Source organism: Pseudomonas alkylphenolica, assembly GCF_016009175.1.
Lineage (GTDB): Bacteria > Pseudomonadota > Gammaproteobacteria > Pseudomonadales > Pseudomonadaceae > Aquipseudomonas > Aquipseudomonas alkylphenolica_B.
Genome location: NZ_JADUCM010000039.1, coordinates 1 through 46,470, shown reverse-complemented (window position 1 = coordinate 46,470; position 46,470 = coordinate 1). Strand labels below are relative to the sequence as shown.

Annotated in this window: 44 protein-coding genes, 2 tRNA genes and 1 riboswitch; of the genes, 32 read left to right on the top strand and 14 right to left on the bottom strand. The window is 62.5% G+C overall.

Annotation, left to right across the window (positions count from 1 at the left end; genetic code table 11):
• The first annotated feature begins 142 nt into the window (after nucleotides 1-142).
• Together mazG and I5S59_RS23610 are read left to right on the top strand one after the other, a co-directional pair.
• Nucleotides 143-973 (top strand): nucleoside triphosphate pyrophosphohydrolase, encoded by an 831-nt coding sequence (mazG, locus tag I5S59_RS23615; RefSeq protein WP_197878715.1) that lies wholly within the window; start codon nucleotides 143-145, stop codon nucleotides 971-973.
• A 25-nt stretch (nucleotides 974-998) separates the two neighbouring features.
• Entirely contained in the window at nucleotides 999-1,538 is a 540-nt protein-coding gene (locus I5S59_RS23610) for a DUF2058 domain-containing protein (protein WP_128324208.1), read from the top strand.
• Nucleotides 1,539-1,584: 46 nt separating this feature from the next.
• On the opposite strand, the gene I5S59_RS23605 is transcribed toward I5S59_RS23610, so the two are convergent.
• The 4 genes from I5S59_RS23605 to purM all read right to left on the bottom strand — a co-directional run bounded on the left by I5S59_RS23605 (nucleotide 1,585) and on the right by purM (nucleotide 4,380).
• On the bottom strand, nucleotides 1,585-1,767 hold the full coding sequence (locus I5S59_RS23605) for a hypothetical protein (protein WP_128324209.1): 183 nt from the start codon (nucleotides 1,765-1,767) through the stop codon (nucleotides 1,585-1,587).
• A gap of 182 nt (nucleotides 1,768-1,949) precedes the next feature.
• A complete protein-coding gene (locus tag I5S59_RS23600; RefSeq protein WP_197878712.1) occupies nucleotides 1,950-2,660 on the bottom strand; it encodes a DUF3108 domain-containing protein in 711 nt (236 codons plus the stop codon).
• Nucleotides 2,661-2,668: 8 nt separating this feature from the next.
• A complete protein-coding gene (purN, locus tag I5S59_RS23595; protein WP_128324211.1) occupies nucleotides 2,669-3,322 on the bottom strand; it encodes a phosphoribosylglycinamide formyltransferase in 654 nt (217 codons plus the stop codon).
• Nucleotides 3,322-4,380 (bottom strand): phosphoribosylformylglycinamidine cyclo-ligase, encoded by a 1,059-nt coding sequence (purM, locus tag I5S59_RS23590; protein ID WP_128324212.1) that lies wholly within the window; start codon nucleotides 4,378-4,380, stop codon nucleotides 3,322-3,324. Before purM ends, purN begins: the two co-directional genes overlap by 1 nt.
• 343 nt (nucleotides 4,381-4,723) lie before the next feature.
• Between purM and I5S59_RS23585 the strand changes: the two genes are divergently transcribed.
• The 6 genes from I5S59_RS23585 (at nucleotide 4,724) to I5S59_RS23560 (ending at nucleotide 9,811) form a co-directional block, all read left to right on the top strand.
• Nucleotides 4,724-5,773 carry a DUF2066 domain-containing protein gene (locus tag I5S59_RS23585; RefSeq protein ID WP_197878711.1) on the top strand — a complete coding sequence of 350 codons (1,050 nt, stop codon included), beginning with the start codon at nucleotides 4,724-4,726 and terminating at the stop codon, nucleotides 5,771-5,773.
• Between the two features lie 25 nt (nucleotides 5,774-5,798).
• Nucleotides 5,799-6,872: an AI-2E family transporter gene (locus I5S59_RS23580; RefSeq protein WP_197878710.1), complete on the top strand. Its 1,074-nt coding sequence runs from the start codon at nucleotides 5,799-5,801 to the stop codon at nucleotides 6,870-6,872.
• A 157-nt stretch (nucleotides 6,873-7,029) separates the two neighbouring features.
• Nucleotides 7,030-7,734: a DnaA regulatory inactivator Hda gene (hda, locus tag I5S59_RS23575; RefSeq protein WP_010220358.1), complete on the top strand. Its 705-nt coding sequence runs from the start codon at nucleotides 7,030-7,032 to the stop codon at nucleotides 7,732-7,734.
• Nucleotides 7,735-7,849: 115 nt separating this feature from the next.
• A complete protein-coding gene (locus I5S59_RS23570) occupies nucleotides 7,850-8,479 on the top strand; it encodes a C40 family peptidase (RefSeq protein ID WP_197878709.1) in 630 nt (209 codons plus the stop codon).
• Nucleotides 8,480-8,613: 134 nt separating this feature from the next.
• Nucleotides 8,614-9,147 carry a C40 family peptidase gene (locus I5S59_RS23565; protein WP_197878708.1) on the top strand — a complete coding sequence of 178 codons (534 nt, stop codon included), beginning with the start codon at nucleotides 8,614-8,616 and terminating at the stop codon, nucleotides 9,145-9,147.
• A 16-nt stretch (nucleotides 9,148-9,163) separates the two neighbouring features.
• Nucleotides 9,164-9,811 (top strand): O-methyltransferase, encoded by a 648-nt coding sequence (locus tag I5S59_RS23560; RefSeq protein WP_197878707.1) that lies wholly within the window; start codon nucleotides 9,164-9,166, stop codon nucleotides 9,809-9,811.
• 2 nt (nucleotides 9,812-9,813) lie between these two features.
• Here the strand turns inward: I5S59_RS23560 and I5S59_RS23555 are convergent, their stop codons facing one another.
• Nucleotides 9,814-11,130 carry a PQQ-dependent sugar dehydrogenase gene (locus tag I5S59_RS23555; RefSeq protein ID WP_197878706.1) on the bottom strand — a complete coding sequence of 439 codons (1,317 nt, stop codon included), beginning with the start codon at nucleotides 11,128-11,130 and terminating at the stop codon, nucleotides 9,814-9,816.
• A 68-nt stretch (nucleotides 11,131-11,198) separates the two neighbouring features.
• A complete protein-coding gene (locus tag I5S59_RS23550; RefSeq protein ID WP_197878705.1) occupies nucleotides 11,199-11,777 on the bottom strand; it encodes a hypothetical protein in 579 nt (192 codons plus the stop codon).
• Between the two features lie 149 nt (nucleotides 11,778-11,926).
• Nucleotides 11,927-12,151, top strand: a riboswitch (cobalamin riboswitch).
• Nucleotides 12,152-12,315: 164 nt separating this feature from the next.
• Here I5S59_RS23550 and cobO point away from each other — a divergent pair.
• The 15 genes from cobO to I5S59_RS23480 all read left to right on the top strand — a co-directional run bounded on the left by cobO (nucleotide 12,316) and on the right by I5S59_RS23480 (nucleotide 24,780).
• Nucleotides 12,316-12,927 carry a cob(I)yrinic acid a,c-diamide adenosyltransferase gene (cobO, locus tag I5S59_RS23545; RefSeq protein ID WP_197878704.1) on the top strand — a complete coding sequence of 204 codons (612 nt, stop codon included), beginning with the start codon at nucleotides 12,316-12,318 and terminating at the stop codon, nucleotides 12,925-12,927.
• Entirely contained in the window at nucleotides 12,924-14,219 is a 1,296-nt protein-coding gene (locus tag I5S59_RS23540; protein WP_197878703.1) for a cobyrinate a,c-diamide synthase, read from the top strand. The genes cobO and I5S59_RS23540 overlap by 4 nt, the downstream gene beginning before the upstream one ends.
• The gene (bluB, locus tag I5S59_RS23535; RefSeq protein ID WP_197878702.1) at nucleotides 14,216-14,863 is read left to right on the top strand and encodes a 5,6-dimethylbenzimidazole synthase; all 648 of its coding nucleotides are present in this window, start codon (nucleotides 14,216-14,218) and stop codon (nucleotides 14,861-14,863) included. The genes I5S59_RS23540 and bluB overlap by 4 nt, the downstream gene beginning before the upstream one ends.
• On the top strand, nucleotides 14,863-15,771 hold the full coding sequence (gene cbiB, locus I5S59_RS23530; protein ID WP_197878701.1) for an adenosylcobinamide-phosphate synthase CbiB: 909 nt from the start codon (nucleotides 14,863-14,865) through the stop codon (nucleotides 15,769-15,771). The genes bluB and cbiB overlap by 1 nt, the downstream gene beginning before the upstream one ends.
• Entirely contained in the window at nucleotides 15,764-16,756 is a 993-nt protein-coding gene (gene cobD, locus I5S59_RS23525; RefSeq protein ID WP_197878700.1) for a threonine-phosphate decarboxylase CobD, read from the top strand. The genes cbiB and cobD overlap by 8 nt, the downstream gene beginning before the upstream one ends.
• Complete coding sequence (locus tag I5S59_RS23520; RefSeq protein WP_197878699.1) at nucleotides 16,753-18,207, top strand: cobyric acid synthase; 1,455 nt, start codon at nucleotides 16,753-16,755, stop codon at nucleotides 18,205-18,207. Before cobD ends, I5S59_RS23520 begins: the two co-directional genes overlap by 4 nt.
• Nucleotide 18,208: 1 nt before the next feature.
• The gene (gene cobU / locus I5S59_RS23515; RefSeq protein WP_197878698.1) at nucleotides 18,209-18,730 is read left to right on the top strand and encodes a bifunctional adenosylcobinamide kinase/adenosylcobinamide-phosphate guanylyltransferase; all 522 of its coding nucleotides are present in this window, start codon (nucleotides 18,209-18,211) and stop codon (nucleotides 18,728-18,730) included.
• A complete protein-coding gene (gene cobT / locus I5S59_RS23510; RefSeq protein ID WP_197878697.1) occupies nucleotides 18,727-19,782 on the top strand; it encodes a nicotinate-nucleotide--dimethylbenzimidazole phosphoribosyltransferase in 1,056 nt (351 codons plus the stop codon). Before cobU ends, cobT begins: the two co-directional genes overlap by 4 nt.
• Nucleotides 19,779-20,348 carry an alpha-ribazole phosphatase family protein gene (cobC, locus tag I5S59_RS23505; RefSeq protein ID WP_197878696.1) on the top strand — a complete coding sequence of 190 codons (570 nt, stop codon included), beginning with the start codon at nucleotides 19,779-19,781 and terminating at the stop codon, nucleotides 20,346-20,348. Before cobT ends, cobC begins: the two co-directional genes overlap by 4 nt.
• Before the next feature lies 1 nt (nucleotide 20,349).
• Nucleotides 20,350-21,078, top strand: a complete 729-nt coding sequence (locus I5S59_RS23500; protein ID WP_197878695.1) for an adenosylcobinamide-GDP ribazoletransferase — start codon at nucleotides 20,350-20,352, stop codon at nucleotides 21,076-21,078.
• Between the two features lie 147 nt (nucleotides 21,079-21,225).
• Entirely contained in the window at nucleotides 21,226-22,338 is a 1,113-nt protein-coding gene (locus tag I5S59_RS23495; protein WP_197878714.1) for a glycoside hydrolase family 5 protein, read from the top strand.
• Between the two features lie 52 nt (nucleotides 22,339-22,390).
• Nucleotides 22,391-22,795, top strand: coding sequence for a MarR family winged helix-turn-helix transcriptional regulator (locus tag I5S59_RS23490; RefSeq protein ID WP_197878694.1), 405 nt, complete (start codon nucleotides 22,391-22,393; stop codon nucleotides 22,793-22,795).
• 63 nt (nucleotides 22,796-22,858) lie between these two features.
• Nucleotides 22,859-24,061: an MFS transporter gene (locus tag I5S59_RS23485; protein WP_197878693.1), complete on the top strand. Its 1,203-nt coding sequence runs from the start codon at nucleotides 22,859-22,861 to the stop codon at nucleotides 24,059-24,061.
• On the top strand, nucleotides 24,058-24,180 hold the full coding sequence (locus I5S59_RS26545; protein WP_269670224.1) for a hypothetical protein: 123 nt from the start codon (nucleotides 24,058-24,060) through the stop codon (nucleotides 24,178-24,180). The genes I5S59_RS23485 and I5S59_RS26545 overlap by 4 nt, the downstream gene beginning before the upstream one ends.
• 42 nt (nucleotides 24,181-24,222) lie before the next feature.
• Nucleotides 24,223-24,780, top strand: a complete 558-nt coding sequence (locus I5S59_RS23480) for a glutathione peroxidase (protein WP_197878692.1) — start codon at nucleotides 24,223-24,225, stop codon at nucleotides 24,778-24,780.
• 9 nt (nucleotides 24,781-24,789) lie between these two features.
• On the opposite strand, the gene I5S59_RS23475 is transcribed toward I5S59_RS23480, so the two are convergent.
• Nucleotides 24,790-25,053, bottom strand: coding sequence for a DUF2798 domain-containing protein (locus I5S59_RS23475; RefSeq protein WP_197878691.1), 264 nt, complete (start codon nucleotides 25,051-25,053; stop codon nucleotides 24,790-24,792).
• 116 nt (nucleotides 25,054-25,169) lie between these two features.
• Here I5S59_RS23475 and I5S59_RS23470 point away from each other — a divergent pair, with 116 nt between their 5' ends.
• Complete coding sequence (locus tag I5S59_RS23470) at nucleotides 25,170-26,102, top strand: LysR family transcriptional regulator (RefSeq protein WP_197878690.1); 933 nt, start codon at nucleotides 25,170-25,172, stop codon at nucleotides 26,100-26,102.
• Nucleotides 26,103-26,146: 44 nt separating this feature from the next.
• Here I5S59_RS23470 and I5S59_RS23465 read toward each other — a convergent pair whose 3' ends face one another.
• Nucleotides 26,147-27,409: an OmpP1/FadL family transporter gene (locus I5S59_RS23465; RefSeq protein WP_197878689.1), complete on the bottom strand. Its 1,263-nt coding sequence runs from the start codon at nucleotides 27,407-27,409 to the stop codon at nucleotides 26,147-26,149.
• A gap of 146 nt (nucleotides 27,410-27,555) precedes the next feature.
• Entirely contained in the window at nucleotides 27,556-28,038 is a 483-nt protein-coding gene (locus I5S59_RS23460; protein ID WP_197878688.1) for a hypothetical protein, read from the bottom strand.
• Between the two features lie 325 nt (nucleotides 28,039-28,363).
• Here I5S59_RS23460 and I5S59_RS23455 point away from each other — a divergent pair, with 325 nt between their 5' ends.
• Nucleotides 28,364-28,699: a hypothetical protein gene (locus I5S59_RS23455; RefSeq protein WP_197878687.1), complete on the top strand. Its 336-nt coding sequence runs from the start codon at nucleotides 28,364-28,366 to the stop codon at nucleotides 28,697-28,699.
• Nucleotides 28,700-28,761: 62 nt separating this feature from the next.
• Here the strand turns inward: I5S59_RS23455 and I5S59_RS23450 are convergent, their stop codons facing one another.
• Nucleotides 28,762-28,986, bottom strand: a complete 225-nt coding sequence (locus I5S59_RS23450; protein WP_128324242.1) for a hypothetical protein — start codon at nucleotides 28,984-28,986, stop codon at nucleotides 28,762-28,764.
• Between the two features lie 954 nt (nucleotides 28,987-29,940).
• Here I5S59_RS23450 and I5S59_RS23445 point away from each other — a divergent pair.
• Nucleotides 29,941-30,369: a tetratricopeptide repeat protein gene (locus I5S59_RS23445; RefSeq protein WP_197878686.1), complete on the top strand. Its 429-nt coding sequence runs from the start codon at nucleotides 29,941-29,943 to the stop codon at nucleotides 30,367-30,369.
• A gap of 179 nt (nucleotides 30,370-30,548) precedes the next feature.
• Nucleotides 30,549-31,937: a DNA recombination protein RmuC gene (rmuC, locus tag I5S59_RS23440; protein ID WP_197878713.1), complete on the top strand. Its 1,389-nt coding sequence runs from the start codon at nucleotides 30,549-30,551 to the stop codon at nucleotides 31,935-31,937.
• Here the strand turns inward: rmuC and I5S59_RS23435 are convergent.
• The gene (locus I5S59_RS23435; RefSeq protein ID WP_197878685.1) at nucleotides 31,909-35,382 is read right to left on the bottom strand and encodes a PAS domain-containing hybrid sensor histidine kinase/response regulator; all 3,474 of its coding nucleotides are present in this window, start codon (nucleotides 35,380-35,382) and stop codon (nucleotides 31,909-31,911) included. The genes rmuC and I5S59_RS23435 overlap by 29 nt on opposite strands.
• A gap of 170 nt (nucleotides 35,383-35,552) precedes the next feature.
• Nucleotides 35,553-36,728, bottom strand: a complete 1,176-nt coding sequence (locus I5S59_RS23430; RefSeq protein ID WP_197878684.1) for an MFS transporter — start codon at nucleotides 36,726-36,728, stop codon at nucleotides 35,553-35,555.
• A gap of 183 nt (nucleotides 36,729-36,911) precedes the next feature.
• Here I5S59_RS23430 and I5S59_RS23425 point away from each other — a divergent pair, with 183 nt between their 5' ends.
• A complete protein-coding gene (locus I5S59_RS23425) occupies nucleotides 36,912-38,057 on the top strand; it encodes a TDT family transporter (protein WP_332262095.1) in 1,146 nt (381 codons plus the stop codon).
• Nucleotides 38,058-38,136: 79 nt separating this feature from the next.
• On the top strand, nucleotides 38,137-40,011 hold the full coding sequence (locus I5S59_RS23420; protein WP_197878682.1) for an MFS transporter: 1,875 nt from the start codon (nucleotides 38,137-38,139) through the stop codon (nucleotides 40,009-40,011).
• A 15-nt stretch (nucleotides 40,012-40,026) separates the two neighbouring features.
• Here I5S59_RS23420 and sugE read toward each other — a convergent pair whose 3' ends face one another.
• A complete protein-coding gene (gene sugE, locus I5S59_RS23415) occupies nucleotides 40,027-40,344 on the bottom strand; it encodes a quaternary ammonium compound efflux SMR transporter SugE (RefSeq protein ID WP_128325826.1) in 318 nt (105 codons plus the stop codon).
• Between the two features lie 159 nt (nucleotides 40,345-40,503).
• Entirely contained in the window at nucleotides 40,504-41,424 is a 921-nt protein-coding gene (gene rdgC, locus I5S59_RS23410; protein ID WP_128325827.1) for a recombination-associated protein RdgC, read from the bottom strand.
• A gap of 158 nt (nucleotides 41,425-41,582) precedes the next feature.
• Between rdgC and I5S59_RS23405 the strand changes: the two genes are divergently transcribed.
• The 3 genes from I5S59_RS23405 (at nucleotide 41,583) to I5S59_RS23395 (ending at nucleotide 46,128) form a co-directional block, all read left to right on the top strand.
• Nucleotides 41,583-41,658, top strand: a tRNA-Val gene (locus I5S59_RS23405).
• A 20-nt stretch (nucleotides 41,659-41,678) separates the two neighbouring features.
• Nucleotides 41,679-41,755: transfer RNA gene (locus I5S59_RS23400), tRNA-Asp, on the top strand.
• Nucleotides 41,756-42,078: 323 nt separating this feature from the next.
• Nucleotides 42,079-46,128, top strand: coding sequence for a bifunctional nitrate reductase/sulfite reductase flavoprotein subunit alpha (locus I5S59_RS23395; protein WP_197878681.1), 4,050 nt, complete (start codon nucleotides 42,079-42,081; stop codon nucleotides 46,126-46,128).
• Nucleotides 46,129-46,470: the final 342 nt, after the last annotated feature.

Below are 46,470 nucleotides of genomic sequence, written 5' to 3'. Positions count from 1 at the left end.
TGTCTCTCTTAGGTCGTTGCTCAACTATCTTCTGTTTGGGTAGTAGGGTCGTCTTTAATTGCAAACTACCGGCACACCCGGGCTCCGCAGGAGCGGGCGTTGCCGGTGACGAGGCCGGGCCTGCCTGAACAGAGATCACATGATGTATACCCTGGATGACCTGCTCCACCTCATGGCCCGCCTGCGCGACCCGCAGTACGGTTGTCCGTGGGACCTCAAGCAGACCTACGCGACGATCATTCCCTACACCCTTGAAGAAGCCTACGAAGTGGCCGACGCCATCGAGCGCAGCGACTTCGAGCACTTGCAGGGCGAGTTGGGCGACCTGCTGTTCCAGGTGGTCTATTACAGCCAGCTGGCCCGTGAAGAAGGGCGCTTCGAGTTTGCCGGGGTGATCGACAGCATTACCCGCAAGCTGATCCGTCGCCATCCGCATGTGTTCCCTACCGGTGAGCTGTATGCGCCGCTGGACACGCCCAAGCTCGACGAGGCCCAGGTCAAGCAGCGCTGGGAAGAAATCAAAGCCCAGGAGCGGGCCGAGAAGGGCGTTCCCGAACAGTTGTCGTTGCTCGATGACGTACCGGCCGCCTTGCCCGCGCTGTCCCGGGCCGCCAAACTGCAAAAGCGCACGGCCAAGGTCGGGTTCGACTGGCCGGATGCCTTGCCGGTACTCGACAAGGTGCGTGAAGAGCTCGACGAAGTGCTGCAGGCCATGGCCGATAATGACAATGCCGCGCTGGCTGAAGAGGTCGGCGACCTGCTGTTTGCCACGGTCAACCTGGCCCGCCATCTGAAAGTCGATCCGGAAAATGCGCTGCGCGGCGCCAACCAGAAATTTGAGCGACGTTTCCGTTTTATCGAGCAGGCATTGCGCGATATGGGGCGTCCGATTGAAGATTGCACCCTTGAAGACATGGACGCACTCTGGGGCGAAGCCAAACGTCAGGAAAAGAACCTGCCCAGCTGCGGCTGAGCAGAAGCACATAAGTGAGTGAACGATGAGCCTTTCCCTTCGCGACCAATTGCTCAAGGCCGGTCTGGTCAACCAGAAACAGGTCAAGCAGGTCAGTAAAGAACAGAAGAAGCAAAAGCGCCTGGAACACAAAGGTCAGGTGGAAGTTGACGATTCGCAGCAGCGCCTGGCGCGTGAAGCCATGGCCGAAAAGGCCAAGCGCGATCAGGAACTCAATCGTCAGCAGCAGGAGAAGGCCGAGCAAAAGGCCCGTGCCGCCCAGGTCAAGCAGTTGATCGAGGTGTCGCGCCTGCCCAAGCTGACCACCGAGGACTACTACAACTTCGTCGACGACAAGAAGGTCAAGCGCCTGTCGGTCAACGCCCTGATGCGCAGCAAGCTCAGCAGCGGCTCCCTGGCCATCGTCGCCCATGGCGGTGGATACGAAGTGATCCCGCGTGAAGCGGCGCTGAAGATCCAGGAGCGTGATCCCAAGCGTATCGTGCTGCTCAATACCCAAGTGGAAGAGCCGGATGCCGATGATCCGTACGCCGCGTATGTGATCCCTGACGATCTGATGTGGTAATCACGACAAACCCCGCCACGGCGGGGTTTGTTTTTTCTGCAGTGGGCTATTGCTGTTGCTGTCTGGTTTCGAGGAATTCCAGTTCGATACGGTAGCTGTGGGCTTCATGTTCGTTGTGGAACATGCCCACCAGTTCGTCCTGCTGGTGCACATCCCAGATGCGCAAACCAGCGGCAAGGCTTTCGTAAGACATTTTGTTTTCGTCGCGCTCAGTTACTTTGACAGTCATCTGCAAACTCCACTTTCAGTTAACTGCGGCACCGTGTCGCAGGTCTCTTTTATAGGGTTTGATAGCTGGCTAAGTAAATGTTCGGGCCATGAAACATCTTTCATGCTGGCTTGAAATCGGCGCCTGCAAAAAAAGAAACCCCGCACAGGGCGGGGTTTCGGGTGTAGCCAGCTGTCGGGCAATTACTTGCCGGACACTGCCTTGCCATCAACCGTACCGTCCTGGAGTACGATCACATACTCCTTGCCGTCGGTTTCGACCTGGCGCAGTTGCACCAGCAGGTAGTCCCAGTCTTTGGCGAACCACAGTTCGGTGATGCGCTTGCTCTGGCTCGGGTCGCGTACGCGCTCGACCTTGATGGCATCGACCTGGCCGGTCTTGGTGGTGACTTTTTCGGTACCCAGGACGCGGAAGTCATAGGTATCGATTTCGTCGCCATCGACCACCTGGTAGCTCACGCTCTTTTTACCGGCGGCGACATCGTGTTGCAGTGCCAGCTGGTAGGTGGACTTGTCCAGCACGCCACGGTTGAGCGGCAGCTTGATCGCGTCACCGCGGTCGGTGCCGGTGATCTGCTTGCTGCTCCAGTCGAAATCCAGGTCAACTTTCTTGGCCTTGCCCAGCCCGCCACGTTCGAAGTGGTAGGTTTGCGGCAGCAGCGTGTCCTTGTCCAGCTTCAGGGTGCTTTGCTCGGTCAGGCTGGCAATCATCATCGATGCCTTGAAGTTCAGGCTCCAGGTACCGTTGGCGTTCTTTTCCAGGCTGCGCTCGGCGGTGCCACTCATGGGCAGCTGCTTCCAGTCGGCGGTGTAGCTGGCCGAGAAAGGCTTGAGATCCGCTGCCTGTAGCGGCAGTGCGAGCACGGCAAGTGCAAAGAGCAGGGCGCGACGCATAATTTCTCCTAGGGTCGAATCAAGTGGCCGCTGGCCGCCAGAGGCTGGCCATCCAGTACAGCACCGTGCTCGCCAAGGCGCAAACGGCCTTCGGCGAACCAGCGCACCGCCAGCGGGTAGATCTGGTGTTCCTGGCTATGAACCCGTTGCGCCAGACGTTCTGGCGTGTCATCCAACTCTACCGGTATTACTGCCTGTACGACCAGCGGCCCGCCGTCGAGTTCCTCGGTGACGAAGTGCACGCTGCAACCGTGCTCGGTGTCACCTGCCTCGAGTGCGCGCTGATGAGTGTGCAGTCCCTTGTATTTGGGCAGCAGCGACGGATGGATGTTCAACAGGCGGCCTTGATAGTGACGCACGAACCCCGCGCTGAGGATGCGCATGAAACCGGCCAGCACCACCAGGTGCGGCTGGAAACCGTCGATCAGTTCGACCAGCGCGGCGTCGAAGGCCTCGCGGCCCTCGAAGGCTTTGTGGTCGAGTACCGCCGTGTCGATACCGGCATCGCGGGCGCGCTGCAGGCCATAGGCGTCGGCGCGGTTGGAGATGACCGCGCGGATCCGCACCGGGCTGTCGCCGGTGCGGAAACTGTCGATCAAGGCTTGCAGGTTGCTGCCGGTGCCAGACAGCAGCACCACGACATCACACGACGTACTCGGCATCAGTGCGCCTTGACGTTCTTCAGCTCGACCTGGGCAGCGCCTTCGGCGGCAACACCGATCTGGCCGATGACCCATGGCTGCTCGCCCGAAGCGCGCAGGTTGTTCAGGGCGGTTTCGACCTGGTCCTGGGCCACGCAGATGACCATGCCGACGCCGCAGTTCAGAACGCGGTGCATTTCATGCTCGTCGACATTGCCTTGCTGTTGCAGCCAGTCGAACACGGCAGGGCGGTTCCAGCTGGCGACGTCAACCACCGCCTGGGCGCCTTTTGGCAGGACGCGCGGGATGTTGTCGAGCAGGCCGCCACCGGTAATGTGGGCCATGGCCTTGACCGCGCCGGTGTCCTTGATCAGCTTGAGCAGCGGCTTGACGTAGATGCGGGTCGGGGCCATCAGCAGTTCGGTCAGCGGGGTGCCGTCGAGCTGGGTGTTTTCGATGTCGGCACCGGACACTTCGATGATTTTGCGGATCAGCGAGTAGCCGTTGGAGTGCGGGCCGGAAGACGGCAGGGCGATCAGCGCGTCGCCAGTGGCAACCTTGGAGCCGTCGATGATTTCGGCCTTTTCCACCACGCCAACGCAGAAGCCGGCCAGGTCGTAGTCTTCGCCTTCGTACATGCCAGGCATTTCAGCGGTTTCACCGCCGACCAGGGAGCAGCCGGCCAGTTCGCAGCCAGCGCCGATGCCGGTGACCACGGTAGCTGCGACGTCAACGTTGAGCTTGCCGGTGGCGTAGTAATCGAGGAAGAACAGCGGCTCGGCGCCACAGACCACCAGGTCATTGACGCACATGGCGACCAGGTCCTGGCCGATGCTGTCGTGCTTGTTCAGGTTCAGCGCCAGACGCAGCTTGGTGCCGACGCCGTCGGTACCGGAGACCAGAACCGGCTGTTTGTAGCCGGCCGGGATTTCGCAGAGGGCGCCAAAACCGCCCAGGCCGCCCATGACTTCCGGGCGCGCCGTGCGCTTGGCGACGCCTTTGATGCGTTCGACCAATGCTTCACCGGCGTCGATGTCTACACCGGCGTCCTTGTAGCTCAGGGAGGGTTGCTTGCTCATGATCCAGGCCTTTAGGGGGAGGGATTCGGGGGAATCGACCGTGACCTGCCAGGCAATGCGGGGGGAATTCCAGCTGCCTGACCGTCGCCGGTCTGCGAAGGCGCGCGATTTTATCAGGGTTGCCCCTAAGCGGCCATCCTCAGGCCGACGGGCAGGGCCCAGATCCGTTAAAAAATATGCTTTAACGGCGTCTTGCTGGTTGCCTGGGCGCAGGCTGTATAAGGTATAGCAAAGGCGATTGGACAAAATTGACGGTACCGACCGAATGTTTTGCAGGGTGCTGCGGTCTTACCGGCACCTGCTCATGAGCATCGCTTCTTTATTACCAGGACAGGAATCCTCCATGCGATTGCGTAAATACCTGGCCGCTGGCTGTCTTGCCATGCTGGCGCTGTCGGCACAGGCCGAAACCGTCTCGGGCCTCTATCAGGTGCGCGAAGCGGTCGACGGTCAAGGTGCCGAAGCCCGTGCCCAAGCCACCGGCAAAGCCCTTGATACCCTGGTGCTGCGCCTGACCGGCGACCCCAAGGCGGCGCAGAGCCCGGCCCTGGCGGCGCTGCGCAAAGACCCGCAACAGATCATCAGCCAGTTCGGTTTCGAGGCCGGCCCGCCAGAAACCGTGCTGGTGGACTTTGACCCTGGCAGCACCGAACGCACCTTGCGCCAGGCCGGTCTGGCGCTGTGGGGCAACAATCGCCCGTCGATCCTGGGGTGGTGGTTGAATGACAGCGCCGAAGGCTCAAACCTGGTGGGCGATGGCCAAAGCAGTGCCGAACCACTGCGCCGCGCCGCGCAACACCGCGGCTTGCCGCTGCGCTTGCCGCTTGCCGACCTGGATGAGCAACTGGTGGCCACCGCGAAAAACCTCGAAGGCACCGACCCGGCGCCGCTGCGTGGTGCTTCCGAACGCTATGGTGCCGATGCCTTGCTGGCGGTGCACGCCAGCGAAGCGGACGGCAAATGGCAGGGCACCTGGCATTTGTGGATGGGCGAGCTGCGCGAACAGGGCAAGGCCGAAGGTGCTGATCAGGCCGCATTGGCCGATGCGGTAATGCTCGCGGTCAGCAGTCGCCTGGCGCCCAGGTTTGTTGCACGTCCCGGCGCCAGCAGCGAGATGCAGTTACAGGTCCAGGGCATGAATCTGGCACGTTATGCTGAACTGGGCCGGGTGCTTGAACCTTATGGTGCACGCCTGAAACAGGCGGACGGCGCTACCCTGACTTATCAGGTGACCGGCAACAGCGATCAGCTGCGTGCCCAGCTGAGCCTGGCCAAACTGCAGGAGCTGCCTGCTGAGCCTGCAGCACCAGTGCCCGCCGTTGACCCCGCTGCGCCAGGCGCCACCCAGGCCGCTGCCCCGAAACCTTTCAACGGGCTGCGTTTTCGTTGGTAATCCCTGAGTTGGCCTGGAGTTGTTCATGACCGATATGCGTCGTTGGGTGTGGGGCGCGGTGGCACTGCTGTGTGCCGCGCTGTTGTACGCGCTGCACCCGATCCTTTCACCGTTTCTGGTGGGCATCCTGCTGGCTTATCTGGCTGACCCGCTGGTCGATCGGCTGGAGCGTGCCGGGTTGTCCCGCACCTGGGGAGTAGTGGTGGTGTTTGCCCTGTTTACCCTGGTGCTGACGCTGTTGCTGCTGGTGCTGGTGCCCATGCTTGCCAAGCAACTGATGCGCCTCTATGAGCTGGCGCCGCAGATGCTCGATTGGCTGCAGCACGATGCTTTGCCCTGGGTGCAGGCGCGCCTGGGCCTGGCCGAAGGCTTCTGGAAGTTCGACAAGATCAAGGCGGGCATCAGCGCCCACATGGGCCAGACCACCGACATCGTTGGTGTAATCCTGTCCCAGGCCACCGCGTCTGGCCTTGCCTTGCTCGGCTGGCTGGCCAACCTGGTGCTGATCCCGGTGGTGAGCTTTTATCTGCTGCGTGACTGGGACCTGATGATGGCCAAGATCCGTGGCCTGCTGCCGCGTCAGCGCGAGGAGCGGGTGGTGGCGCTGGCCGGCGAGTGTCATGAAGTGCTCGGTGCCTTTGTCCGCGGTCAGTTGCTGGTGATGCTGGCGCTGGGCGTGATCTATGCCTCGGGCCTGATGCTGGTGGGCCTTGAGCTTGGCTTGCTGATCGGCCTGTTGGCGGGGCTGGCGGCGATTGTGCCGTACATGGGGTTCATCATCGGTATTGGCGCGGCAATGATTGCCGGGCTGTTCCAGTTCGGCGGCGATCCGTATCCGCTGCTGGGGATCGCGGCGGTGTTCATGGTCGGCCAGGCCCTGGAGGGCATGGTGCTTACCCCGTTGCTGGTGGGTGATCGCATCGGCCTGCACCCGGTGGCGGTGATTTTCGCGATTCTTGCCGGTGGTGAGCTGTTCGGGTTTACCGGTGTGTTGCTGGCGTTGCCGGTGGCGGCAGTGATCATGGTGTTGCTGCGCCATGTCCACGATCTCTATAAAGAGTCGGACATGTATGCCGGGGAGATCGACCCCGATCTCTAGGTTAATGGCCAAAGGCTTGCATCGTTTCTGTTACCTCGATGCAAGCCTTTGATTTTACTTGTGGTCCGCGCCGATTGTGCGACCGGCGCCACGGGTATAAACTTTGCAGACTTTTCACTAAAGGCCCCTTGCGGTTCTTCGGAATTGCCCAGCCAGCATGAAACCGATCCAGTTGCCCTTGGGTGTGCGTCTGCGTGACGACGCCACCTTCATCAACTACTACCCGGGTGCCAACGCCGCCGCTTTGGGCTACGTCGAGCGACTCTGCGAAGCCGACGCCGGCTGGACCGAAAGCCTGATTTACCTGTGGGGCAAGCAGGGCGTCGGCCGTACGCACCTGCTGCAGGCCGCGTGCCTGCGCTTCGAGCAATTGGGCGAGCCCGCCGTCTACCTGCCGCTGGCACAGTTGCTCGATCGCGGCGTCGAGTTGCTGGACAACCTGGAACAATATGAGCTGGTCTGCCTGGATGACCTGCATGTGATTGCCGGCAAGCCCGAGTGGGAAGAGGCAATGTTCCACCTGTTCAACCGCCTGCGCGACAGCGGCCGTCGCTTGCTGCTGGCCGCCTCCAGTTCGCCCCGCGAGCTGCCGATCAAACTGGCCGACCTCAAGTCGCGCCTGACCCTGGCACTGATCTTCCAGATGCGCGCACTGTCCGACGAAGACAAACTGCGCGCCCTGCAATTGCGCGCCTCGCGCCGTGGACTGCACCTGACCGACGAGGTCGGGCACTTCATCCTCACCCGTGGCACGCGCAGCATGAGCGCGCTGTTCGATTTGCTCGAACGCCTCGATCAGGCGTCGTTGCAGGCTCAACGCAAGCTCACCATCCCGTTTTTGAAAGAAACTTTGGGCTGGTAACGCAGGCACTAGAGCCTCGGCACATAAAAGTCACATTTTTTTCGATTGAATTTGCAAATCGAATCGATAGAAGGCATAGTTTCCCACTCAATAAATTCCAGACACGGTCGTGCCCATGCTAAAGCGCTTCGCACCCCTCGTGCCCCTCGCACTGGTTACCCTGCTTTTTGGTTGCGCGGCTCATAGCCCTTCGCAGCAGCAGGACCCACATTCGGTTGCCTCCCAGGCATCGGCAACGTCCTCCACCCATCTGGTGTTTGAGGAAGAAATGGCCACCGAAGAAGAGCTGCAGGCTTTCGCCAGCAGCAAGCCTTACCAACTTCCAGCCCTGGCTGACAACATTCTCGAACGTGGCATGTCGCTGATCGGTACCCGTTACCGGTTTGGTGGTACCTCCGAGAAGTCCGGCTTTGACTGCAGCGGTTTCATCGGTTACCTGTTCCGCGAAGAGGCCGGCCTTAACCTGCCGCGCTCGACCCGCGAAATGATCAACGTGGATGCCCCGCTGGTTGCGCGAAACAACCTCAAGCCGGGTGACCTGCTGTTCTTCAGCACCAACGGTCGCGGTCGTGTCAGCCACGCCGGGATCTACCTGGGTGACGATCAGTTCATTCACTCCAGCAGCCGCCGCAGCGGTGGTGTGCGCATCGACAAGCTCGGTGATCGCTACTGGAGCAAGACTTTTATCGAAGCCAAACGCGCATTGGCCATGGCACCGACCGCGACGACCATCTCGCGTAACTGATCATGCCCGTTGCGATACCACGGCGACGTAGCTGAAAAGCTCGTCGCCGTGCGTGTTTACAGAAAGCGTCTAATCTAAATTCTCAACTATTTCCGGCCTCGGTGCCGGACGGCCTCAGACAGGATGTTCTGACCATGGCGATGAAGGCGCGCTTCGCTCTATTTTCCCTGCTGGCACTGCTCGGTGCCTGCTCAAGTCATGCCCCGACACCGCCCAAGGTGGTTGAACCGGTGGTCATGGCGCCCGAGGTGTATTTCAATCCCGTTGCTGAAGATGTGCTGTTCCGCGCCTTGGGCCTGGTGGGTACGCCTTATCGCTGGGGTGGCAACACACCGGACTCGGGTTTTGATTGCAGCGGCCTGATTGGCTATGTCTACCGCGACTCGGCGGGTATTTCGCTGCCGCGTACCACCCGTGAAATGATTACCCTGCGTACGCCGGACATCGACCGCAACGCCCTGCAATCGGGTGATCTGGTGTTCTTCGCGACCAATGGCGGTTCTCAGGTCAGCCATGCGGGCATCTACGTAGGCGAGGGTCGCTTCGTGCATGCCCCGTCCGCAGGCGGTACCGTGCGTCTGGACTACCTGTCCAACAGCTACTGGAACAAAACCTACCTGAACGCCAAGCGCGTGCTGGCGCCAACCCACCTGGCGCGCAACCCCTGACCTTGCGAGGTGGGCGATGACGGCAAAAACGCTCTACCTCGACGATGCGCTCTACCACTACCTGCAAACGGTTTCTCTTCGCGAGACACCGTTGCTGGCCCGTTTGCGCGCTGAAACCCAGGCGTTGCCCGAGGCGCGCTGGCAGGTGGCACCGGAGCAGGGGCAGTTACTGGCATTGCTGGTGCGCCTGACCGGTGCACACCGGGTCATCGAAGTCGGCACGTTCACCGGTTACAGCGCACTGTGCATGGCGCAAGCCATGGAGAGCGGGCAGTTGCTGTGTTGCGACCTGGAAGGCAGCTACAACGCCGTTGCCTGGCGTTACTGGCGAGAGGCCGGGGTGGCAGAGCGCATCGAGCTGCGCCTGGCGCCTGCCTTGCAGACCCTGGCGACGTTGCCGTCAGAGCGCTACGACCTGGTCTTCATTGATGCCGACAAGGCCAACTACCCGCAGTACCTGGAAGAATCACTGCGCTTGTTGCGCACGGGGGGGCTGCTGCTGTTCGACAACACCCTGTGGAGCGGGCGGGTGTTGCAGGCGCCGCCCGACAGTGACGACACGCGCGCGATCCAGGCGCTGAACCTTGGGCTCAAGGACGATCCGCGGGTGGACCTGTCGATGCTGCCCATAGGCGATGGCCTGACCCTTTGTCGCAAGCGGTAGGGCTATTTCAACTTGGTTACCCGCCAGATCGTGTTGCCGACATCATCAGCTACCAGCAATCCACCGCGCTGATCGTTGATCACGCCCACCGGCCGGCCCCTGGCTTTGCCCTCGTCATCAAGAAAGCCCGTCAGCAGGTCGATGGGTTTGCCAACCGGCTTGCCGGCCGTGCTGAACGGTACAAAGATCACCTTGTAGCCGCTGTGCGGTTTGCGGTTCCACGAGCCGTGCTGGCCAATGAATGCACCTTGTTCAAAGGGTGGCGGCAGCACGCCGGGCTCGGCGAAGGTCAGGCCCAGAGATGCGGTATGCGGCCCGACCGCGAAGTCGGGGGCAATCGCCTTGGCGACCAGCTGCGGGTCCTGCGGTTTGACGCGTTGGTCGACATGCTGGCCAAAGTAGCTATAGGGCCAGCCATAAAAGCCACCGTCCCTGACCGAGGTGATGTAGTCGGGCACCAGATCGCTACCGATCTCGTCACGTTCGTTCACTGCTGTCCACAGTTGCCCGGTGTGAGGTTCCCAGGCCATGCCGTTGGGGTTGCGCAGACCTGAAGCAAAGAGGCGCTGCTGGCCGCTGGCAGCATCAACTTCCCAGATCGCCGCGCGGCCTTTTTCCTGGTCCATGCCGTTTTCGCCAACGTTGCTGTTGGAGCCCACGGTGACGTAGAGCTTCTTGCCGTCACGGCTGGCAATCACGTTTTTGGTCCAGTGATGGTTCAGTGGGCCGCCGGGCAGTTCGGCTACCACGGTGCCGGGCCCCTGGATCGAGGTGGCACCGGGCTCGTAGCGAAAGCGCAGCAGGCGATCGGTGTCGGCAACATAGAAGTCGTTGCCGACCAAGGCCATGCCGAACGGCGAGTTCAGGTGTTCGATAAAGGTGGTGCGGGTTTCGGCCACGCCATCATGGTCGCTGTCGCGCAGCAAGCTGATGCGATTGGCGCTGGGCACAGCTGCTCCGGCGCGGCTCATGGCCTTGCCCATGACCCAGCCACGGATGCCTTTGCCGTCTTCCGGTTTTGGCGGTGCGTTGGTTTCAGCGACCAGTACATCGCCATTGGGCAGTACATAGAGCCAGCGCGGGTGATCCAGGCCTTGGGCAAACGCCGCTACCTGAGTGCCGGATGCGGCCACCGGCTTGGTGCCCTGCGGCCAGCCGATGGCCTGGGCGATATTGACGGTGGGAATCAGCGTCGGGTTGGGCTCGGGCAATCGCGGTGTGGGGCCATAGCCATCGCTGACCTCCAGCCGGGCATTCTCACCGCAACCGCTCAGTCCGGCGACGAGCACCATCAATAAGGCAAACCGGTTCCTGCCCATTTCATACCCCTTGCAACCCTGGCCTCTGTTTAGCGTAGAGCGGCACAGCGCGCGAGAGGTTCCATCGGTCAGGCCTGCTTGAGCAACAGGGCGACGCCGGGGTGGTATTGACCGGCTTCGTTGTGCAGCTTGCGGTAGGCATAGGGAAAGTACCAGGCAATGGCACAGGCGGTGTGCTTCTGCAGGTCGTCGACCAGGTCCTGGAGCTCTTCGGGGCTGGCGTGCTGGCCGGCTTTCCAGGGGCTGGCGAACAGCGCGGCGACCTTGAGCTGGCTGGCGGCAGCGACCTGACGGGCGGCGAGGGCGGTTTCCTGCAGGGCATTGCTCAGGTCCAGGCGGGCGATGCGTGGCCAACGCTGGCTGGCCTGCAGGTAAGCAGCCTCTTCACGGTTGGCGATGTACAGGTCGCAGCGGCCTTCGCGGTCGCCTTCCTCGCGTTGCTTGCTGCTCTGATGGTGTTGCAAGGTCACCAGTTCCGCTTGCCAGGCCGCGGCGGAAAACAGGCTCAGGTTGGCCTGGGCGCCGTGCCAGTAAGGCGCCTCGCCATCGCCCAGGGTCTGGTTGAAGCGGTCAATGCATTCGACCCAGCGTTCCAGGGCCGGGCGCAGAAACTCCAGGCGCGCGTTATTGATGATCAGACCTTGCATGCCGCTCTCTCCTTTATCGTTGTAATCGAGAATAGCCGGATTGTGGCTATTTGATATCACTGATACCAAGGTGGCACAAGATGACAAACACGCCATTGATCCAGGCCAGCACTGCGCCTTTCATTGACGCTCCGGGTGCAACCCTCTAACCTTCGCGACTTGTTTCAGGTGCTCTGTGGGCGATGGTCTGGCAGGGTGAAACAGGGAAGCCGGTAAACGTGCATTGGTGCGTAAATCCGGCGCTGCCCCCGCAACGGTAGGTGAGTCAAGGTCGCGCATGGCCACTGGGATACAACACCCGGGAAGGCGCGCGATCCGGGTGTTGATGGCCCCGCTCACAAGCCCGGAGACCGGCCTGATTCAGCCAACGGCATCACGGAGGGTGATGCGCGGTTACTTCGGCCTGTGCCGCAGCCCTGCGCGTTTCTCCGTCTGCCTTATCCATTTACCTGTTGCCCTCTCTTTGCCGCGAATCCTGTGCAGCCCGGCGCTGCTACGCTCGTTGCGGATTGGCCGACAGTGCTGTGCGGAGACTGCGATGACTGAATCCACCGAGCGTGACGAACGTCACCTGGCACGTATGCTGCGCAAAAAGGCAGTGATCGACGAACGTATTGCCAACGCGCCCAACGAGTGCGGCTTGCTGCTGGTGCTCAGCGGCAACGGCAAAGGCAAGAGCAGCTCGGCGTTCGGCATGCTCGCCCGGGCCATGGGCCACGGTATGCAGTGTGGCGTGGTGCAGTTCATCAAGGGGCGCAACAGCACCGGCGAAGAGCTGTTTTTCCGGCGCTTTCCCGAGCAGGTGCGCTATCACGTGATGGGCGAAGGCTTTACCTGGGAAACCCAGGACCGCCAACGCGATATCGCCGCGGCCGAGGCGGCCTGGGCCGTGTCCCGCGAGTTGCTGCAAGACCCGGCGATCACCTTCGTGGTGCTCGATGAACTGAACATTGCCCTCAAGCATGGTTACCTCGACCTTGAGCAGGTGCTCAGCGACCTGCAGGCTCGCCCGCCGATGCAGCACGTGATTGTCACCGGCCGTGGCGCCAAGGATGAAATGATCGAGCTGGCCGACACCGTCACGGAAATGGGCATGATCAAGCACGCCTTCCAGACCGGCATCCGTGCCCAGAAGGGCGTTGAACTATGACCGCTACGCGGCACTGCCCGGCAGTCCTGATTGCCGCTCCGGCCTCAGGGCAGGGCAAGACCACGGTAACGGCGGCGCTGGCGCGCTTGCACCGTAACCTCGGCCGCAAGGTCAGGGTGTTCAAGTGTGGCCCGGACTTTCTTGACCCGATGATCCTCGAGCGCGCCAGCGGTGCGCCGGTGTACCAGCTGGACTTGTGGATGGTCGGCGAACAGGAAAGCCGGAGACTGCTCTGGGAAGCGGCGGGAGATGCCGACCTGATCCTGATTGAAGGGGTGATGGGCCTGTTCGACGGTACGCCGTCGAGTGCCGATCTGGCCCGTCATTTCAATGTTCCGGTGCTGGCGGTGATCGACGGCACGGCCATGGCCCAGACCTTCGGTGCCCTGGCGCTGGGGCTGGCCCGTTATCAACCCGATTTGCCCTTTGCCGGAGTGCTGGCCAACCGCGTCGGGACTCTGCGTCACGCCCAACTGCTCGAAGGTAGCCTGACCGAAGGGCTGCGCTGGTATGGCGGCCTGTCGCGGGAAACCGGCATCGAATTGCCAAGCCGGCACCTGGGCCTGGTGCAGGCCAGCGAACTCAACGACCTGGATGTTCGCCTGGATGCGGCTGCCGCTGCGCTGGGCGCCAGTTGCGAGTCTTCCTTGCCACCGACGGTGGCCTTCGCGGCACCGACCGTGCAGGCGATCGAGCCAAGTCTCGACGGGGTGAAAATTGCCGTGGCCCGGGATGAGGCGTTCGCCTTCACCTATGGTGCCAACCTTGACCTGTTGCGCAGCATGGGCGCCGAGCTTGCGTTTTTTTCGCCGCTGCACGACCGCGAACTGCCGCAGGCCGACAGCCTGTATCTGCCCGGAGGTTATCCGGAGCTGCACCATCAGGCGCTGGCGGCCAATACGCCGATGCTCGGTGCGATCCGTGGCCATCACCAGGCCGGCAAACCGTTGCTCGCCGAGTGCGGCGGCATGCTCTACCTGCTTGATGCCCTGACCGATGTCGCGGGTGAGCGTGCCGAACTGTTGGGCCTGCTTGAAGGCGAGGCAGTGATGCAGAAGCGCCTGGCGGCGTTGGCCCTGCAAGCGGTGGAGCTGCCGGAAGGTACCTTGCGTGGGCACACCTACCATCACTCCCTGACCCAGACAAACCTGGAGCCGATTGCCCGGGGGCACAGCCCCAACGGCGGTCGGGGGGCCGAAGCGGTCTACCGCTGTGGCCGGTTGACGGCGTCTTACGTACATTTCTATTTTGCTTCCAACCCCCACGCGGCGGCGGCGCTGTTGGCACCATGAGCGAGCTGGCTTTCACTGACGCCGAGCGCGCGGCGGTTTACCGGGCGATTGGCGAGCGCCGTGACATGCGCCATTTCGTAAAGGGCGAGGTGGCGCCAGAACTGCTCGGGCGCCTGCTCGGTGCAGCACATCAGGCGCCGAGTGTCGGCCTGATGCAGCCCTGGCGCTTTATCCGCATTACCGACGTCAACCTGCGCGGCCGTATCCAGGCACTGGTGGAGGCCGAGCGGCTGCGTACTGCGCACGCCCTGGGCGAGCGTTCCGACGACTTCATGAAGCTCAAGGTCGAAGGCATCAACGACTGCGCCGAAGTGCTGGTGGCGGCCTTGATGGACGATCGCGAGAAGCACATTTTCGGGCGCCGCACCTTGCCGGAAATGGACCTGGCGTCGCTGTCCTGCGCCATTCAGAACCTCTGGCTCGCAGCCCGCGCCGAAGGCCTGGGCATGGGCTGGGTCTCGCTGTTCGAACCTCAGGCGCTGGCGGACCTTTTGGGCATGCCGGCCGGTGCCAAGCCGCTGGCGATCCTTTGCCTGGGCCCGGTCGAGGCGTTTTACCCGGCGCCGATGCTGGCCCTGGAAGGCTGGGCCAGCGAGCGTCCGTTGAGCGACATGCTGTTTGAAAACCAGTGGGGAGAATCCTGATGAGTGTGGCGTTGCTGACTGTGGCCGGCGTAGCGCTCGATGCGCTGTGGGGTGAGCCCCAGCGTCGGCATCCGCTGGTCGCTTTTGGCCGCCTGGCCGGGCGCCTGGAGCAGCGTTTCAATGCGGGTGGTCGCGGCTGGCGCAGCCACGGCGTGACCGCCTGGTTCCTCGCGGTGATCCCGCTGACCTTGCTGGCGACGTTGCTGTCGTGGCTGCCTTATATCGGTTGGTTGGTCGAGGTATTGGCCCTGTACTGTGCGTTGGGCCTGCGCAGCCTGGGTGAGCACGTGACGCCAGTGGCGGATGCGCTGCGCCAGGGCGATCTGGACGAAGCCCGTCGGCGTGTGGGTTTTCTGGTCAGCCGTGAAACACGCGAGCTGGACAAAACAGCCGTGGCCCGGGCAGCGACTGAATCGGTGCTGGAAAACGGCAGCGATGCGGTGTTTGCCGCGCTGTTCTGGTTTGTCGTGGCCGGGGCACCAGGAGTGGTGCTCTATCGACTGAGCAATACCCTGGATGCCATGTGGGGATACCGCAACGAGCGTTTCGAACGTTTCGGCTGGGCCGCCGCGCGGATCGACGACGTACTCAACTACCTGCCCGCGCGGCTGGTGGCGCTGACTTACGCACTGCTTGGCAAAACCCGTCTGGCGCTGACCTGCTGGCGTCGTCAGGCGCCGCTGTGGGACAGCCCCAATGCCGGTCCGGTCATGGCCGCCGGCGCTGGCGCTCTGGGTGTTGAGCTGGGCGGTGCAGCGGTCTATCACGGCGAGCTGCACGAGCGGTCGCAACTGGGTGAAGGCCCGGCAGCAGATGCCCAGTCCATCGAGCGCGGCTGGCGACTGGTCTGCCAAGGTGTGTGGCTATGGTTGCTGCTGTTGTGCCTGGGGGCTGAATTCTATGCTTGAGCACGGTGGACGGCTGCAGCGCGCGGTGCAGCAATACGCTATTCCCAGGGCGCAGTGGCTGGACCTGTCCAGCGGTATAGCGCCTTGGCCGTTTGCCATTCCGCCGATCCCGGAGCAGGCCTGGGCGCGCCTGCCCGAGACCGACGACGGTCTTGAACAGGCCGCCGTCCAGTACTACCAGGCTCGGCAGGTGCTGCCGGTGGCCGGTTCGCAGGCGGCGATCCAGGCTTTGCCGCAGTTGCGCGCGCGCGGCACGGTGGGGGTGCTTTCACCCTGTTATGCCGAACACGCCGAAGGCTGGCGCCGTGCCGGACACCAGGTGCTGGAACTGGACCTTGACCAGGTTGAAGGGCATCTCGACAGCCTTGATGCGCTGGTGGTGGTCAACCCCAACAACCCTACGGGCTGCCTGCTCAAGGCAGAGCAGTTGCTGGGCTGGCATGCCCGGTTGGCGCGGCGAGGTGCCTGGTTGCTGGTGGACGAAGCCTTCATGGACAACACCCCGCAATACAGCATTGGCGCCCAGGCAGGCCAGCCGGGGCTGATCGTACTGCGCTCGTTCGGCAAGTTCTTTGGACTGGCCGGTGTGCGTTTGGGGTTTGTCCTGGCCGAAGCTGATCTGTTGCAACGCCTCGCCGAGCTGCTGGGGCCCTGGACCGTCAGTGGGCCGACCCGCATCCTCGGCCAGAGCTGCCTGCTCGACCGCGCCGCGCAGCAGCTTCAGATCACACGTTGTGCCGAAGCCAGCCAACGCCTCGCCAGCCTCATGACCGACGCCGGCTTTACCCCGACAGGTAGCTGCGATCTGTTCCAGTACCTGGTGACGGATCAGGCCATGCGTCTGCATGAGTTCATGGCCCGGCGCGGCATTTTGCTGCGCCTGTTCAATCAGCCTGCCAGCCTGCGCTTTGGCTTGCCGGCCAGCGAGCAGGACTTTCAGCGCCTGGCCCAGGCCTTCATCGAATACCGCAAGGAACCCCTATGAGTACCCTGATGGTGCAGGGCACCACTTCCGATGCCGGCAAAAGCACTCTGGTGACTGCCCTGTGCCGCTGGCTGCTGCGTCAGGGCGTGGCCGTGGTGCCCTTCAAGCCGCAGAACATGGCACTCAACAGTGCAGTGACCGCCGATGGCGGCGAGATCGGCCGGGCCCAGGCCGTGCAGGCGCAGGCGGCGCGCCTGGCACCGCACACCGACATGAACCCGGTGCTGCTCAAACCCAACAGCGACACCGGTGCTCAGGTGATCGTCCACGGCCGTGCTGTGACCAGCATGAATGCGGTGGCGTACCACGATTACAAAGTCATCGCCATGCAGGCGGTACTCGACTCCCACCAGCGCCTGAGCGCGCAGTACCCGGTGGTGATGGTCGAAGGCGCAGGCTCGCCGGCCGAGATCAACCTGCGTGCCGGCGACATCGCCAACATGGGCTTTGCCGAGGCCGTGGACTGCCCGGTGATCCTGATTGCCGACATCAATCGCGGTGGCGTTTTCGCCCATCTGGTCGGGACTCTTGAACTGCTTTCAGCCAGTGAACAGGCGCGGGTCAAAGGCTTTGTCATCAACCGTTTCCGCGGCGATATTGCCTTGCTGCAGCCGGGTCTGGACTGGCTGGAAGCACGGACCGGCAAGCCGGTGCTGGGGGTGCTGCCGTACGTGATGGACCTGCACCTGGAAGCCGAGGACGGTATCGATCAGCGCCAGGGCGACAAGGCGGCGCGGGCACTCAAGGTGATCGTGCCGGTGTTGCCGCGCATCAGTAACCACACCGATTTCGACCCGCTGCGCCTGCATCCGCAGGTCGACCTGCAGTTCATCGGCCCGGGCGAAGCTATCCCGCCAGCGGACCTGATCATTCTGCCCGGCTCCAAGAGCGTGCGCGGCGATCTGGCGCAACTGCGCGCCCGTGGCTGGGACCAGGCCATCAGCCGCCACTTGCGCTACGGCGGCAAAGTGCTGGGCATTTGCGGCGGGCTGCAGATGCTCGGTCAGCGCGTGGACGATCCACTGGGGCTCGAAGGTGCGGCAGGCAGCAGCGAAGGGTTGGGCTTGCTCGAATTCACCACTGTACTGGAAGCCGACAAGCAGTTGCGCAATGTGGCCGGTACCCTGCAATTGGAGCAGGCGCCGATCAGTGGCTATGAAATTCATGCCGGGGTGACCGAGGGGCCGGCGCTGGCGCGTCCGGCAGTGCAGTTGGCAGACGGGCGTCTTGAGGGGGCGGTGAGCGCTGACGGCCAGATCCAGGCCACTTACCTGCATGGCCTGTTCGAATCACCGCAGGCATGTTCTGCATTGTTGCGCTGGGCCGGTTTGCACGAGGTCGAGCATGTCGATTACCACGCGCTGCGCGAACGCGACATCGAGCGTCTCGCCGACCTGGTCGAACAGCACCTGGACACTACGCGTTTGCGTCAACTGTGCGAGCTGAAATGAGATGATCAACCTGATACTCGGTGGTGCCCGCTCCGGCAAGAGCCGGTTGGCTGAACAGCTGGCCGAACGCAGCGGCCTGGCGGTCACCTACATCGCCACCAGCGAACCGCTGGATGGCGAGATGAATGCGCGGGTGCAATTGCACCGCGAGCGCCGCCCAGCTCAGTGGGGCTTGATAGAAGAACCGCTGGCGCTGGCCCAGACCCTGCGCGTCCATGCCAGCGCCGATCGCTGCCTGCTGGTCGACTGCCTGACCCTGTGGCTGACCAACCTGCTGATGCTCGATGACCCCGAACGGCTCAGCGCTGAACGTACGGCGCTGCTCGAGTGCCTGGCAGCGCTGCCAGGTGAAATCATTCTGGTCAGTAACGAGACCGGCCTGGGCGTGGTGCCCATGGGCGAACTGACCCGGCGCTATGTCGATGAAGCCGGCTGGCTGCACCAGGCCATCGCCGAACGTTGTCAGCGCGTGGTGCTCACCGTTGCCGGCTTGCCCCTAACCCTCAAAGGAAACGCACCATGAGTCAGACCTGGTGGCTAGAAGCCTGCCGTCCCGTTGATCAGGTCGCCTGTGACCAGGCCTTGGCGCGCCAGCAACAATTGACCAAACCGGCCGGTTCGCTGGGGCGCCTGGAGCAAATCGCGGTGCGGCTTGCCGGCCTGCAGGGGCAGCTCAAGCCGCGCCTGGACCAGGTGCACATTGCGATCTTCGCGGGCGATCATGGCGTGGTCGCCGAAGGTATTTCCGCCTACCCCCAAGCAGTGACCGGGCAGATGCTGCAGAACTTCGTCAACGGCGGGGCGGCGATCAGTGTGCTGGCGCGGCAGTTGAATGCGCAGCTTGAAGTGGTCGATCTGGGCACCATTGACCCGCACTTGGATCTGCCTGGGGTGCGTCACTTGCAGGTCGGGCCTGGCACGGCGAACTTTGCCCAGGCTCCGGCGATGACCTGGGAGCAAGGCCTGCAGGCGCTGCAGGGCGGTCGCGACAGCGCATTGCGCGCAGCGGCCAGCGGCGCCCAGCTGTTTATTGGCGGCGAGATGGGCATTGGCAACACCACGGCAGCCAGCGCCCTGGCTTGCGCCTTGCTCGGTTGCCCGGCATCCGAGCTCAGTGGGCCGGGAACAGGCCTGAATGCCGATGGCGTACGCCACAAGGCCGCCGTCATCGAGCGTGCCTTGACGTTGCACGCTGACCTGCCCGCCGACCCTGTGCAACGATTGTTCTGCTTTGGCGGTTTTGAAATGGCTGCCTTGGTGGGCGCCTACCTGGGCTGTGCCCAGGCGGGCATTACGGTGTTGGTTGATGGTTTTATCTGCACCGTCGCAGCGCTGGTGGCAGTACGCATCAATCCGGGCTGCCGTGACTGGCTGCTGTTCGGTCACTGCGGTGCCGAACCCGGGCACCGCAGATTACTGGCCGAGCTGGATGCGGAGCCGGTGCTGGCGCTCGGCTTGCGTCTGGGCGAGGGCAGTGGAGCAGCACTGGCGGTGCCGGTGTTGCGCCTGGCTTGCGACCTGCATGGGCAGATGGCGACCTTCGCCGAGGCCGCCGTAGCGGACCGCCCGGCATGATCATCGAGCTGCTGCGTCACGGTGAAACCGAACGGGGTGGTGGCCTGCGTGGCAGCCTGGACGATGCGCTGACGGCAACGGGCTGGGCGCAGATGCAGGCTGCAGTAGACACGGCTGGCCCCTGGGATGGGTTGGTCAGTTCACCCTTGCAGCGCTGCGCAGCCTTTGCCCGGCAGCTTGGCGAACAAACGGGCCAGGCGGTGCAGTTGGCCCCCGGCCTCAAAGAGCTGCATTTTGGCGAATGGGAAGGGCGCAGTGCCGCCGAGCTGATGCTCACCCACGAGCAGCAACTGGGACAGTTCTGGTCGGATCCCTATGCCTTCACCCCGCCGGGTGGCGAAGCCGTGATCGATTTCTCCAAGCGGGTGCTGCACGCCATTACCGACCTGCACCGGGAACACGCGGGCAAGCACCTGTTGGTGGTCACCCATGGCGGCGTGATGCGTTTGCTCTTGGCGCGTGCCAGGGGGTTGCCGCGTGAGCAGTTGCTGCAGGTCGAGGTAGGGCATGGCGCCTTGTGTCGGCTTGAGGTGCTGGCCGACGGCAGCCTGCGGGAAGTGTGCTGAGATGTTGCCGTTCTGGATTGCCTTGCAGTTTCTCAGCAGCTTGCCGGTGCGCTTGCCGGGGATGCCATCGCCTGAACAGTTGGGCCGCTCGTTGCTGTTCTATCCACTGGTTGGCGCGCTGTTCGGCGTGCTGCTGTGGGGACTGAATGCGCTGCTCAGCGGCAGCCCGCTGTTGTTGCATGCCGCGCTGCTGATCAGCGCCTGGGTGGTGCTCAGCGGTGGCCTGCACCTGGACGGCCTGGCCGACAGCGCCGATGCCTGGCTGGGCGGCTTCGGCGACCGCGAGCGCACCCTCGAAATCATGAAAGACCCGCGCAGCGGGCCGATTGCCGTGGTCACGCTGGTGCTGGTGTTGCTGCTCAAGTTCTGCGCCTTGCTGGTGCTGGTGGAGCGCGGGCAGGGGCTATTGCTGATTCTGGCACCGCTACTGGGCCGTGCGGCGCTGCTGGGGTTGTTCCTCTCTACCCCTTATGTGCGGGCAGGCGGGCTGGGCCAGGCCCTGGCCGACCATTTGCCGCGGCGCAGCGCCGGTTGGGTGCTGCTTGCCAGTTGCCTCCTGAGTGTGTGCCTGGCAGGTCTGCAAGGCGTGTATGTATTGATCGTCGCAGCCGTAGCCTTTTTCTGTTTACGTCGCGTGATGATTCGGCGCTTGGGCGGTACCACGGGTGACACGGCGGGCGCGCTCCTGGAACTGCTGGAACTGGCGGTTTTAATCAGCCTGGCGCTGTAATTCCCGGCAATCATCGGGCCCATTTCCCGGCCAAGGTGAGGCGTATGCTTCGCCTTCTTTGTCGGGGGATCTCATGTGAGGCGATTATTGCAAGCCGGGTTGCTGGCCCTGGTCTGTTTTCATGGTTGTGCCAAAGCCGCCGATCTGATCACATTCTGGGATGCGCCCCGTCACGGTGGCAACAGTTTCAACCGCCTGCCACCTGATCAGGCGTACTTCCAGGCGCTCAAAGACTACGGTGCTACCTGGGTGCGGCTGTCTTACGACAAGTGGCAGCCTGCCGGTCGCGATTTCCTCCTGGGCGATGCCGATGGCTACGCCGGGCTGGCTGTCGAAGACCTGACACAGTTACGCAGGGTGCTCGATGCTGCCCATGCCGCCGGGCTCAAGGTGGTCATAGCTTCGCTGTCGTTGCCGGGCATGCGCTGGGCACAGAACAATCACGATCGTTTTGACGACCGTCTCTGGCAGGACAAGGCCTGGTGGGCACAGTCGGCGGCGTTCTGGCGCGATCTGGCCCGCGCGCTCAAGGATCACCCGGCCATCGCCGCCTACAACCTGATCAACGAGCCGGCCCCAGAGAAGATGGCCGGGCTTGCCGAGCATGCGCCAGCCGCCGACATGCGTGCCTGGTACAAACAGCAGCAGGGTGGCCCGCGTGACCTGCCGGCGTTTTACACCGAGGTCATCGCGGCCATCCGCGAAGTGGACCCGTTGACGCCGGTGATGGTCGATGCCGGCTGGTATGCCGCCGCCGACGCGTTTGCCTACTGGCCGGCCGCGCTGGTGGATGAGCGTGTGCTGTACAGCTTTCACATGTACGAGCCCTACGAGGTGATCAGCGCCCCTAACATGAGCCGCGCGCAACCCTATGCCTATCCCGGCCCGGTGAAATTTGCCGGGCAGCAGCAAGCGTGGGACAGCGACAGGGTAGAGGCGTATCTGCACAGCCCGTTGCAGTGGGCCCGCGCTCAGCAGGTGCCGGCCAGCCGGCTGGTGGCCGGCGAGTTTGGCTGCATGCGTCGCCTGCCAGGGTGTCGGCAGTACCTTGAAGACGTATTGACCACGCTTGAGCGGGAAAATCTGCACTGGGCCTTCTACAGCTTTCGGGAAGACAGCTGGGACGGCATGGATTATGAACTGGGCAGCGCCAAAGTCCCCTGGGCCTATTGGCAAGCGATAGAGCAGGGCAAACCGGACCCGCTGAAACGCCAGGCCACCGCCGAATTTGAGCCGATACGAAAGCATCTTCAACCGTAGCCGATGCAGGAAATGCTTGCGTCAGGAAATATGCGGGTATATACACGTATCCATGTTGACCAGTGAATGCATTTGCACCCACCTGCGTCGCGCTGCCCGTGGGGTCAGCCGGCACTACGACGAAGCCCTCGAAGGCTTCGGGATCAATGTCGCGCAGTTTTCCTTACTGCGTCACTTGCGCCGGCTTGACCAGCCGAGCATTTCGACCCTGGCCGAGGCCATGGGCCTGGATCGCAGCACGCTGGGGCGCAACCTGCGGGTGTTGGAAGCTGAAGGATTGGTGGCGCTGGCCGAAGGCCGCGACCTGCGCAATCGCCTGGTGCTGCTGACCGAACAGGGTCAAACGCGCTTGCGCGAAGCCGAACCGGCCTGGGAGCAAGCTCAGACCAGCCTGGTGACAACCCTGGGTGAAGGGCAGCGTGATGAACTGGTTCGTCTGCTTGAGCTATTGGCCTGATATTTTTTCGACTTAAGCGGGTATATACCCGTAAAACCTTGCGGTGCTGTGGAGAAAACAACAATGACATCGGTATGGCGAACCAGCGGTTGGATACTATTGGGGGCGGCATTGATCCTCGCTCTCTCCTTGGGGGTGCGGCATGGCTTTGGTCTGTTCCTGGCGCCGATGAGTGCCGATTTCGGCTGGGGGCGTGAAGTCTTTGCCTTCGCCATTGCCTTGCAAAATCTTATCTGGGGTCTGGCGCAACCTTTCGCCGGGGCTCTGGCCGACCGCCTGGGCGCGGCCAAGGTGGTGATCGTCGGCGGCATTCTCTACGCCGCCGGCCTGATGTTGATGGGAATGTCCGATTCGGCTCTGACCCTGTCGCTCAGTGCAGGCCTGCTGATAGGCATCGGTCTTTCCGGCACCTCGTTCTCGGTGATTCTCGGTGTGGTCGGCCGCGCCGTACCGGCCGAGAAACGCAGCATGGCCATGGGTATCGCCAGTGCCGCGGGCTCATTCGGCCAGTTCGCCATGTTGCCGGGTACGCTGGGGCTGATCGGCTGGCTGGGCTGGTCGGCCGCCCTGTTGGTATTGGGCCTGCTGGTGGCGTTTATCGTACCGCTGGTGGGCTTGTTGAAGGATCGGCCGCTGCCAAGCCATGGTGCAGAGCAAAGCCTCGGGCAGGCATTGCGCGAGGCTTGCACGCACTCGGGCTTCTGGTTGCTGGCCCTGGGCTTTTTCGTCTGTGGTTTCCAGGTGGTGTTCATTGGTGTGCACCTGCCAGCCTACCTGGTCGACCAGCACCTCCCGGCCACCATTGGTACTACCGTGCTGGCGCTGGTGGGGCTGTTCAACATCGTCGGTACCTATACCGCCGGCTGGCTCGGCGGGCGGATGTCCAAACCGCGTTTGCTCACCGCGCTCTATCTGCTGCGCGCCGTGGTGATCGTGCTGTTTCTCTGGGCGCCGGTCACCCAGGTCAGCGCTTACCTGTTCGGTATCGCCATGGGCTTGCTGTGGCTGTCGACAGTACCGCTGACCAACGGCACGGTGGCCACCCTGTTCGGGGTGCGCAACCTGTCGATGCTTGGTGGCATCGTGTTCCTGTTCCACCAGTTGGGCGCATTCCTCGGCGGCTGGCTGGGCGGCGTGGTGTACGACCAGACCGGCAACTACGACCTGGTCTGGCAGATCTCGATTCTGCTCAGCCTGCTGGCCGCCGCACTCAACTGGCCTGTGCGTGAACGCCCTGTGGCGCGGCTGCAGGCGCAAGCAGCATGAACCGCCTGGCGCTGCGTACCGGACTGGCCCTCGCGGCACTTCTGCTGCTGGGGCTGGTGTGGTGGGGGTGGCATGAGGGTGGTCTGGCGTTGATGCAGTTGGGCATGGGCGTGTGCTAGGAGTAATCTGGTCGCTACAAGCCGGTTCAAGGGAGAGAAAAAATGCGTGCACGCTGGATAGTGGTACCCCTGTTCACGTTGATGGCAGCGGTTTCTGCGCAGGCCGCCGACAGCAAATGCCCGGCGGTGCTTGAGGGCAGCCTGCCAGAGTTGCGCGGCAAAGAGCAGATCGACCTGTGCGAGCGCTTTGCCGGCAAGCCGCTGGTGGTGGTCAACACCGCCAGTTACTGCGGCTTCGCCCCGCAATTCGAAGGGCTGGAGGGGGTTTACAAGGCCTACCACGGCCAGGGCCTGGAGATGCTCGGCGTGCCGTCCAACGACTTCAAGCAGGAAGACACCGACGCCGAAAAGACCGCCAAGGTTTGCTATGCCAACTATGGCGTAACCTTCACCATGACCAAGGCGCAACCGGTGCGTGGCAGCGATGCAATCCCGCTGTTCAAGGAGCTGGCGGCCAAGAGCAGCGCGCCCAAGTGGAACTTCTACAAGTACGTGGTCGATCGCCAGGGCAATGTGGTCGCCAGTTTCTCCAGCCTGACCAAGCCGGATGACCCTGAGTTCACCGCCGCTATCGAAAAGGCCATCGCGTCGCAGCCCTGAGGGGCTTGTTCACTGGCTGGGATGTACGGTCCAGGCCACCAGCTTGAGCACAATCGGACGCACCACCAGCACACACGCGAATGCCACCGGCATGGCCAGTTGATAGGCCTTGAGCACCTTGCTCAGGTACTGGTCGTCGATGCCGGTGGCGGCTGCCGTGATCACGAAGCACATCAGCAAGGCCATGATCGCCGACATGTAGAACGCGAACACGTAAGGGGTAGCGCGCGCGCCGAGTTTGCGGCGGTTACGGGTGGCGGTGTTGGGTGTCATGCTGACTCCTTGTGTCGAGGGGAGTGCGCAGCCTAGCAAGCACAATGACGAGGCAGGTAGACGCGGACACGTTAGGTCTTTATAAAGAAAAACTTACGAATACCGGGTTTATCCGCATGAATTTGCTGGGCTCGATCAAAAGCTTCATCAAGGTGGTAGAGGCCGGCAGCATTGCCGGTGGTGCCCGCGCCCTGGGCTTGAGTGCAGCGGCGGTCAGTCAGAATATCGCCCGACTGGAAGGCCACCTGGATGTACGTTTGCTCTCGCGAACCACACGCAGCATGGTGCTGACCCCTGGCGGCGCGCTCTACTACGAGAAGGTCAAGCACATTGAGCGTGACCTTGAGCAAGCGCACCAAGCCATTCTTGCGCCCGACAGTGAACCCAAGGGCCGCCTGTGCATCGCCTCGTCCTCGGCCTTTGCCCGGCATGTGCTGGGGCCACTCATACCTGCGTTCAGCGCTTGCTATCCACAGCTTTCAATTGAACTGATTACGAGTGATCGTCGCGTCAATCATGCGCAGGAAGGCGTGGATGTCAGCATCCGCATCAAGCCTCAGCTTGAAGATGGCCTGTTGGCCCGACGTATCGCCCAGGTGCCATTTGTTTGCTGCGCCTCACCGGCCTACCTGGCCCAGGCCGGTCGGCCAGAGGCGCCGGAGCAGCTCAAGGCGCACCGCTGCCTGGTGTTTCGCTACCCGGTGGATGGGCGTTTTCTGCGCTGGGGCTTTGTGCGCGAGGGCCTGCGTTTCGATGTCGAATTTGCGGATGTGCTGATCAGTGACGACATCGATGTGCTGGCACAGATGGCCGTCAACCATGGCGGTATCGCCCGCCTGGCCGACTTCGTGGCCCGGCCGTACATCGAGCGCGGGCAACTGGTGGCGCTGTTCGAGTACTCCCAACCGAGCAAGGCGTATGCCCAGACCGAACCCATGGATATCTACCTGTGTGTGGCAGATCGCTTTGCCATGACCCCCAAGGTCCGGGTGTTCATGGATTACCTGCAAGACAATCTGGAGCAGGCCTGGCCCTTTGGGCAGGCATAAAAAAACCGCCGGATCCGGCGGTTTTTTGTGTTGCCAGCGTTGTATCAGAAACGGTAGGTGAGCGATGCACCGATGCCGTGAGCGCTGTTCTCATACTTGGCGTTGTAGGTGCCTTTGCTCGGGCTCGACAGGTTGATCTTGGTGTCTTCTTCCCACAGGTAGGAGTAAGCCAGATCGATAGTCATGTCGTCGGTTGGGCTGTAGCCGGCACCGAAGCTGATCACCTTGCGATCGCCAGTCGGGATGCGTGGGGAACGGTCATGGTTGTTGGTCGGCGACTGGTCGACGGTGAAACCGGTGCGCAGTACCCACTCTTTGTTCAGCTTGTACGAAGCACCGATGGCGTGAGCCCAGGTGTCGTGCCAGTTCTGCTCTTCGCTGATGGTGCCGAACTGGCCAGCCAGCGGGGCAGGTACTTCGTTCTCGACGGTGATGGCTTCCAGGCGGCTCCAGCGGGTCCAGGTGCTACCTGCGTAGAGGGTCCACTGGTCATCCAGTTCGTGAGTGACCGAGAAGTCCACCGACTCCGGAGTCTTGATCTTCAGTTCAGCGTCGAACTTGCTGCCGCTGAACGGGCCGATCAGGGCCGAGTTGATCTTGGTGTTGCCTTCGAGCTTGTAGTCGACCATCGAATGGTAGGTCAGGCCCAGGCGGGTTTTGTCGGTGGCCTGAACCAGCACGCCGATGTTGTAGCCAACGGCGGTATCGTCACCCTTGATCTTCACTTCGCCGTCGTTTCTGCCGGGGGTGCGAGGATTGAGGATGTTGGAGCTCAGTTCGCCCTTGATCTTGTTGAAGGTCGGACCGAAGCCGATCGACACCTTGTCGTTGAAGGCGTAGCTGACAGTAGGCTGGAAGGTGACAACTTCTACGTGGCTTTTCTTGCCATAGTAGCGGCTGGCAGCGGTGCTTTCGTAATCGGTGACCAGGCCGAACGGCGCGTACACACCAAAGCCGACGCTCCAGTTGTCGTCCAGCGGCTTGACGTAATAGCCCATCGGTACGCCAACGAACGGCACCATGTCACCGTCTGAGGTGCCGCCACCAGGGCGGCCGGTACCGGAGATGTCGGACTTGGCGATTACGGCTGCGGCGCCGACAGTGATTTGTTCACGTTTCAGGCGCGACATACCGGCAGGGTTGCCGAATACGGTGCTGGCATCATCGGCAGATGAGGAACGACCCGCGAAACCTGTGCCCATGCCACTGACGCTTTGTTCGTTGAGGGCAAAGCCGCTGGCGAACAGTTGGGTCGAGGCGAGAGTGACGGCGAGGCTAAGAGAGGTTTTGAGCATTACTTTTTTCATTATTAGAACTCCTTGGGATCTCCGGGGCGAAAACTACCAACATTTCGCCCGCAGCGCTATAGGCTGTATCGCAGGAGATAGAGCGGTTTTGTAGGACAATCCGACCAGATTTGTGGGGATTTTCCGAATATGGAATGCAGTGACTCTCAGCAGGCCTGAAGAGTCACAGGGGCGATGCAGGTTTGCCAGGCGCAAGTGAAGTCGCGCAGGCGCCCCTGGGGCTGAAAGGTCTGGCGCCAGATGCGCGCCAGGCCCAAAAGATCGTCGGCAGCGGGGAGTTCGGGAGCTTGCTCTTCAATCAGCATCCAGGCGATGGCCGTGGCGTAGCGCAGGTTGACCGTAAGCTCCAGGTGCGGGCCGCTGAGGAACGCATGCTGGCTGGCCAGGCCGCGTACCAGGCTGGCCAGTTCCGGGTCGCGGGCGAGGAATTTATCCCAGACACTTTGGTGACGCAGTTCGCCGATACGGTAGAGACCATGGCCGCGGCGATCGTGGAGGGCCGAGCCGAGTGCCGACTGGCTGGCGGCAACACCCAGCAACAATGCTTCGGCGCTGGCGCAGTGGCGGTTCAGGTAGATCAGGGTTGGGCGAATGACAAACTGGCTCAACTCGCTCGCGGCGATACCCATAATGCCCTCGAACTTGAATTTGGCCGGCGGACACTGGAGCTTGGCAGCTGGAGAGTCGGCAGGTCCGCCGGAAGCGGCTACGGCCGCTTGAGTTGAAGTGTAGTGTCATATTCGCGCTGTAAAGGACTGTTTTTAAAACATTTACGGCTTTTAGTTATAAATCATATGCCGTGCAGTGCTTAAGGTTGGCCGTGGCTGGTAGAGGTTTCTGCCTGTCAAAGCCGGCCATTACGGGCCTCTCCGTTGCCTCAGGAACGATTGAACCTGCGTCGCGGTCAACACCTTCAGTAGTGATCAAAAACGGTCTACATCATGAGGTTTGGCCATGAGTACCCTGACGATCGAAGGCTGGTGCAAAGGCAACGGCGAGCAAAAATCCACCCCGATAGAAGACATTCACTTTGACATCGAGGGTGCCGTGCATACGCGCCTGGAGGAAGCAGAAAAGCGCCTGCAGCAGAGCCAGGAGAAGGAGACCTATCTGGATGTTGATATGGCCTCGTTGAACCTGATTCTGCCGGAGGGCTATGGCCCGTTGTCTGACTGCCAGTTGCGGGTTTACCTGCACGAGGGGCGGGGTCAGTTCCATCTGGTCGGACACCGCGCCAGTGACGGTAGCCTGATCTACAGCAATGCGGTGTTGATTGCCCAGTTAAGCTGACGGCCAGGCATAAAAAAGCCCCGCGAGAGGGCGGGGCTTGAGCGTTTGCAGCAAAGTGCGGGTCAGGCCACCAAGGCCTGACGGGTGCGCTCGATCACCGCTTGAAGCGGCTCGGCCTGGCTGTACTGCTCGGGGTACAGACGCTCGCTGTGACGGGCAATGCCGTGCTCGTTGACCAGAGTGAAACTGAAGCCGCCATTGCGCGACGCCAGGATCAGACAGTTCAGTGGGGCAAATGCCTGGGAAAGGGTGCTAATCGCAGCCTGAGTATGGATAGAGTGAGTCATAGTTATTAGATGTTCCTGCAATAGACACGGTTTCGATCCGTGCACACTTAAAACGTTCCAGTGACGCCGTGATTTAGTCTGGGCGAAGAACCTGCCTGGAACAGGGCAGCCAGTTTTGAGCGCATTTATCATGTGGCGCTGGGCTGACTGGTAGGTACGTCAGAGGGCAGGCAACACACCGGGTCGAGGTTCTATGCCACGGGGTGAAGATCCTGATCAATCTGCAGGTTGGTTCGGTCAGAGTAAGAAGTGATTACCTGGGAACCATCGAGTGGGCCGGTCCTGGTTTCAACAGGCGCTGATCCAAGGTGGAGCAGGGCACTGTAAGGACTGCTTTGGCCAGAATTGACTTTCAGCTTGGTACTAACGGTGGCAAGACTACAGCAACGGCCGAGTCTTGGCAAGGATTGATGGCTTTTCATCAGAGGAGCCGACCAGTATCTCGTGTTTTTTCCCTTCTGTGAAGGCCCCGCCGGTGGGGATCACGCAGGGTACGGTCCAATTTCGTGCAGCGATCTGCCTTGCTTTGGGGCGGTTGTACACACTTGGAGCAGGGGCTGTTACAACGCTGCAACAGTAACGGGTGAGGCTGCCAATGACTTGAGCGAGAACTTAAGTCAATGAAAAAAAACACTTATTTTATCTGGTGAAAAAATCGTCAGTTTGAGCCAAAGCCCCATTTCATGGGGGTTTGCGGGGTCTTGAAGGGGGTTGTCCACCGAGTTATCCACAGCTTCTGTGGATTGTCCCAAGCGCTTGCTCTAGGACGGGCGTGCCAGCTTTTTCCGATGTGTCGGACAATCTTCATGCATCCTTCTGGCAAGGGATATTTCCTCGCCAGAAGGCAAAGAAAAAACATGGAAATATTTTGTAAAAAGTATCGCCGACGGTCGGGCCATTGTCGGAAAAATGGAGTAGAGTGGCGCGCCTCTCGAGTTGCCTTCGCTGTTGGTCATGAAGTTTCGCACCAAAATCCCTGCCATTGCTTCCGCTCCCCCGACCGTGCCAGAGCCCAAGCGGTTCACCTTGAAGGTGGCCCTGTGGCTGCTCGACAACCCACGGCTGGGCGACAACCCCAACGTCAAGCATTTTGCCGGGCGCCTGCTCAAACAGCCGGCCCGTCAGGGCGTGGTGGTTGCCCAAAGCCGCCTGGGGCAAATGCTCTGTCGGGACTGCGGTAATGCACGCGACCGGCGCATCGGCCACGATCTGCTGCGCCAGGCTGCACGTGCCGGTGACCGCCGTGCCCAGCTCGAATACGGGCGCCTGTGCGCCCAGCCGCAGATCAACGAGCCCGAGCAGGCCCGCTACTGGCTGGAGCTGGCTGCCGCGCAAGGCTCCCAGGAAGCCCGGCGCTTGCTCAAACAACTGCCTGAAGCCTGACTGCAGAGCGGCGGCAAGGCTGATAAGCTCAGCCGTTGTGTTCAGGTGGGAGTGTTCGGGTGGCAATGGCGTTGGATCTGACCAGCCTGGTGCTGGGAATCATGGCGGCCGCAGTGCCGTGTTTGGGCTGGTTGTTTGCGCAGCAGCGCCGGCACGCTGCCCGCGAGGCGCAGACGGCCTTGTTCGAGGAGCGCCTCAGCAGCGCCCAGATGGCGCAGGAAGGCCTGCTCGCCCAGCTCGATGCCAGTCGCGACGAAATCAGTGACCTGAGCCAGGCCAATGCCGCCAAGCAAGCGACGCTCGCCGCCCAGGCCCGCGAGCTGGAGTTGTTGCAGATCGACCGCGACAACGCCCGTGATGCCGCGCATGCCTGGCAGCTCGAGCGCAGCGCCCGTGAAGCCGAATTGCGCCGGCTGGACGCCCAGAGTGCGGCGCTCAGTGCCGAACTGCGCGAGCAGCAGGAAAGCCATCAGCAACGCCTGGATGACCTGCAAGGCTCGCGCGATGAGCTGCGCGCCCAGTTCGCCGAGATGGCCACGAAGATTTTTGACGAGCGTGAGCAGCGCTTTGCACAGACCAGCCAACAGCACCTGGGGCAACTGCTCGACCCGCTCAAGGAGCGTATCCAGGCCTTCGAAAAGCGCGTCGAAGACAGCTACCAGCAGGAAGCCCGCGAGCGCTTTTCCCTGGCCAAGGAGCTTGAGCGCCTGCAGCAGCTCAACCTGCGCCTGAGTGACGAGGCGACCAACCTGACCCAGGCACTCAAGGGTCAGAAAACCCAGGGCAACTGGGGCGAACTGATCCTTGAGCGGGTACTGGAGCATGCCGGGCTGGAAAAAGGCCGCGAGTACCAGACCCAGGTCAGCCTCAAGAGTGCCGATGGCGAACGGTTCCAGCCGGATGTGCTGATCCTGCTGCCTGGCGACAAACAGGTAGTGGTGGACTCCAAGGTCAGCCTGACGGCCTATCAGCAGTATGTGGCGGCTGACGACACCGACATCGCTCAGGCGGCCCTCAAGCAGCATGTGCTGTCGCTGCGTAACCATGTCAAAGGCCTGTCGGGCAAGGACTACAGTCGCCTGGAGGGCTTGCACAGCCTCGACTTCGTCCTGCTCTTCGTGCCTATCGAAGCGGCCTTTTCCGCCGCGCTGCAGGCCGAGCCCAACCTGTTCCAGGAAGCGTTCGACCGACAGATCGTGATCGTCAGCCCGACCACCTTGCTGGCCACATTGCGGGTCATCGACAGTTTGTGGAAGCAGGAACGCCAGAGCCAGAATGCCCGGGAAATCGCCGAGCGTGCCGGCTGGCTGTACGACAAGTTCGTGCTGTTCATCCAGGACCTGGATGAACTCGGCAACCGCCTGCAGCAGGTCGACAAAGCCTATAGCGCAGCGCGCAACAAACTGTGTGAAGGGCGTGGCAACCTGATCAGCCGCAGCGAACAACTGAAGTTGCTTGGTGCCCGCACCAGCAAAAGCCTGCCGGCTGACTTGCTGGAACGGGCCATGAGCGAAGGCGACCCGCTGGCCGCCAGTGCCCTTACTGGGCCAGGCTCAGATGCCGATTGAGCAGGGCGCGCAAGGCGGCCGGCTTGACCGGCTTGGCCAGGTAGTCGAGCCCGGCGGCATGCACCTGGGCCACGGTTTCGCTGTGGCCATCGGCGCTGATCACTACGCCGGGCACCGGCTCGCCCAGTCGTGTGCGTAGCCAGGCCATCAGTTCGGTACCAATCTCGCCATCGTCCAGGTGAAAGTCGACCAAGGCCAGGTGCGGGCGCATGCCGCTGTTGAGCAGCGCTTCGCATTCGGCCCGGTTGCGTGCCGTCCACACCTGGCAGCCCCAGCGACTGAGCAAACTGTTCATGCCGATAAGGATGCTGTCTTCGTTGTCGACGCACAGCACCTGCATGCCGGCCAATGGCTGACCGGCCTGTTCCGCCGGGGTGGCAACCACTGCCGCCGGTGCCGTGGCCAATGGCACGCTGACGCGAAACACGCTGCCTTTACCCGTCCAGGAACGCACCTCCAGGGTATGGCCGAGCACACGGCATAGGCCGTCGGCGATCGCCAGGCCCAGGCCCAGGCCTTTTTCGGCACGGGTCTGGTGGCTGTCCAGGCGCTTGAATTCCTCGAAAATCACTTGCAGCTTGTCGTCGGCAATCCCCGGGCCACGGTCCCAGACCTCCAGCCACAGCTTGCCGTTCTGCCGGCGGACGCCGAGCAGGATCGGGCTCTTGCCATAGCGGAAGGCGTTGGTCAGGAAGTTCTGCAGGATACGCCGCAGCAGCTTCATGTCGCTGTGTACACGCAGGCGACTGCCGCGCAGGCGGAAGTCCAGGCCCTGCTCCTGGGCCAATACCTTGAACTCGGCACCGAGCGTGTCGAACAGTTCGTTGAGGGCGAAAGGCTTGGGGTCGGGAGTGATCTTGCCGTTTTCCAGGCGCGAAATATCCAGCAGGTCGCTGATCAGCTCCTCGGCCGAACGCAGTGAGCTGTCCAGGTGCTGCACCAGTTGCCGGGCCTCCTGGGAAAAGCCGTCGCCCTGGTGCGAGAGGGCGGCAGAGAACAGCCGAGCGGCGTTCAACGGCTGCATCAGGTCATGGCTGACGGCGGCCAGGAAGCGGGTTTTGGACTGGTTGGCGGCTTCGGCATGGCTCTTGGCCTCGGTCAGCGCCTGGTTCAGTTGCGACAGCTCCTGGGTACGCTCGGTCACCCGTTGCTCGAGGCCTTCGTTGGCATCCTTGAGTGCCTGCTCGGCTTCGCGGAACGGGGTGATGTCGGTGAAGCTCATGACGAAACCGCCGCCCGGCATGGGGTTGCCGATCAGCTCGATGACCCGGCCATTGGGGAACAGGCGTTCGGAGGTGTGCGCACGGCCCTGGCGCATCCAGTGCAGGCGGCGGGCCACGTGAACCTGGGCTTCGCCCGGGCCGCACAGGCCGCGCTCGGCGTTGTAGCGGATGATGTCGGCAATCGGCCGGCCGACGCTGATCAAACCATCGGGGTAGTTGAACAGTTCCAGGTAACGGCGGTTCCAGGCCACCAGGTGCAGGTTCTGGTCGACCACGCTGATGCCCTGGCTGATGTTCTCGATCGCGCCCTGGAGCAGCGCGCGGTTGAACTGCAGCACTTCGGAGGCTTCGTCGGCGATGCGCACGACGTCCTCAAGCTGCATGTCGCGGCCTTCGATGGCCGCCTTTACAACCGCACGGGTCGAAGACGTGCCGAGCACGCCTGCGAGCAGGCGTTCAGTGTGTTCGATCCAGTCACCGTCAGCGTTCTGGTTGGGGTTGAAGCCTTTGCCCTGGCGATAGGCAAAACGGATGAAGCTTTGCCGCGCGCGTTCTTCGCCGACAAAGCGCGCGGCAAGGTTGAGCAGGTCGTCGATCTGCACCGCCAGCAACGAGCGGCTGTTGGGCCGCGCGCTGGTTTGCTGGCCGATAAACCGCCCGGCCTGCCAGTGCTCGGACACCCGGGTACGGGACAGAATCGACACCCAGGCGAACAGGGTGAAGTTGCCGGCCAGCGACAGCACCACGCCTTGGGTCAGTGGCGTGATGGGCAGGTCGAGCGGGTTGCCGTGCAGCCAGGCCAGGCCCGGGAACAGCTCCAGCGGCCAGCCCAGGCTGTGCGCAGTAATCGGCAGCACCAGGGTGTAGAACCACAGGAACACACCGGCCGCCAGGCCCGCGAAGACGCCGCGACGGTTGGCCTGTTTCCAGTACAGCGCACCGAGCATGGCCGGGGTGAGTTGGGTCACCGCGGCAAAGGCGATCTGGCCAATGGTGGCCAGGCTCGCAGTAGACCCCAGCAGGCGGTAGCTGACATAAGCCAGCAGCATGATCACGACAATGGTCACCCGGCGTACCGAGAGCATCCAGTGGCGGAACACTTCGAACGGCCGTTCGGCGTTGTTGCGACGCAGCAGCCAGGGCAGCAGCATGTCGTTGGAAACCATGGTCGACAGCGCCACTGCTTCGACGATCACCATGCCGGTGGCGGCCGACGCGCCGCCGATGAACGCCAGCAAGGCAAGGGCCGGGTGGGCTTCAGCCAGGGGCAGACTGATCACGAAGGAGTCGGGCATCACCCCGGGCAGCAGCATCTGCCCGGCCAGGGCGATCGGCACCACGAACAGCGCGGCGAGGATCAGGTAGGCGGGGAACACCCAGCGCGCCAGGCGCAAGTCCTGCGGTTCGATGTTCTCGACCACGGTGACATGGAACTGCCGTGGCAGGCAGATGATTGCCATCATCGCCACGCCTGTCTGCACCACCATCGACGGCCAGTTGATGGTTTCGCTCCAGAAACCTTCCAGGCGCGGGGCCAGTTTGGCCTGGCTGAACAGGTCGTCGAAACCGTTGAACAGGCCATAGGTGACGAAGGCACCCACGGCCAGAAACGCCAGCAACTTGACCAGCGCCTCGAAGGCAATCGCCAGCACCATGCCGCGGTGGTGCTCGGTCACATCCAGGCTGCGGGTACCGAAGACGATGGAGAACAGTGCCAGCACCAGCGACACCACCAGTGCGGTGTCTTGCACGCGGCTGCCGGTGGCGTCGGCACTGGCGCCGATCAGCAGGTTGACGCCCAGCACGATACCTTTTAGCTGCAAGGCGATATAGGGCAGTACGCCGACCAGGCAGATCAGCGCCACCACCACCGCCAGCGATTGCGATTTGCCGTAACGGGCAGCAATGAAGTCGGCGATCGAAGTAATGTTTTCCTGCTTGCTGATCAGCACCATCTTCTGCAGCACCCAGGGGGCGAACAGCAGCAAAAGCACCGGGCCCAGGTAGATCGGCAGGAACGCCCAAAGCTGTTCGGCAGCCTGGCCTACGGCGCCAAAGAAGGTCCAGCTGGTGCAATACACCGCCAGCGACAGGCTATACACCCAGGCGCGCAGGCGTGGTGGCAGCGGCGTTTTTCGGCGGTCACCATAGAAGGCAATAGCGAACATGATGGCCATATAGGCCAGGGCGACCACAGCGATCAGCCCACTGGACAGCGACATGACGTCTCCGAAACAAAAGGTGGAACCACCGTCGGCGTAACGGCGAACCTCAATCAATCAGTCTGGCACGCCGACGGCGCTTCGTCAGCGCCGACGTTGGTAGCAGTGGCAGAGCGTCGCAGGTCGGGGCGGCGATGTGTGTGAGTGAATTCACCCCTCCCTCAGGCTGTTCAGCGCCGTGCCCCGAGGTAATAGAACAGTGCCGCCAGCACCACCGAGCCGATCAACAGGTAGAAGGTGGCCACCGGCACCAGGTGTGCCAGGGCAAAGCCGCAGATCACCGGGCCCAGCGCAGCCCCGAGGTTGGACAGGTTCTGCGCGCCGTAATACACCCCGCGCAGGTGCTCGGGGGCGATGCTGTCGATGAACATGTATTCGGCGGGGATGACGATGATCTCGCCCAGGGTGAATACCAGCATCGCCAGGCACCAGGCCAGCAGCGACTGCGCCAGCGAGAAACCCAGCAGGCCAGCAAGAAAAAGCGCCATGCCGGCCAGTAGCCAGGGCATCAATTGGCTGCTGCTGATGCGCCGGCCGATAACGTACTGCAAGGCAATCACGGTGACGGCGTTGGTTGCCACCAGGTAGCTGATGTAGCGCGCTGCCTCGCTGGCACTGCTGGTGACCACCAGGTATTGCGACAGGTAGGCGGTGAACTGGCCGAACACCACGGCACTGAGCGCGCCGCCGAGGGTGAAGCAGATCAACCGGCGATCCTTGAGCAAGTGTCCGCCAATGCTCAGGAAGCCAGCCTGGGCACCACTGTCCAGGCTCGCCCGCGCCGAGCGCTCGCCCCAGCGCCGGTAGCACAGGCACATTACCAGGCCCAGCAGCGCCGACAGCAAAAACGGCAGGTGATCGTCGAGCGCCACCAGCGCCAGGCCGACGAAGGGGCCGACGGCGTAGGCGACGTTGCTCAAGGTGTATTTGATCGAGAACGCCTCGGCACGCTGCTCCAGTGGCAGCAGTGCACAGAAACCGGATTTGGCGGCAATGTCGATCACCGCCAGGGCCAGGTTGATCAGCACCAGGCTGATGAAAAACAGGCTTAGCTCGCGGCTGACAATCGCTGCAACGAACGACAGGCAGAACACCACGGTCGAGACGATGATCACCGTGTAACTGCGCACAGTATCGATCAGGTAACCGCCATACAGGCTCAGCAACGAGGCAACGATCAGCGCACCGCCAATCGTCAGGCCGATGGTGCTGATGCCCAGGTTGAAATTCTGCGCCAGATAGACCACCAGGTAGGGCAGGGTGATTGCCCGCGCCAGGGTGAGTACACCGGTGGTCGCCAGCAGCAGGCGTACTTGCGGGCTGTAATGTCGTACGGCATCGAGCATGGTCACGTCCTTGTCACTCTGAAGCTGGCCGCCAATACCCAGCATACGCCAGCACGGGCGGGCGATAACAGTGCAGGCTGATATTGGTGAAATAGATAACAGATAGAGAAAATACCCGTTTTATAGATGTTTTTTGCGGGCATAAGATTGGCTCAACCTCACCAGAGGACAGGAGATTCGATCGTGACATGCCTTCAACACAGCACATCGCCGTTACGTCCGCTGAGCCACCTGGCTCACCCGCGTGAAGTGATTCGCCAGTTCACGCCCAACTGGTTCGCCGCCACCATGGGCACGGGCGTGCTCGCCCTGGCCCTGATGCAGATCGGCATCAGCAGCCTGCACGGCGTGGCCGAGGCCCTGTGGTGGCTGGCCATCGTCTTGTTCGTGGTGTTCAGCGTGCTGTATGCCGCGCGCTGGGTGATGTTTTTCCATGAAGCGCGGCAGATCTTCGCGCACTCCACCGTGTCGATGTTTTTCGGCACCATCCCGATGGGGCTGGCGACCATTCTCAATGGTTGCCTGCTGTTTGGCATCAACCGCTGGGGCGAGGGGATCGTGCCCTGGGTCGAGGCGCTGTGGTGGTTTGATGTCGGCCTGGCGCTGCTGTGCGGGGTGGCGATTCCCTACCTGATGTTCACCCGCCAGGAGCACAGCATCGACCAGATGACTGCGGTCTGGCTGTTGCCGGTGGTGGCTGCGGAGGTCGCCGCCGCCAGTGGCGGGCAACTCGCTCCGCACCTGGTCGATGCTCATAGCCAGTTCCTGGTGCTGATCACCAGCTATGTATTGTGGGCCGTATCGTTGCCGGTAGCCTTCAGCATCCTCACCATCCTCACGCTGCGCATGGCTTTGCACAAGTTGCCGCACGCCAACATGGCCGCTTCCAGCTGGCTGGCGCTGGGCCCCATCGGCACCGGGGCGCTGGGCATGTTGCTGCTGGGCGCGGATGCGCCGGCAATCTTCGCCGCCAACGGCTTTGGTCAGCTGGGTGAGATCGCCCGAGGCCTGGGCCTGATTGCCGGGATCGTGCTGTGGGGCGCAGGCCTGTGGTGGTTGCTGACGGCGACCCTGATCACCCTGCGCTACATGCGCCACGGCATGCCGTTCAACCTGGGCTGGTGGGGCTTTACCTTCCCGCTCGGGGTCTACACCCTGGCGACCCTCAAACTCGGCAGCTGGCTGGGGCTGGTGTTCTTCCAGCACATGGGCCTGGTCCTGGTGGTGGCGCTGGCCGGCCTGTGGATGATGGTCGCCAGCCTGACCCTGCGCGGCGCCTGGCGCGGCGAGCTGTTCGTCTCGCCGTGCATTGCCGGGCTGAACAAGTAGATTGCTTTTACCTGGGTGAGTGTGGCTTTGTGCGGCTTGCGTGCCTCCAATTACAAAGCCCCACTCAGGTACACGGACGATGAGTCAAACCTCGCAGTTCAGCCTTCTTGGCAAACGTCGGTTTCTGCCCTTCTTCATTACCCAGTCATTGGGGGCGTTCAACGACAACCTGTTCAAGCAGTCGTTGATTCTGGCCATTCTCTACAAGCTGTCCATCGACGGAGACCGCTCGATCTGGATCAACCTCTGTGCGCTGTTGTTCATCCTGCCGTTCTTCCTGTTTTCCGCGTTGGCGGGGCAGTTTGGTGAGAAGTACCCCAAGGATGCCTTGATCCGCCTGATCAAGCTGGCCGAAATCGGCATCATGGCCGTCGGCGCCCTTGGCTTTCTGACCAACCACCTGACACTGATGCTGCTGGCACTGTTCGCCATGGGTACGCATTCCGCGCTGTTCGGGCCGGTCAAATACTCGATCCTGCCGCAGGCCCTGGATGACCACGAACTGGTTGGTGGCAATGGCCTGGTGGAAATGGGCACCTTCCTGGCGATTCTCGCCGGCACGATAGGCGCCGGGGTGATGATGTCGAGCACGCACTATGCGCCGGTGGTGGCCTGCGCGGTGGTTGCCGTGGCGGCGTTGGGTTACTTGTCCAGCCAGTGGATTCCCCGGGCAAGTGCTTCGTCACCACAGATGAAGCTGAACTGGAACATCTTCAGCCAGTCCTGGGCGACCTTGCGCCTGGGGCTTGGCCAGACACCGGCAGTGTCGCGCTCGATTGTCGGCAACTCGTGGTTCTGGTTTGTCGGGGCGATTTACCTGACGCAGATTCCGGCCTATGCCAAGGACTGGCTGCACGGCGACGAGACGGTGGTCACCCTGGTGCTCACACTGTTTTCGGTCGGCATTGCCCTGGGTTCATTGCTGTGCGAACGCCTCAGCGGGCACAAGGTGGAAATCGGTCTGGTGCCGTTCGGCTCCTTCGGGCTGACCCTGTTCGGCCTGCTCTGGTGGTGGCATTCGGGGGATGTTGTCGCTGGCGCCACGGCGCATGACTGGCTGGCCCTGCTGGGCATGCCGCAGGCGTGGTGGATCTTGCTGTCGATTGTTGGCCTGGGGGTGTTTGGCGGCTTCTATATCGTGCCGCTGTATGCGCTGATCCAGTCGCGCACGCCAGTGCAGGAGCGTTCGCGGGTAATCGCCGCCAACAATATTCTCAATGCGTTGTTCATGGTGGTTTCGGCCATCGTCACCATCGTGCTGTTGAGCCTGGCCGAACTGACCATCCCGCAGTTGTTCCTGGTGGTGTCGCTGTTGAACATCGGTGTCAATGCCTACATCTTCAGGATCGTCCCCGAGTTCACCATGCGTTTCATGATCTGGCTGCTCAGCCACTCCATGTACCGGGTGGAGCACCGTGGCCTGCAGCAGATTCCAGAGGAGGGCGCGGCGCTGCTGGTGTGCAACCACGTGTCGTTTGTCGATGCGCTGCTGATCGGCGGCGCGGTGCGCCGTCCGGTGCGCTTTGTCATGTACTACAAGATCTACCAGTTGCCGGTACTCAACTTCATCTTCCGCACCGCCGGCGCCATTCCCATTGCCGGACGCAACGAAGATGCTGCGACCTACGAGCAGGCCTTCGAGCAGATTGCCCGGTACCTTGCCGAGGGCGAGCTGGTGTGTATTTTTCCGGAAGGCAAACTGACCACTGATGGTGAGATCGATGCGTTCAAAGGCGGCGTCAGCCGGATCATCGAACAAACACCGGTGCCGGTGATTCCGATGGCCCTACAGGGCTTGTGGGGGAGTTTCTTCAGCCGCGATCCTGCCAAGGGCTTCTTTCGGCGCTTGTGGTCGCGGGTAACGCTGGTGGCCGGTGCCGCCATCCCGGTCGAGGCGGCGGAACCGACACTGCTGCGCGAGCGGGTCAGCGCGTTGCGTGGTGCGCTGCGCTGATCCGCTCGCTCAAGGTCAGCTGGCGCTGACCTTGAGCCCGACCAGGCCGCAAATGATCAGCGCGACGCTGATCAGGCGGAACAGGGCCATGGACTCACCGAACAGGATGATGCCGGCGATCACCGTGCCAACCGCACCGACGCCGGTCCAGATCGCATAGGCGGTACCCAGCGGCAGTTCTTTCATCGCAAGGCCGAGCAGGCCAAGGCTGATGACCATGGCGCCGACAGTCAGTACGGTGGGCAGAGGGCGGGAAAAGCCATCGGTGTATTTCAGGCCGACGGCCCAGCCGACTTCGAACAGGCCGGCGAAAAACAGGATGATCCAGGACATGCAGGGTCTCCATCAAAGTGATGGGGCCGTCCCCGGAATGGTCACGCGGTGCGTCGTGAGGCCGTCCTCACAGTTCGGTAGCTTAAAGCTGCAAGCCTCAAGCTTCAAGCGGGGCGGCGCCTGCTCTGACTTGCAGCTTGCAGCTTGTGGCTTACATCTTTAGACCCCTTGCGGAATCTCTTCACCGCCGAGGGCTTCGAACAGCGCCGGCAGGAACTCGCCAAAGGTCAGCATCATCAGGGTGAAGCTGGCATCGAGCTGGCCCAGGGCTTCGTCGCCGCCATCTTCTTCGGCCTGGTCCTGCAGCAATTCTTCAAAGCGCAGGCGCTTGATGACCATTTTGTCGTCGAGCACGAACGACAGTTTGTCCTGCCAGGCCAGGGACAATTGCGTGACCACCTTGCCGGTGCCCAGGTGCAGCTGGATTTCGTCGCTGGTCAGGTCCTGACGTTTGCAGCGCACGATACCGCCGTCTTCATGGGTGTCGCGCAGTTCGCACTCGTCCAGTACATAGAAGTCAGGCGCGGCTTGCTGGGTCTTGACCCAGTCGGTCATGGTCGCGCTCGGGGCGATCTTCACCGTCACCGGACGCACCGGCAGCGAGCCCATCACTTCACGCAGGGTCGAGAGCAGGTCTTCGGCACGCTTGGCACTGGCCGAGTTGACCAGAATCAGGCCTTGCTTGGGGGCAATGGCAGCGAAGATCATCGAGCGGCGGATAAAGGCACGCGGCAGGAAGGCCTGGATGATCTCGTCCTTGATCTGGTCGCGTTCCTTCTTGTACACCTTGCGCATCTGTTCGGCTTCGATCTCGTCGATCTTTTCCTTGACCGCGTCACGCACGACGCTGCCAGGCAGGATGCGTTCTTCTTTACGCGCAGCAATCAGCAGGAAGTCGCCACTGACGTGGACCAGGGGAGCATCTTCGCCTTTGCCGAACGGCGCGACGAAACCATAGGTGGTCAACTCCTGGCTGGCGCAGGGGCGCGCCGGCTTGCTGGCCAGAGCGGTTTCCAGCGCTTCGGGTTCGAACGGGACATCCTGGGTCAGGCGATAGGTCAGCAGGTTTTTGAACCACATGGGGTGAATCTCTCCTTCCATATAAGGAGGGCATTATTCTCCGAGCAGGCACTTCAGGCCAAGTCCGCTAAGTCTTTGGAACGCCTGAAAAATTTTTTTAAAAAAGTGCTTGCCAGAGTGTTCGGTGCTCCGTAGAATGCGCGCCACACCGAGACGAAGGGTGATTAGCTCAGCCGGGAGAGCATCTGCCTTACAAGCAGAGGGTCGGCGGTTCGATCCCGTCATCACCCACCACTCGTCTTCAAGTGTATCGCGCAGCGGTAGTTCAGTCGGTTAGAATACCGGCCTGTCACGCCGGGGGTCGCGGGTTCGAGTCCCGTCCGCTGCGCCATATTTAGCTTCCAGGGCCCACTGAACACCCGGAAGCCACAGAGAAAGCGACCTTAGGGTCGCTTTTTTTGTTTCTGCGCTTCACCAAGCGCCTCGGCGTGGTGCAGCACTCCCCATGACGGTGCGTCCGCCACTGTCGATTATGCTCGATGTCCCCGTTGTTGCTGGCCTGCGCAAACTGGCGCGGGCTTTGCTTATGCCTGTCTATCCGGCAATCAACGCAGATTGCCCCGTTCACGACAAAGGCGCCGTGTTGCTTCCGCTTGTTTTTACAAGCCGAGGCAGCAGGGCGCCTTTTTGTTTGCGTCAGCAGGAGGTCGGCAGATGAGCAGCACCAGCGTGCGCAGCGTTTGCCCATATTGTGGAGTAGGGTGCGGCATCGTCATGACGGTTGAAGGCAACCGCGTGACCAAGATCAGTGGTGACAAACAGCACCCCAGCAACTTTGGTCGTCTGTGCACCAAAGGGCTGACCGCGCATCTGCCTTTGCGCGAGTCGGGGCGCATGGAGTTCGCGTACGTGCGCAACCAGCGCCAGCGCGACCCGGTGCAGACCGCGATGGATGCAGCCATTGCCCAGGCGGGCGCGCGCCAGCGCGCGATACTCGACACGCATGGGCCCGATGCCCTGGCGTTTTATGTCTCCGGGCAAATGTCGCTGGAAGCCCAGTACCTGATCAACAAACTGGCCAAAGGCTTCGTGCGCAGCCGGCACATCGAATCCAATTCGCGCCTGTGCATGGCCAGCGCCAGCAGTGGTTACAAACAGTCGCTGGGGGCTGACGGGCCGCCGGGCAGCTATCAGGACTTTGAACGTGCCGAGGTGTTTTTTGTCATCGGCGCGAACATGGCCGACTGTCACCCGATTCTGTTCTTGCGCCTGCTCGACCGGCTCAAGGCCGGTGCGCGGTTGATCGTCGTCGATCCACGGCGCAACGCCACCGCCGACAAAGCGGACCTGTTTCTGCAGATCAAGCCCGGCACCGACCTGGCGCTGCTCAACGGCCTGCTGTACCTGCTGCACCAGGCGGGGCACTGCGATGCGGAATTTATTGCCCAATACACCGAAGGTTGGGAAGCGCTACCGGCCTTTCTGCAGGACTACACCCCCGAGCGGGTTGCCGCCATCACCGGGCTGGCCGAAGCCGATATTCGCCAGGCGGCCGCGTGGATCGGGCAGGCGCCGGAATGGATGAGTTGCTGGACCATGGGCCTGAACCAGAGCATCCATGGCACCTGGCAATCCAACGCCCTGTGCAACCTGCACCTGGCCACCGGGGCGATCTGCCGGCCAGGTGCCGGGCCTTTCTCGCTGACCGGGCAGCCGAACGCCATGGGCGGGCGGGAAATGGGTTACATGGGCCCGGGGCTTCCCGGGCAGCGCTCGGCGCTGGTCGAGGCCGACCGTGCATTCGTCGAGCAGCTCTGGAACATACCCGCTGCCAGCCTGCGCAGCGAGGCCGGTGACGGTACTGTCGCGCTGTTCGAGCAGATGGCGGCGGGGCAGATCAAGGCCTGCTGGATCATCTGCAGCAACCCGGTGGCCAGCGTCGCCAATCGCCAGCAGGTGATCGAGGGCCTGCAAGCGGCGGAACTGGTGATCACCCAGGACGCTTTTGTCGACACCGAGACCAACCGTTACGCCGATATTCTCCTGCCGGCGGCGCTGTGGGCCGAAGGCGAAGGAGTGATGATCAACTCCGAGCGCAACCTGACGTTGATGAGCCAGGCCGTCGAGCCGCCGGGTGAGAGCCTGCCCGACTGGCAGATCATTGCCCGGATCGCCTGCGCCATGGGCTTTCACGAGGCGTTCAGCTACGCCACTGCCGAAACGGTGTTCGACGAGATCCGCCAGGCCTGGAACCCCGCCACCGGCTACGACCTGCGCGGTGTGCACTATGCCGACCTGCGCCAGGCGCCGCGGCAGTGGCCCTGCGAGCCCGGCCGTGACGATTCGCGCAGCCCGTTGCGCTATCGCAATGACGGCGTCAGCCAGACCCTGCATGTCGATGTGCACGGCAATACACCGGCCATTGCCTTCCCGACTGCCAGTGGCAAAGCGCGCTTCTTCGCCCGGCCGTGGTTGCCGGCGGCCGAGTTGCCCGACGACGAGTTCGCGCTGGTGCTCAACACCGGTCGCGTCCAGCATCAGTGGCACACCCTGACCAAGACCGGCAAGGTCTCGGCGCTGAACAAACTCGATCCCGGGCCCTTTGTCGAGCTTCATCCCGAAGACGCCGAGCGCCTGGGCATTGCTGAGCAGGACCAGGTGCAGGTGCGCTCGCGACGTGGTCAGGCGCTATTGCCTGCGCGGATCACCACCCGGGTACTGCCGGGCAACTGTTTTACGCCGTTTCACTGGAACGATGTCTATGGCGAAAACCTGGCAATCAATGCCGTGACCAGCGATGCCGTCGATCCAGTGTCGCTGCAACCCGCCTTCAAATACTGCGCCGTGGCCCTGAGCCGGGTCGCCGGCCAGCGCATTCCCGCCACCGAGATCCAACAGGAGCCCGCCGCTATGGCGACTGACACCCTGAGTCGTCTGCTGGGCCTGGACAGTTGCGTTGAACTGTCCCTGGCTGCAGAAGAACAACAGTACATGCACGGTTTTGTCCTGGGGTTGCGTAGCGCACCTGCAATGCGCGACGAGGTACCGACCCTGCCTGCAAGTGCGCCGTTTACCCCGGCGCGGCGCTTGCTGGTCGATGGCCTGCTGGCCGGGTTGTTCTCCCGCAGCGCCCAGCCACAGGCGCAGCCCTTGGCGCTGGCAGCGACCGGGCCTGCCCGCCATCTGCTGCTCTGGGCGTCGCAGACCGGTAACAGCCAGGCCCTGGCCGAGCATTGTGCCGAGCAGCTGCGCAAGGCCGGGTTGGCGGTACAGTTGAACTGCATGGACGAGGTGAGCGTGGCGCAGCTGGACGGTGCCGCCAGCCTGTTGGTGATTGCCAGCACCTTCGGTGACGGTGAAGCGCCAGACAGCGGTGCCGCGTTCTGGCAGGGCTTGCACGCTGAGTCGGCCGGTCGCTGCGACGGTTTGCCGTTCGCGGTGCTGGCCCTGGGGGATTCCAGCTACGAGCAATTCTGTGGCTTTGGGCGCAAGCTTGATCAGCGCCTGCTTGAGTTGGGCGGGCAGCGCCTGCTTGAGCGGGTCGATTGTGACGGCGATTACCAACAACACGCCGCGCCCTGGCTACAGGCGCTGCTTGCAAAACTGGGCAACGTGGGCACCACCACAACGGCGACCGTGGCCGTCCCGGCAACCACCGGCTTCAGCAAGCAGCACCCTCTGCAGGCGCGGTTGCTGGAAAACCGCCTGCTCAACAGCCCGGGCGCCAGCAAGGAAACCCGGCAGATTGTCTTCGACCTGGCCGGCAGCGGCCTTACCTATCAAGCCGGTGATGCGCTGGGTGTCTGGCCGCGCAACTGCCCGCAGCTGGTTGATGAGTGGCTGACAGCAGCCCGCCTGGATGGCACGGCTTCGGTCAGCCTTAACGGTCAGGCCGACATGCCCTTGGCCACCGCCCTGAGCGAGCATCTGGAAATCGCCCGGGTGACGCCGGCGTTGCTGGAAGCGTTTGCCGAGCATGGCAGCGATCCTGTTCTGGTCGATTTGCTCAAACCACAGAACAAAGCGGCGCTCAAGGACTGGCTGTGGGACAAGCAACTGATCGACCTGATGCAGGCCTGCAAGCCGGCGCTGGATCAAGCGACCTGGTTGAGCCTGCTCAAACCGTTGCAGCCGCGGCTCTACTCGATCAGCTCCAGCCCCCGGCAACACCCCGATCAGGTGCACCTGACCCTGTCTACCGTGCGTTATGGCCAGCGCAAAGGGGTGTGCTCGACCTTCCTGGCAGACCGTGCCGGGCAGCACGACGTGGCGATCTTCACCCAGCCCAGTGCGCATTTCCGGCTGCCCAAGGACAGTGACGCGCCGGTGATCATGGTCGGCCCCGGCACTGGCGTGGCGCCGTTTCGGGCGTTCTTGCAGGAGCGTCAGGCCGAGGGCAGCAAGGGGCGTAACTGGCTGCTGTTTGGCGAGCAGAAAGCCGCCAGCGACTTCTACTATCGCGATGAACTGCTGGCCTGGCAGCGTGAAGGTCATTTGACGCGGCTGGATACGGCGTTTTCCCGCGACCAGGCAGAAAAGGTCTATGTGCAGCAGCGCATGCTTGAGCAGGGTGGTGAACTCTGGCGCTGGCTGGAAGAGGGCGGGCACTTCTATGTGTGCGGTGATGCAGGGCGCATGGCCCGGGATGTCGATGCCGCGCTCAGGCAGGTGGTGCGCGAGCACGGCGCACTCAGCAATGAGCAGGCCGATGCCTATGTCAGCGAGCTGAACCGCAGCAAGCGCTACCTGCGCGACGTCTATTGAATGCCCCATAAGGGGGAGGGCTGCACCAGGCTGGGTCGGTTCTGCATCCGGCCAACTGCGTAGAAGCCCGGATTTCATGGGGTTTGGCAGTTGGCACAGTCCCTGCTTTTATCCTGCTACAACGGCACCACCACAACGTTCTCGCGGGTCAAAGGCGATCCGCACCGGGAACTACAAAAACGACCAGGCAAAGGCCGCGGGGCGGCGGGGGGGCCCCCCGCCGGGGTGTTTTTTTTGGGGGGCAACCCCCCCCCCCACGGGTCCCCCCCGCCCCCGGACAGAGGCTGGGGGCAGGGGGTTTACCCCGCGAATGGGCCGGATCAGTTGGCGCTGAGCTGGAGG

Bases quoted from the DNA above. Each gene is read 5' to 3' on its own strand.
- I5S59_RS23605 (WP_128324209.1), bottom strand. From the start codon at position 1,767: ATGACTGTCAAAGTAACTGAGCGCGACGAAAACAAAATGTCTTACGAA.
- I5S59_RS23565 (WP_197878708.1), top strand. From the start codon at position 8,614: ATGGCGATGAAGGCGCGCTTCGCTCTATTTTCCCTGCTGGCACTGCTC.
- purN (WP_128324211.1), bottom strand. From the start codon at position 3,322: ATGCCGAGTACGTCGTGTGATGTCGTGGTGCTGCTGTCTGGCACCGGC.
- I5S59_RS23460 (WP_197878688.1), bottom strand. From the start codon at position 28,038: ATGGGTATCGCCGCGAGCGAGTTGAGCCAGTTTGTCATTCGCCCAACC.
- I5S59_RS23455 (WP_197878687.1), top strand. From the start codon at position 28,364: ATGAGTACCCTGACGATCGAAGGCTGGTGCAAAGGCAACGGCGAGCAA.
- I5S59_RS23570 (WP_197878709.1), top strand. From the start codon at position 7,850: ATGCTAAAGCGCTTCGCACCCCTCGTGCCCCTCGCACTGGTTACCCTG.
- cbiB (WP_197878701.1), top strand. From the start codon at position 14,863: ATGAGTGTGGCGTTGCTGACTGTGGCCGGCGTAGCGCTCGATGCGCTG.
- I5S59_RS23585 (WP_197878711.1), top strand. From the start codon at position 4,724: ATGCGATTGCGTAAATACCTGGCCGCTGGCTGTCTTGCCATGCTGGCG.
- I5S59_RS23465 (WP_197878689.1), bottom strand. From the start codon at position 27,409: ATGAAAAAAGTAATGCTCAAAACCTCTCTTAGCCTCGCCGTCACTCTC.
- cobO (WP_197878704.1), top strand. From the start codon at position 12,316: ATGACTGAATCCACCGAGCGTGACGAACGTCACCTGGCACGTATGCTG.
- cobC (WP_197878696.1), top strand. From the start codon at position 19,779: ATGATCATCGAGCTGCTGCGTCACGGTGAAACCGAACGGGGTGGTGGC.
- I5S59_RS23600 (WP_197878712.1), bottom strand. From the start codon at position 2,660: ATGCGTCGCGCCCTGCTCTTTGCACTTGCCGTGCTCGCACTGCCGCTA.
- I5S59_RS23420 (WP_197878682.1), top strand. From the start codon at position 38,137: ATGAGTCAAACCTCGCAGTTCAGCCTTCTTGGCAAACGTCGGTTTCTG.
- I5S59_RS23560 (WP_197878707.1), top strand. From the start codon at position 9,164: ATGACGGCAAAAACGCTCTACCTCGACGATGCGCTCTACCACTACCTG.
- I5S59_RS23580 (WP_197878710.1), top strand. From the start codon at position 5,799: ATGACCGATATGCGTCGTTGGGTGTGGGGCGCGGTGGCACTGCTGTGT.
- cobD (WP_197878700.1), top strand. From the start codon at position 15,764: ATGCTTGAGCACGGTGGACGGCTGCAGCGCGCGGTGCAGCAATACGCT.
- I5S59_RS26545 (WP_269670224.1), top strand. From the start codon at position 24,058: ATGAACCGCCTGGCGCTGCGTACCGGACTGGCCCTCGCGGCACTTCTG.
- I5S59_RS23445 (WP_197878686.1), top strand. From the start codon at position 29,941: ATGAAGTTTCGCACCAAAATCCCTGCCATTGCTTCCGCTCCCCCGACC.
- rdgC (WP_128325827.1), bottom strand. From the start codon at position 41,424: ATGTGGTTCAAAAACCTGCTGACCTATCGCCTGACCCAGGATGTCCCG.
- I5S59_RS23555 (WP_197878706.1), bottom strand. From the start codon at position 11,130: ATGGGCAGGAACCGGTTTGCCTTATTGATGGTGCTCGTCGCCGGACTG.
- purM (WP_128324212.1), bottom strand. From the start codon at position 4,380: ATGAGCAAGCAACCCTCCCTGAGCTACAAGGACGCCGGTGTAGACATC.
- I5S59_RS23435 (WP_197878685.1), bottom strand. From the start codon at position 35,382: ATGTCGCTGTCCAGTGGGCTGATCGCTGTGGTCGCCCTGGCCTATATG.
- cobU (WP_197878698.1), top strand. From the start codon at position 18,209: ATGATCAACCTGATACTCGGTGGTGCCCGCTCCGGCAAGAGCCGGTTG.
- sugE (WP_128325826.1), bottom strand. From the start codon at position 40,344: ATGTCCTGGATCATCCTGTTTTTCGCCGGCCTGTTCGAAGTCGGCTGG.
- I5S59_RS23490 (WP_197878694.1), top strand. From the start codon at position 22,391: ATGTTGACCAGTGAATGCATTTGCACCCACCTGCGTCGCGCTGCCCGT.
- I5S59_RS23450 (WP_128324242.1), bottom strand. From the start codon at position 28,986: ATGACTCACTCTATCCATACTCAGGCTGCGATTAGCACCCTTTCCCAG.
- I5S59_RS23520 (WP_197878699.1), top strand. From the start codon at position 16,753: ATGAGTACCCTGATGGTGCAGGGCACCACTTCCGATGCCGGCAAAAGC.
- cobT (WP_197878697.1), top strand. From the start codon at position 18,727: ATGAGTCAGACCTGGTGGCTAGAAGCCTGCCGTCCCGTTGATCAGGTC.
- I5S59_RS23550 (WP_197878705.1), bottom strand. From the start codon at position 11,777: ATGCAAGGTCTGATCATCAATAACGCGCGCCTGGAGTTTCTGCGCCCG.
- I5S59_RS23475 (WP_197878691.1), bottom strand. From the start codon at position 25,053: ATGACACCCAACACCGCCACCCGTAACCGCCGCAAACTCGGCGCGCGC.
- I5S59_RS23470 (WP_197878690.1), top strand. From the start codon at position 25,170: ATGAATTTGCTGGGCTCGATCAAAAGCTTCATCAAGGTGGTAGAGGCC.
- I5S59_RS23430 (WP_197878684.1), bottom strand. From the start codon at position 36,728: ATGCTCGATGCCGTACGACATTACAGCCCGCAAGTACGCCTGCTGCTG.
- I5S59_RS23485 (WP_197878693.1), top strand. From the start codon at position 22,859: ATGACATCGGTATGGCGAACCAGCGGTTGGATACTATTGGGGGCGGCA.
- I5S59_RS23500 (WP_197878695.1), top strand. From the start codon at position 20,350: ATGTTGCCGTTCTGGATTGCCTTGCAGTTTCTCAGCAGCTTGCCGGTG.
- I5S59_RS23540 (WP_197878703.1), top strand. From the start codon at position 12,924: ATGACCGCTACGCGGCACTGCCCGGCAGTCCTGATTGCCGCTCCGGCC.
- I5S59_RS23480 (WP_197878692.1), top strand. From the start codon at position 24,223: ATGCGTGCACGCTGGATAGTGGTACCCCTGTTCACGTTGATGGCAGCG.
- bluB (WP_197878702.1), top strand. From the start codon at position 14,216: ATGAGCGAGCTGGCTTTCACTGACGCCGAGCGCGCGGCGGTTTACCGG.
- I5S59_RS23395 (WP_197878681.1), top strand. From the start codon at position 42,079: ATGAGCAGCACCAGCGTGCGCAGCGTTTGCCCATATTGTGGAGTAGGG.
- I5S59_RS23610 (WP_128324208.1), top strand. From the start codon at position 999: ATGAGCCTTTCCCTTCGCGACCAATTGCTCAAGGCCGGTCTGGTCAAC.
- hda (WP_010220358.1), top strand. From the start codon at position 7,030: ATGAAACCGATCCAGTTGCCCTTGGGTGTGCGTCTGCGTGACGACGCC.
- mazG (WP_197878715.1), top strand. From the start codon at position 143: ATGTATACCCTGGATGACCTGCTCCACCTCATGGCCCGCCTGCGCGAC.